We start from the raw sequence: 43342 nt of genomic DNA on the forward strand, positions 1-43342 counted from the left end.
CAATCTAGATCACTTAAATTTGCTTGATAACTCTATCTTATCTGCTCTTTTGGTTAAATTTAAACCGGACACTAGTGACTTTACATTTTGAGCAGTAGAATTGTGGAGATTGAAATGATATATTACCAAAGGTAGTAGAGACGGTTTTCTGAGCTTTTCTTTTAAATCTAGTTTTTTTACCGCATTCTGGACATTTATAGACTGAAAAGTGTGCATCCAACTTAGCCTGGATAATAGCAGATAACATCGCTGGATGACATTGATAAATGTTATTTTCTTTTAACTTTTGTATAACTTGAAACAGACTCATATTTGGAACATCAATCAGATGAAAAATTGTTTCGAATTGTTGGTCTATGCTACCGTAAAAAACTTCTTTTGCTTTGGTCATAGTAATATTTTGTATTAAAGCTTGAGCAACCATGTATTACCTCCTTAACGAAATAACAGAGATAATACATGAAAATTAAATAAATGTTAAATCTTTAACCACAATTTGTTCAAAGAAATCAATATGTTAAATATAAAAAATTAGATGAAAATTTTCGGTGCAGCTATCGGATGCACCCACATTTAACTATCTGTTCAGCCCTCTCCACCAGATACTGTAAATAATGCCAATCAATCTTGACGACAATCACCAGATCAATCACACCATAATCAATGCCTTGCATAATCGCCTATTATATAGGCCGCCTCTACATTTCCCAGTCGGGAATGAATTTCATCTATAATCTTATCAATACCAAAATACTTGCGCACAATAGTGTTTAATTCGGGAAATAAGGGATGCAAGGTGTTGGCTGAATATTTAATGGTGCGACCATTAACTTTCTTCTTCAGCAGTCCTGTTTTTGTTAAACGCTCCAGTTCAACGCGCACACCATTGGAGGACTCGCTAAACTCTGCTGCCAGTTCCCGCAAATAACTGCTTACATGAGGATTTAAAAAAAAATTTAGAAACAAGTTTTAGGCGTGTTTTCGATGTAATAAGAACATCTAACATAAATTCTGAATATTTTTTTTACTCAAAAACTGTCAAGATATTTTTGAACGTCCAACATGGCTTTGGCTTCTAATTTGACTGTCCAAATTTTCCTCCTCTAAAAAAAAACGGCCCTTACGGGCCGCTTAAAGTCATTCAACTGTTATCAGACTCTTTAACCTCTCGCATTTAACCGGACCTATGCCTTTGACCTGCATGATATCTTCTTTTATTCTAAAAGGATATTTCTCCCTGTATTTTATTATCCTCTCAGCGATCACCGGCCCTATACCCGGAAGGCTAATCAACTCCTCTACAGTGGCAGTGTTGATATTCACCGGTTCTCCAGCAAGGGCAAAAGACGGAGCAATGCACAAAGTCCAAACTAGAGCTACAACAAACAAAGCTTTTAGAAAACGAAACATAGGGAACCTCCTTCTGGCCCATGCCCCCCATCGTGGCAGGAGTGCATGAAACATCAAGTTCAAAGTTTATTTATATCAATACGTTGCGTATATTTTATTTACGCTAACGGAGTTATGCTCTGATTTTTTTACATAAGGTGATTCCTTATGTAAAAAAGAGGTTCCCAAACATTAACAAAAACAAGCTTCTAGAACAAGCTGGCAACGATCGAATAATCTTTAAACTGCCAATTCAAATACCTGCCGGTCTCTGTATTCTGCCTGCTTACCCTTGTTCCAAAGGTTAACCGGCCTGTAATAACCCACCACGCGAGTATACACTTCGGTATCCAGACCACATTTCGGGCAGGTAAAATGTTCGCCTTGCAAATAACCGTGTTCCTTACAAACAGAAAATGTCGGGGTAATGGATAAATAAGGTAGTTTAGTCTTGGATAATGCCTTGAGGATAAAGCTCCTTAAGGCACCTGTATCTGTTACAGCCTCACCCAGGAAGGTATGAAAAACAGTGCCGCCAGTATACAAAGGCTGAAGTTTATTCTGGTGTTCCAGAGCAAAAAATACGTCCCTGGTGATGTCCACAGGCAAAGTTGTGGAGTTGGTGTAATAGGGCACACCATTTCCAGAAGTATAGATAGTATTGTAAAGGGCCTTATCAATCTTGGCCAAGCGATAACTTGTTCCTTCCGCAGGGGTTGCTTCAAGATTATATAGATTTCCGGTTTCTTCCTGGAATTTTACAGTCAAGTTACGCAAATGTTCAAGAACCCTCTCCATCAGCCTCATGCCGGCCTCGGTTTCAATACCCTTGCCCAACAGATTCATGCAGGCTTCGTGTCCGCCTACCAAGCCAATAGTACTAAAATGACCTTTAAGGCCATTTTTTAAGTACCTTCTAGAAAAGGGGAAAAGACCTTTTTCCATGTTATCGCAAATGAGCTTGCGTTTAAATTCCAGAGAGTCCTTTGCCAGCTCTGCATATTCAGCGATTAAATCTAAAAAGTCCTCTTCACCCTGAGCCAAAAAAGCCAGCTTAGGCAGGTTCAAGGTGACTACGCCAATAGACCCGGTCAAATCACCCGCCCCAAACAGACCTCCGGTTCTTTTCCTCAGCTCCCTTAAATCCATCTGCAAACGGCAGCACATGGAACGCACATCTTCGGGATTTAAGTCTGAATTGATAAAATTCTGGAAATAAGGCACACCATATTTTGCTGTAAGCTTGAGCAGCAGTTCGCCGACCTCACTTTCCCAAGGGAAATCAGGCGTCACATTATAGGTGGGAATGGGGAAAGAAAAGATGCGCCCATGGTAATCACCTTCCAGCATGACCTCTAAAAAGGCCCTGTTAATCATTTCCATTTCCGGGACAAAATCCCCATAGGTCTCATTTTGCAGCTTCCCACCAATAATCACTGCTTCTTTGGCAATATGTTTAGGTGGAACCAGATCAAATGTTAAATTGGTGAACGGGCTCTGTCCCCCCCATCTGGAAGTGGTGTTCAGGTTAAAGACAAATTTCTGCATGGCCTGCTTAACCTGGTGGTAATCAAGGCCATCATAACGGACAAAGGGGGCGAGATAAGTATCCACATTATTAAAGGCCTGTGCGCCGGCCCATTCATTTTGCAGAGTGCCCAAAAAGTTGACCATCTGCCCCAAAGCAGAATCAAAATGTTTGGCCGGACCGGAAGAACACCGTCCTTCCAGGTTGAACCCTTCCAGGAGAAGGTCACGCAAACTCCATCCGGCACAGTAACCAGCCAGGCCAAAAGACAGGTCATGGATATGAAAATAACCATGTTCATGGGCCAAACGAATCTCTTCCGGATATTTTTCCAAGGCGTACCTGGCCTGCACAGATCCGGACAAATGCAGCATCAGCCCCTGAAAAGAGTGGGCCATGTTGGCATTCTCATTAACCCGCCAATCAGACTTGTTCATGTAGCTGTCAATGGTATCTTTGATATCTAAAAAGGCCTCTTTCTGGCTACGAATCTCCCGTCTCTTTTCCCGGTATAAAATATATTTTTTAGCAGCCTGATACAGCCTGGACTCCATGAGGACCAATTCCACCATATCCTGGACCTGCTCTTGCTCAGGTATGTCCAAATCTGCAAGCTTGTTTTCCACTTTCATGGCCAGTCTTTTGGCCAAAAGAGGATCTTTAATCCCGCTGGCCTTTAAGGCCTTGAAAATAGCCTGGGCGATCCTATCTACAGACCAGGTTTCCAGCCGGCCGTCTCTCTTTTTGATTTGTTTAGGCATAAATATATCTCCTTTCAGATAATTTTGAATGTTGAATTATTTTTTATTCTGTTGTCCAGTCTTTATTATGCTTGTTAAAATTTTCATAATACTCTCAATTTCATCAAACAGGAGCTTTACTTTCGGCTTATCAGGATCAATATAGCCACTATCTTTTAATAAGTTTAGCCAATAATGCGTCTCTCTTGCTTCTTTAGCTGAAATAGACATCTTCGCTAAAAAATCTTTTTTACTAAATCCTACCTGAGCTTCATTAACATTTGCACCAATTGATGTTCCGCATTCTAACAATTGTTTAGACATCACATATTCTCTTTTATCATCTACCAGAAAATTATATAATTCAATAACCATTGAAGCAAATTTATATGTCTTTTAAACTATTATATTATCTTTCACTTCTTTAATTAAACATCCAACATTAATCATTCAACATTAACGAACGTCTGCTCTACCAATTCAAATCCTTTGGGCAGGTAGGTTTGAACTTCATGCATATCATCTTCTGTTAAACTCGGTACCCTGGTACATCGAAAGATAAATCTGTTCGGCCATTTTTTAGCCATATCAAAGATGGCTTCCAGACATTTTTGTGCTTTTTGTGAGCTAACCTTATTTCCAGTCAGCTGGGGATATTTTCCCCAGGGGCCTTTGACATCCACGGCTACCATCCGGACCAAATCCTTTTCCAGGACCAGCTTGACCACATCTGGCCGCAGACCATTGGTATCAAGCTTAACCGGAAGATTAAATACCCTTAAGGTGGTCAGGACTTGTTCAAGCCCCGCCAAGATAGTTGGCTCCCCCCCACTAACCACTAATCCATCCAACCAGGTTTTGTCATGATCTATTCTTTCCAGAACCATCCCCCGGTCCAATTGGGGTAAACTTTGCGGTTCCCAGGCAAGCCTGGCATTATGGCATGTGGGGCAACGCAGATTGCATCCACCAAAAAACAATACCGCGGTCACCTTGCCCGGCCAGTCACATAAACTTAACGGTTCATATCCGCGCAATGCCACCCAGGGCGATACGCAGGAGTTATTCTTATCTGACATTCCGAAAATAAATTTAGGGTACCTTGGTTTAAAATTCAGAATCTTAAGTATTTTGAGGATAAAATAAATATTTCCCCTGCATCCTCGTGCAGAGAAAATCATGACAAGCTCCAGGCAGGTCTTCTGGCTCTTCCCGGTTTTCTGCCGACCTTCCCATCCTTTTTTAAAAAAAGAAGTTCAGAAGTTGAGAAGATTAGGAGATAGGTTTTTATAAACGAAAGTCCCATCTCCTTTTCCGTGTTCTTCAATCTTCCTAACTTCCCAACATCCTATCTGCCTAACTTCTCCTAAGCAGGAATGCAGGACAGTGGTCATGACCTGGAGAAAACCTTCACGGGAATTACAGCGGCGGGACCGCCCCGGACTCTCACCGGAGTTCCCTATTAAGGCCGCGCGGCCACCTGGAGTAAATCATGGCGGCAGAAATTATAATCCCACCAGAGGCAGGATACAAGAAAAAATAAAAAAATAAATAATTCGACTAATTAGAGGGCGAGACTTTTTAAATTAAACCCAAAATCCCTGGTCTGGCGTGACTAAAAACCCGGCTCCAGTCCTGGATTGACAAAGGCTGGTGCTGTTTCATCCGCTTGCACAAAAACCGGAGGGCAATCCCTCACTTCCACTTTTCTGCCCACAATCTTAAGCCTTCCCTGGGCCAGCCACTCAATAGCCTGAGGGTAAATCCGATGCTCCCAATTCAAGATACGCTGCCCGAGGCTCTGGCCATCATCGCTGACATAGGCCGGCACAACAGCCTGGATAATAATCGGACCATTATCCATTTTCTCGTCCACAAAATGCACTGTACACCCGGAAAAACGCACCCCATAATCAGCTGCCTGGGCCTGGACACGCACGCCTGGAAAACTGGGTAAAATTGCAGGATGTATATTTAAAATTTTATTGGGAAAGGCCTGAATGAACGCAGGAGTCAATATCCGCATAAATCCGGCCAGAATTACCGCTTCTGCACCTGCTTCCTTGATAACCCGGACCATGGCCTGATCAAAGTCCTCGCGGGAAGAAAAATTTTGATGCTCGATAACTTCCGTGCGCAAATTATGCTTTTTGGCTCTTGTTAGTCCGTAGGCATCGGGTTTATTGCTGATAACCACCTTGATTTCGGCATGAAGCACTTTCTGTTCTATTTTATCAATTATGGATTGCAGATTCGACCCGCTTCCTGAGATTAAAACAGCTATGGGTAAGGCCATTGATCCTCCTTTTTTGTTTGAGTGGTTAAGTTAATTTATTCTCTTAATAATACAAAACAACTAAACCACTCAACTACTTACCTACTCAACTATTCAACTATAGCTTTCACCAAGCCATCTATAGTAAATTCTTCTGGCTGAATATGGGCATCAAAACCATACTTCTGTAATGTTCTAGCCGTAATAGGACCTATGCAGGCCAATTTTATACCGTTTCCGCCTTCTGCGGCAGATACATAAGGTTTAAGTTTCTCAGCATCGAGGAGACTAAAGAAATTCTCAACAGTAGAAGAACTGGTAAAGGTAATATATTGAATTTTTCCTTCATTAATCTGCTCTAAGAGGACATCAGCGTTAGCGTCGCTTTCCTGGCTTAATACTGTTTCGTAAACAGGTAAAATATCTACCTCTGCCCCGGCACGTCTCAGGTTTTCCGGTAGGACCTCCCGTGCCTTCTTGGCCCTGGGAATGAGCACTTTTTTGCCCTTGATCCCCATTTTTAAAAGCCCTTCCACCACGGATTCCGCCACGTATTTATCAGGAATAAAGTCAGCAAAAATCCCCCTTTCTCTCAAAGCAGAAGCCGTGGCCGGCCCAATTGCTGCCACCTGCGTCAGCCCGAGAGCGCGGGCATCATAGCCCATGCTTCTCAGCTGTTGCCAGAAGAATTTGACCCCATTGACAGAGGTAAAAACAATCCATTGGTAAAAATCCAGATTTGTGATGGCCTCTCTTAAATGAGAGTAATCATCCAGAGGCTTGATCTTGATGGTTGGGAACTCATAACAGCATGCGCCAAGTGCTTCCAGCTTGCTTACCAAGACGCTGGCTTGTTCCCTGGCCCGAGTCACAACCACGCCTTTACCCAAAAGTGGCAGCTTTTCGAACCAATCCAGCTTATCTTTTAATTTAACCACTTCCCCGACCACCAAAAGAGATGGAGGTCTAAACCCCTTCGCTCTGGCCTGGTCAGCTATTTCAGCAATAGTGGACACCAGTGTTCTTTGGCGACAGGTTGTTCCCCAATGGATGAGGCTTGCCGGCATATCCGGACGCATGCCAGCCTGGATAAGGTTGGTACTAATATATTCCAGATTTTTCACGCCCATAAAAAAGACCAGGGTACTTGTTCCAGAGGCCAGGGCCTGCCAATTATGAGCGCTCTCGGGCTTGTCCGGGTCTTCGTGACCAGTGATAAACGATACTGAAGAGGCATACCTTCTATGGGTCAAGGGAATACCAGCATAAGCCGGCGCGGCCACAGCCGAAGTCACCCCCGGAACCACTTCAAAATCAAGACCTGCTTCGATAAGCTCCTCTGCCTCTTCCCCGCCCCGACCAAAAACATAGGGATCGCCGCCTTTGAGCCTGGCCACAACCAGCCCCTTTTTGGCCCTGTCCACCAACAAATCATTAATCTTGTCCTGGGGCAGGGTGTGATCTCCGCCTTTCTTGCCTACATAGATAATTTCTGCATCCTTGCGGCAAAACTTTAAAAACTCCTTATTAGCCAGATAGTCGTAAACAACAACGTCAGCCTTTTCCAAGATATTTTTGGCCTTTATGGTCAAAAGCCCAGGATCGCCAGGCCCTGCTCCCAATAAATAGACTTTAGACATCGCTTAATGTGCCTCCTATTTCAGTCCAGCAAGCCGCTCTCTTAATTTTTCTAGCTTTACTTTTTTTTCCTCAAATTCATTCAGTTTACGCTTTTCTTTGTCCACCACATGAGCTGGGGCCTTGTTCACAAATCCCTCGTTGGACAGTTTGCGGCTGACAAATTCCAGCTCCTTGTTGATTTTCTTTAGTTCCTTATCAAGCCTTGCAAGTTCACTTTCTATATCCACCAGGTCTTTGACCGGCACATAGAGCTCATGCCCCTTAACCACATTAGAAGCTGCACCAGGCGGCGGAGTCAAATCAGGTTCGGCCTGCATCGATTCCAAGCGGGCCAAATGCATAATTAAACTTTTTTGGCCAAGCAAAAAGTCTCTGTCCTCTCCTTCGACGCGTACATAAAGTTTAAGTTTCTGCGAAGGTCCAATACCAAGCTCCGAACGAATGTTTCGCACACTAACTACAACTTGTTGTAAAAACTCCATCCTCTCTACCACATCTGGCTGCAAACATTCCGGCCGACTCTCTGGAAATGGCTCCCGGGCCAAATTTGGATTTTCCTGTCCAGGGATATAGCTCCATACTTCCTGAGTAACAAAAGGAATAATGGGATGTAAAAGAACCAAAATTTCACTTAAAACCTGTTTCAAACAGCCCCTGGCCAGGGATTTGACTTCTTCGTCCTGACCATAGAGCTCTGGCTTGATCATCTCCAGGTACCAGTCACAAAACTCATGCCAGACAAATTGATATAGTACCCCGGCTGCATCGTTAAACCGGTAAGCTTCTAAAGCCTTGCGCACCTCCTCTTTCACTTCTTCAAGGCGATGCAAGATCCATTGGTGAGTCAAGCCACCGCTTTCACTAATTTTGGCCGGCTCAAACTCAATTTTTTCTTCCTCTGTTAAGTGCATCAGCGCAAATCTGGCTGCGTTCCAGATCTTATTGATAAAATGGCGGTAGCCCTCAATGCGCTCTTCGCTCATCTTGATGTCCCGGCCCATGGCAGCAAAGGCAGTCAGTGTAAATCTGAAGGCATCAGTGCCAAATTTATCCATCATGAGCAGCGGATCAATAACATTGCCCTTGGATTTACTCATTTTCTGGCCCTGGGCGTCGCGAACCAGAGCATGAATATAGACATGCCGAAACGGGACATCCTTCATAAAATGCAGGCCCATCATCATCATTCGAGCCACCCAGAAAAATAAGATATCAAATCCTGTGACCAGGACGGAGGTGGGATAAAACTTTTTAAGCTCCTCGGTCTGATCTGGCCAACCCAGGGTGGAAAATGGCCACAAGGCAGAGGAAAACCAGGTATCCAGCACATCTTCATCCTGACTTAATTTGTCACTCTTGCATTCCGGGCAAGCTGTTGGATCTTCTCTGGCCACAATCAAATGCCCGCAGTCTTCGCAGGTCCAGGCCGGAATCCGGTGTCCCCACCAGATCTGCCGGGAGATACACCAATCTCTAATATTATCCAACCATTCAAAATAAGTCTTGGTCCAGTGATCTGGAAAAATTTTGGTTCGGCTATCTACTACAGCCTGTCTGGCTTCCTTGGCCAGCGGACCAATTTTTACAAACCATTGCCTGGAAACATACGGTTCAATAACTGCTCTACAACGATAACAATGGCCCACACTATGTTGCAGATCTTCTTTTTTGACCAGAAAGCCCTGTTCCTCAAGCATCTGAACGACTTTTTTCCGGCACTCAAACCTGTCCAGACCAGCAAACTCAGGACCGGCCTGCTCATTCATCCTGCCTTCATCGTCAATAACCTGAATAACATCCAGATTATGCTTCTTGCCCAGTTCAAAGTCGTTCATGTCATGGGCAGGGGTAATCTTCAGGCAACCTGTGCCAAACTCTCTGTCCACATAACTATCAGCAATAATAGGGATTTTCCTCTGAACCAAAGGCAAGATAACTTCCTTACCAATTAAGTGACTATATCTTTCATCTTCGGGATGCACAGCCACACCAGTGTCGCCGAGCATGGTCTCCGGCCTGGTGGTAGCCACGATTACTTCTCCCTGGCCATCAGCCAAAGGATACTTAATATGGTAAAGTGCACCCAAAGCCTCTTCATGTTCAACTTCCAGATCTGCCAAAGCAGTATGACATCTGGGACACCAATTGATAATATAATCGCCCTGGTAAATTAAACCCTCTTCATAAAGACGGACAAAGACTTCGCGCACGGCCCTGGATAATCCTTCATCCATGGTAAAGCGCAGCCTTGACCAGTCCACAGAGGCACCAATACGCCGAATCTGATTTAAAATCTTATTTCCATACTCCTCTTTCCACTCCCACACACGTTCAATAAACTTTTCCCGTCCTAAGGACTGTCTGGTCTTACCCTCGGCGGCCAGGGCCCTTTCCACCACGTTCTGCGTGGCGATTCCAGCATGGTCGGTGCCTGGCACCCAAAGTACATCATAACCAAGCTGGCGGTGAAAACGGCACAATATATCCTGCAAAGTCAGGTTCAGGGCATGGCCCATGTGCAGGGTCCCGGTTACATTTGGCGGAGGAATAACTATGGCATAAGGCTTTTTAACCTTGTCAACATCCGGACTAAAACTCTTATTCTCTTCCCAAAACTCAAGCCACTTTTCTTCCACACCTTTTGGATCGTATCCTTTAGGCAATTCTTGTGCACCCATATCTATCTCCATGGAATAGTTAACTGGTGGAATGATTGATTAATTATTTATTTTGTTTACTTAAGCGATTGGTGGTTGAGAGTTAACCAGTCAAACAGTAAACTAATAAACCAATTTACAAACTATACAAATCCAATATTGCCCTGTCCATAAAAAATCAAGCCTGCTACAGGGCAAACGCATCTGATTTTTAAGAGAAAACCTCGCGCCAAGCCGCCAAGTCGCCAAGGAAAATAAAGGCTTTTGTTCGGCTTAAGGGCACAAGCCGAACAAAAGCTTCCCGGCCCTTTGGGCCGATGTTTGATGTGCACTAAGGATCTGTTAGATATATAAATTTTTGAATTCAGCCTAGGTTAATCCATTTATCCTGGCCTAAAAGGCCAGTAAGTCAGGTCTGTCAGCGTCTTGCTGACAGACCTGACGCTTTCGCTATTTCTACCCTTGGCGTCTTTGCGTCTTGGCGCGAGAATTTTTTGCGATTTAAGTGCGTTTGCCCTGAAACCAGATAAGCTACAGGTTTACAGGTTGAATGAATCACGGTTAATGGATAACGAATCTCCAATGAAACATAGAACAGAAAAACTTTTCATCCTCTGGGATGAATCCCATTTATGGGGGATTCTTCTCTGGCGCGCCTTAAACTTCTGGCGAGTGCCCATCCAGGTTGTAACCGCCTGCCAGATTCAAAGAGGAATTTTGGCTCAAGAAAATCCCCTGGCTCTTCTCGTCCCAGGCGGATGGGCCAGGCTAAAATCCCAAAACCTAGGAGTTGATGGAAGAAAAAATATCCGCAAATTTATTCAAAACGGAGGGAAATACCTGGGTTTTTGTGGAGGAGCAGGGTTGGCACTCAAATCAAGTGGCCCAGATCCAGCCAATAAAGGCAAAAGACGCGCTGTGCCCCTGCTTGATCTCTGTTCATGGGGCCGCAAACCAATGTCTAAGAGACTGCCGAATTTTAGCGGTCATATTTTGTGTCAGGTAGAATTAAAGAACAATAACCTTATTTCCCAAATGGCTTTGCCTGTCTGGTGGCCGTCACAATTTGCACCGAATGACGATCCCACGGTGCAAATCTTGGCCTCATATCTTGAACCGGAAAAAGATTTCTGGGTAACTGACCTCAATTTAAGTGCCCTTGAACCACAGGAACTTCGTAAATGGGAGAAAGTCTATAAAATCAGTTTAAATCCCGCCCTTATCCAGGGTGAACCATGCCTCATCCAAGGCAGATTCGGCCAAGGAGAGTATATTTTAAGCTATGCGCACCTTGAAACTCCTAACTCTCCGTCTGCCAACAAGCTTCTTTGGACCATTCTCTCCACCTGGCTGAAGAAAAAAGAAGATGGAAAGTTAAGAAGATGGGGAGATAAGAAGAAGGTAAAAGGTTGGGGCAATTATGTTCAACCAGCTCTCCCAGAGTGGGATGTGCAGAATCCAGCCATTGTCTGGGAAGACAAGGACCTTTTTGAGCTATGGAAAAGGGTAGAAAGCATAATTGACTTTGGCCAAAAGCATTTTCTTCTTTCCTGGCGCAGACCCTGGCTTCTTTCATGGCGTAGAGGTATCCCCGGTTCCCACATCAATTTTATTTACGCCATGCTTTCCTTTATCTTAAGCGTAAGACCTAAATCAAAAACGCTTGCTTTGTGGAAAAAAAATAAAGACCAGCTTACTTATCTAACAGATAAATTCTGCATACGCCTCAAACCTTATCTTCTGGCAGAAAGGTTGGCCCTAACCAGCAGCCCATCCTCACCTGAAACAAGCTCGAAAGCCGGTCTTCAACAAGACAAAATCGAACTCTTTGGCACCTTTCCTGGCTATGGCGGCCTTTATGGCCAGATTATAAATATTCTGGACCAGCTTATCTTGAGCAGCCTAAGGGAGTAGGTGAGTAGTTAAATAGTTGAGTGGTTGAGTAGGGAAGTGGTTAAGTAGGTGAGGCTTGCGGACCAGCAGGGCATCGAAGCCACCCCAAAATTTTCACGACGCACAAGCTGAATATCGATAAGCAAAATGTCCAGTTGTCCAAAGAGCCCGCAAACAAGCTATAGATGGGGCAAGTCTTTGTGCGCACCGCCAGAAAAGAACCCCCGAAATATTTATATTTGTTATGGATTGTAACCTTTCAGCTAAATTCTGGAGAGAATCTCTTTTAAAATCTGCCTGGCTCGCTGCTCATCCCCCAATACGCCGACCCGGATAGTTATTTCACAAGAATATTGGGTTAAGGCCTCTATGGTGATCCAAACATTGGTGTCGTCCAAATATCTGGACCTAAGTTGAGCAGCGTCCTTGCCTCTTTCGGCCTTTAGTATAGGCAGTCCCATCTTTTTCATGGCCGTGATACTGGCCTGATAGACTTTGTCCATGTCCTTATTCAAATGCTGAGTAAGCTTTCCTTTATACCAGATGGCCGCCCCGGCTCCGAGTCCACTTCCAACTACAAACAAGCAACTAAGCTGAGTCATCATTAAAAAAACACAGAAAAAACCTAAAATAAACTTTTTGAGCATAAGACAATCCTTTATTATTTTAAGTTTAATTCAAAGTTGTCAATAATTCCAAGTAGATATCAAATTTAACGGGCGCATCCGCTATTGAGTCTGTGGCCAAACCTCATTTTGACTGCTGATAGAAGGTCTTGGTTTCTGCAATGCATTACAAACGGCTTGGGTAACCCAATCTTGACGCAGCTTGCGGAAGAACAGAGCATCGGGATGAATGGACTAAATATTTTGCGATACTGACCATAACTATCGACAGTTTAAATTGAACGATTTTTTTGCAGTTCAAACTTTGAGATTGCTTCGCTACACTTTGTTCCACTCGCAATGACAGGGGCGAGATTGTCATTGCGAGGGCAGCGAAGCTGTCCGTGGCAATCTCTCACCCATTCACTGAAAATCGCTCAACTTAGGTATAATTAAAAGAATATTTCTTTACCCAAAATATCCCTTTATGCTCTGTCCGCGAGCAAGTTTTGAGAACAGGTCCAAGTCTTTGTACCAGCATGAAAGAAACCAAGACTAGAATAAACCATGAAAATTAAGTTGATAAAAAAGTACGGCCACAGGCTCTATTTGCACTGATTCTTCCATATCCACTCTACTCCGTCTGGATTGGCCAAGCTTCTAAAGTCTCAAAAGTATTTTCATATCATCCATCTCTACCCTATTCACCTTACTCTCCCCACTCAACCACTCAACTACTCAACTAAATTATTGCTTAATTTCTCGTTATTCTAAGGGAGCGTAAAACCGACCAACTAAATAATCTCAGAGCGGCTGCACGAGATTCTTCGCTTCGCTCAGAATGACGTGATCAGAACACCAACTAACAGATGCATTCGGTTTTAGCCTTTATTTTCCCTGATAAATAGCTAATCAAATCTTCCTTTAAGCGAGTAATTAGGTCAGTCTGAGGCAAAAGTTCGATCAAACTATGCACATAGCCTTTAGCCAGTACCTCCCGGCACGTAAAGGCAAAGTTTAAATCAAACACCCAGGAGAGAAGAAGAAGCTTAAAATCATTAATATAGACCATATCCGTGTAATTGGCCAATCTTCCTTGCTGGACCTGCTCTAATACCTTTACACTAAAGGCCTCTGGTTCATCTCTCAACCCCAAGGTGACCACCCTGTTTTCTTTCCCCCCCGGCTGAACATAGGAAAGTACAACCGGGAAAATATCTAGTTTGTCTGCATCCCGGACTATCTGTGAGATCGTCAATAGGTTAGGCGGCAATTTTAGCGGAAGACTTAGGCGGTTGTGCAAAAGCACTGCAATGAGGACATTGCGTGCTTCTTTAAAAGACAAGTTATTTAAGATTTCTTCTCTTTTTAGGATCTCATTACCGAGGCGGGCATGATCAACGGACAATTTGTCGTTAAAGGTCTTGAATCGGGAGTACTGCTCAAACCGACCTATATCGTGAAACAGGGCAGCCAAACTAGTCAAAAAATAAAGTCTGGAATTTAAGCCCTCATCATGTGCAATAGCCTGAGCATTTTTAAGCACCCTATATGAGTGCTCTTCTTTTAAGCGGATATTTTCCTGATCCTGTTCATTTTTACTGTAAAACTTATGCACATACTCCTTAAACCACAGCTTATATTTAGCAAACTCCATCACTATCTCTTTTGAGTCTGTAGCCAAACCCTATTTTATAAGCGCTGATTGAAAGTCTTGGTTTCTCAAATGCATTACAAATGGCTTAGGTAACCCATCTTAGAGAAGCTTGCGGAAGAACAGAGCATAGGGGTGAAAACTAAATATTTTGCGAGATTGACCATAACTATCGACAGTTTAAATTGAGTGATTTTTTTGCAGTTCAAACTTTGAGATTGCTTCGCTGCCCTCGCAATGACAGGGGCGAGTTCGTCATTGCGAGGGCAGCGAAGCTGTCCGTGGCAATCTCACCCATTGACTGAAAATCGCTCAACTTAGGTATAATTAAAAGAATATTTGGTTACCCCAAATATCCCATTATGCTCTGTCCGCAAGCAAGTTTTGAGAACAGGTCCAAGTCTTTGTACCAACATGATAGAAACCAGGAGTGAAAAATAATCATGAAAACTTGCCATCTTAAGTATGCTGCTTCTCCGTTTCCCCATGTCAGCGCTCCAAATACCACTTCTTGCGCTCAAATTCCTCCTCAGTTATCTCACCTTTGGCCAGCCTTTTGCGCAAAATATCCACAGCTTCCTGAGTCCTTTTGCGCTCTTCCTCAGCCTCGCGCTCCATTTCTTTATCCCTGAGAGGGCCTCCGGGACCAAATAAAAAACGCAAAAAGCCCATTATAAGGGCAAGAATTACCCCAATAAAGACAAATTTTGACAGAGTTAATAACCACCCTCCGGTAAACCCCTCTCCAAATGGCCAGTACTGCCAGGGGTCTGCTTGGGTACAAATAAAATCCAGGTTAAACATCTGCATTTTTAAAGTTAGGGTTATCCTTGAAAATAATCATAAAATACAGGATGAATCAGAATAGTTAGCTTGTTTTCTTCCTGCACTTTGATTACCTTTTCCGGCATAAGCCCCACATCCAAGGCCAACTCCTCAATCCGTTTCTTCTCCATTTCAAATTTACTATCTTCTTTCTCAAAAGTAGCTACCTCTACCCAACCATCCATTTTTACCTCCCGGGGTTTTACGTTAAATATTTCACACGGACTCCGCGCAAAATTTAGAGTTTAATAACTTAACCTGTAGTTGAGTTTAATAATTAAAACGAGTTCTCAAACTCAACCAGTTAGCAATTACATCACTTTTCCATAGGCCATGGCGTACAGGTTCGACAAGGGGCAAAACCAGCATAAAATGCCTCTTTTAAACTAGAAAATAAAATCTTATTTTTGGAAGAAACTCTCTGACCAAAATCACAGCTCAGTCTATGAAAGCGCTTAGACCTTTTATTGCCGAGATATGCTTTCCTGGCCGCATCCATAGTCAAAATCCTGGCCCAAAATCCTTGTCTGGCATCCATGGCTCGCCTTTGCGCAGCCAAAAGGTGAGGAAATTTGTGCTCATTCTGACCTTTGTAAAAAAAACAAAAAGCCAGCCCCTTCTCAACCAGCAAATAATTTAAACTTTCCTTGGTAGGCAAGTAAACATGGGCCAGAATTCGCCCATATCTGTCAACAGAAATTTCCTCGGTTTTAATTATCAGTGTCTGCCCTTGAACCAAACGGAGCAACTCTCTTTTAGCTTCACGAGCAAAGTATTGGCTAGGTGCACCACCATGCCCGATTTCCGGAGCATCAATTCCTTGAAGACGTACCTTCTCTCCACTCTCTAGAATCAGAGTATCACCATCCAGAACCCGTTTAACTCTGACCTGCCAGTCAACAGCATGGACCGAAAAAGCAGAAAGCAAGAAGGCAACAAGAAGACAGCCCAGAAAAATACACCTGAAAATTCGGCTCTGTCCTGTCGACATGAATAACTTCCTGACTCAACTCTGACTTGTTCAACTCATTGACATTACATCATTTTTGAAGAACACATTTTCTGAAATGCATTACAAATGGGTTGGGTAACATATCTTGGCGAAGCTTGAGGAAAAACAGAGCATCGGTGTGACAAAGACAGATACCTGGTGCTACTTGCCATAACTATCTATAATTTAAATTGAGCGATTTTTTTGTAGTTCAAACTTTGAGATTGCTTCGCTGCCCTCGCAATGACAGGAGCGAGTTCGTCATTGCGAGGGCAGCGAAGCTGGGCTGGCTTGCCAGTATTCAACCGGAGTAGATGTGTCCAAGTCCTTGTTAGCACCCCCAGAAAATGCGTTCGTAAATTAACTCCGAAAGTTGAGTGAAAGGAAAAGGCCTCAAGGCGTAAGTTTTTTTAACCCTTAGCCCTGTCAAAAACCTTTTAACCTTCCACTCAACTACTCAACCAATCGAACCAATAACCAAATCAGCTTTCATAGTAAGATTTTAAACAAGCACTACGCACAGGATGTCTTAGTTTACGCAAGGCCTTGGCCTCAATTTGCCTGATTCTTTCCCTGGTTACATTGAATAGTTTACCCACCTCTTCCAGAGTATGGTCGGATTTTTCACCTAGGCCAAAGCGCTTCCTGAGCACCTGTTCTTCTCTTGGGGTAAGCTCAGAAAGTACCTTATCAATGAGCTCAGAAAGTTTAGTATTGACCACTTCTTCGGCCGGAGCCACGGCCTTTTTATCTTCAATAAAATCGCCCAGGCTACTATCCTCCTCATCCCCAATAGGAGTCTCGAGGGATATAGGTTCTTTGGCTATTTTCAGCACCTTTTTCACCTTTTCCAGAGGATAGTCCATCCTCTCGGCAATCTCCTCAGGGGTCGGATCCCGGCCTAACTCCTGAACTAAGTACCTGGAAGTACGAACCAGTTTGTTTATGGTCTCGATCATATGTACAGGAATACGGATAGTCCGGGCCTGGTCGGCAATGGCCCTGGTAATTGCCTGTCTGATCCACCAAGTGGCATAGGTTGAAAACTTGTAACCGCGCTGATACTCAAATTTATCCACTGCCTTCATCAGACCAATATTACCTTCCTGGATCAAATCCAAAAATTGCAGTCCCCTGTTAGTATATTTCTTAGCAATACTTACCACCAGACGTAAATTTGCTCGAATAAGTTCCTGTTTGGCCTTCAATGCATCACTATTGCCCTTCTTGATTCTCCACAGCACTTCTTCCAGGTCATTCACATTGTGCATACACTTTTCTTCTAAGCGCTGGAGGATTTCCATTTTACCATAAATCATTTCCTTGAAGGAAAAAAGCTCCTCCACGGTCATATTCAATTCATCAGCCACAGCAACAGGGTTGATCTCCCGCCTTTCCAACTTCTGGAATAAATCAAAAATCTCATCCTGACTCTTGCCTAGAGAAAGAATATACGCACTAACATCACGCTGACAATTATGCATCTGTCGTACATAATCTTCCACATTCTCAATAAGCCTATCGATCAGGGTCTTTTCCAGCTTGATACTCCGCAACCGCTGAACGATTTCGTCCTTATACTCTAAAATTCTTTTCTGAACACCATAGACGCGGCGATCAAGACGAGCGCATTCATCTAGTTTAGTATAGATATTCTTTTTCTTCTTGTAGATGGCCTTTACTTCTTCTAACAACCTGATGACCCTCTGCTTTTGATTCATCTCTTCTTCAGTAGGATCATCCTCTTCAATAGTCTTAACTACGTCTTTAAGCTTAATCTTATCTTTCTTTAAATCCTCACCCACTTTTATCAATTCTTCTACTACCACTGGAACTTCTACCAAAGCATAAAGTACTTCCAACTCACCGGCTTCAATTTTTTTAGCAATAAATACTTCTCCATCGCGGTCCAAAAGACCAACCGCGCCCATCTCACGCAGGTACATTCGTACAGGATCACTACTCCTTGTAGTGGTATCCAAGACGTCTTCCGTTTCACTTATATCAACTGGCCCCTCAGCAATATCGCTGGTATCTTCCGGTACTACCGATATGGGCTTGCCAGCCTTGGCATCAACAATAGTTATATCCAATTGGTCAAAGATAGTGATAATCTCTTCTATCTGTTCAGGACTATTCACCTCTGCCGGCAAAGCCTTGTTTAACTCATCAAAGGTCAAAAATCCCTTTTTCTTACCTTCAGCTATAAGCGCTTTAATTTGTTGTACATCTTTTATACTACTCATTTGCCCCCTCTCCTATGCGGGTGTATTTTGATACGGCTTGGTTAAACAAAATTACACACATTACCTCTCACAAATTACGAGTGGATTTCCCCTCGCAAAAGAGTTAAAATCCGGCGGATCTCTTGCTGATCACCATTTTTTTGGGCCCGCTCCAGAGCTAGTGTAAGGTTTTTTTTAGTGAGTCTTTTATTTTCCCTGCTTAAAAAATCCAAATACTCTTGCAGTATAACCTCTTTGCTTTCAGCTAGGAGATCTTGCTGCATTTTGCTGTGTACAAAAAAAGTTTTTTGCTCCTCATCAAGCTGGGACAATATCTGATCGGTATCATAGCGAACCAATTTTTCCCACAAATCTCTGGCCCAGTCTGATTTAAAATAATGTGGCATATTCTTTTCATCTAAAATGGGGACATACTCAGGAAAACAAATAGCAAAAGTCAAAATCTCTTTATCTCTTGAGTTTCGCCCCACCTTTAACTTCTGGCCTACACCCGATGTTTGTGCCTTGTGCTTGTTACCTTGCACCTCCGGTATACTTTGGCGCAGTTCCGTCTCCGAGAGCTTCAAGCTCTGGGCAATCTTGGGAATATAATAGGCTCGCCATGAAATATCTCTTAAGTTCAAAAGAAAATCTCTGGCCCAGGCCAGAATTTCTTTGGGAGACTTGTGCAAACTAATCATTGTTAAGCAAAAATCAAGACCATCGCGAGCTTTACCTAGCAATTCATCAAGACTTTTTGGACCATACTTTGTGAGCAAACTATCCGCATCCTCGCCCGCCGGGAACTGGACCACCTTACATCTTAGGCCCTGACTTAAAACCATTTGCGCACTACGCAAGGCTGCCTGGGCTCCGGCCTGATCACCATCAAACAAGAGCACAACGCTCCCGGTCAATCCTCCCAGCCTTTTGACCTGCGTCTCAGTGAGTGCAGTGCCCAAGACTGCACAGGAATTGGTAAACCCATATTGATGAAGGACTATAACATCCATATAGCCTTCGGTAAGCAATACCTCTTGCTTCTGACTAATAGACCGTCTGGCTTGATATAACCCGTATAAATGCTCACCTTTCTTATAGATGAGGGTTTCACTACTGTTTAAATATTTCGGGTCTCCTTCCCGAATAACCCGCCCTCCAAAGGCCACTACCTGCCCGGAGAGATTAAATATGGGGAAAATTAGACGACCACGGAAGCGGTCATAGATACGCCCTTGATTATTTTGGCTCAAAAGTCCGGCATCCACGCCTTGCTCCGGGGTATAGCCAAGAGATTTAAGATGATTTTCAAGGCCATGCCAGTCATCAGGGCTGAATCCAAGACCGAACTTTTGAATCATATCCTGGCTGACTTGCCGCTCGACCAAGTAATCTCTGGCCATTTTCCCCTTTTTAGACCATAAATTATCTTTAAAATAAGTATAGGCCAGGGAGTTAAGCTCCAGACAAAGCCTTCTTTTTGTTTTATCTTTTTGCTTATATGGGGTCCGGCTCTCCTCAAGCCTTATTCCGGCTTCCTGTGCCAGCTCAATAACCGCTTCCTTAAACTCCAGTCCGTTTATTTTCTGATAAAAATGGATGACATCCCCGGCAGCCTGGCAACCGAAACAATAAAAAAAACCTTCATCAGGGTTTACAGTAAAGGACGGCTTGGTCTCTTGATGAAAAGGGCACGGGCCCACCCACCTGCTTCCGGCTGGCCGCAAATTGACATAACGCCCAATTAATTCAACAATCTCAAGCTGCTGCTTAATTTCAGCTATGACCTGGTCATCAATCATTTTTTGTTCAATGTTCAAAGTTCAAGGTTCTACGTTTAAGGGTTTTGTTTTGTTGATAAAGAGCCTGTGGCCAAACCCTATTTTAACCGCTGAATGAAAGTCTTGGTTTCTGAAATGCATTACAAACGGCTTGGGTAACCCAATCTTAATGAAGCTTGCGGAAAAACAGAGCATCGGGATGAATGGGGCTAAATACTTTGCGATGTTCACCATCACTATCGATAATAAAAGAATAGTTGTTTACACAAAATATCCCATTATGCTCTGTCCGCAAGCAAGTTTTAGATGGGTCCAAGTCTTTGTACCAGCATGAAAGAAACCAAGACTAGAATAAAACATGGAAATTAAGTTGATAAAAAGTTTGGCTACAAGCTCTAAAGGTAATTTAGTAGCAATAAACACATTAACCTTGATTGCCAGACGCTTATGCTATCACTCCTGAAATAAGCTAACATTGAACGTTGAACCTTGAACGCTTCACACCAACTCTACCAATGTTACCCCTTCGCCACCCTGGTCGGCAGGAGCGAAGGTTACTTTTTTTACCCCGGAAATCCCACGCAAATAATCCTGCACTGCCTTCTTTAAAGCTCCTGTCCCCTTGCCGTGGATAATTTCTAACTCTTTGCGCCCGGATAATATGGCTTGATCCAGAAACTTTCCCAATTCAATCAAGGCATCTTCTACTCTTTTCCCCCGTAGATCCAATTTAATAGGCAGATAAGAGGTTGTTTTTTTAAACTTAAAGCCCACTCCTTGCTGCTTGTCACCAACCCGTTCCTCTATAGGCCCAAGATCATCAAGTTTAACCCATAAGGCAATCCCGCCCAGATCAATTTTTATCTGCTCTTTTTTGCTGTCTTTAGCATCCACCCGTCCTTTTTTGCCCCAGGGCAGGTAGATATAATTCTGGCCTACCTCAACATCTTCCCAGGAAAACTTCTTGGTTTCCCGCTCTTCCCTCCTTGGCGCAAGTCTTTCCCGCAACTTGGCCATCTCTTTCAGGGCCTTTTTGCGGCTAATCTTCTGTTCCTTCCACTGCCTGATAATCTCTTGCGCAGCTTGCTTTAATTCTAAACTCAACCTCTCTTTTTCCTGCTCAATCCGCTTTAATGCCCTGGCATATTTCTCTTCCAGTTCCTGCTGCCTCTTTTTTAATTTTTCAATTTCCTTTTCCTTGCTCACTGCCAATTCGTTAAGGCGATCAAAAATCTGGCCCTGATCCCCTCCGGCAACAAGCAGGTATTCTTCTGCCCGGGTTAAAATTTCTTCGGCCAAGCCATACTCGCGTGCCACTTGCAGGGCCTGGCTAGCGCCCACCTGATCATAAGCCAGCTTAAAAAGAGGTTTGTTGGTCTCTGGGTCAAATAGAACCGATGCAACCCTGACCCCCTCTCTGGTCAGACCATACATTTTTAAAGCCGGAAAATGTGTGGCCAGGGCCACCCAGGCCTTTTTTTCTAGTAGACCGTCAACAACTGCCTGAGCCAGAGCAGCACCCTGCGTCGGATCTGTGCCCACGCCAAACTCATCTAAAATTACCAGGCTCCTGTCATCCACGTGGGGATAAAATCGGGCAAAGTGCTCGATTTGAGCTGTAAAAGTACTTAGATTGGTCTCCAAGCTTTGCTCATCACCTATAAGAACAAAAATCTTCTCCCAATAAGGAATGAGACTCCCCTCTTTTAAAGGCACAGGAAGTCCAGACTTAACCATGAGGGCAATAAGCCCCAAGGTTTTAAGACATACGGTTTTCCCGCCTGAATTGCCTCCGGTGATAATCAGTGCCTTCTGGTCAGGATTTAATTTAAGATCTACAGGCACAACACGTTGTCCGCGCAGAGCTAAAAGAGGATGTCTGGCCTGGTTCAAGGACAATAAACCATCACTATTCATCTCTTGAGCCAGACCTGAAATTTTATCTGCCAACTTGCATTTTGCCAGAAGCACATCCAGCTCGACCAACCAGGCATATAAAGTTGAAAGCTGTTCTTGCTCCTGCCGGACAAGACCAGACAAATAAGCAAAAACCTGCTCTTCTTCTTTTTTCTCTTCTTGTTTTAGGCTTTGCAGACGATTATTTAGCTCGACCAAAAACAGAGGCTCAAAATAGCAAGTTTCGCCGGTCTGAGAATAATCGTGGATGATCCCCTCAAGCCGTCCCTTGAAGTTGCTCTTTAAAGCTAGGACATAGCGATCTGAAGAAATAGTTAAAAACTCGTCTTGAAGAAAATGAAGAAGGTCGCTATCTTGCAGATAACGCCCCACTTTTTTGGTACACTGCTCGTGAATGGAACGGATTTCTTGACGCACGGACAAAAGCCCTGGCGAACTCTCATCACGCAAATTACCATCCTGGCCAAGACAACGGCGCAAACCAGACCAAAGTTTCTGCGGCCAGGAAATTTTTTCACCTAATTTATACAAATCAGGATATATTTTGGAATTAAGCCCGGAAAAACGTTGCCATGCTTTGTGACCCGCCCTTAGAGTTTCCAAAACGGCCCACAAGCCTTCCCAGGCTAGAATGGCTTCAGGTCTTTTCAAATAATCAAAAATTGAGTCCAGGTCCGGAAAAAAATCCAACTCAAACCTGGCTTCTTTCTGCCATTTGATAGCCTGGCCCAAAAGCCTGCTTTGCCTATTTATGTCCTGGATATCATGAAGCGGAGCAAGTTGCAGGCACTTTTCCTGTCCCGGGACAGAAACAGCTTCCTGACTCAAATGCTGGAGGACTTTGTTTAACTCCAGCATGTTTATTGTCCTGGATTCCATATTTAAGGAGAGTAATTTTACGAAAGTTTTTCACGGACCATTTGACTGAGCTCTTTACCGTCAACACGGCCGGCATATTTGCTCATGATAGTCCGCATTACTTGGCCCATATGCTGCATCCCTTGGGCATCAAGCTCTTTTATGGTTTCATCAACAATCGAGGACAACTCTTGAAGAGTTAAGGGCGTAGGTAGATAGTGTTGAAGAATCTCCAACTCTTTCTTTTCTTTTTCTGTTAAATCTGCACGACCAGCTTTTTGAAATTGGACAATGGCATCCTGACGCTGCTTGGCCTCCTTACTCAGAAGAGCATGGACCTCTTCGTCTTTTAACTCTCTGCCCAATTCCACCTGCTTATTCTTAATGGCTGCCTTGACCATACGCAAGACAGCCACTTTAATCTCATCTTTGGCCTTATAAGCAGCCACAAAGTCTTGATCTAACTTTTTAACCAGTTTCATTTAAAGAAGATTCATTTTACGTAATTTTTTCATCAATCTTTTTCTGGCAGCAGCCTCTTTCTTTTTTCTCTGCACACTAGGCTTTTCATAGTGCTGCCTCTTTTTTAGTTCAGAGAGAATGCCAGCCTTCTCGACTTGTTTTTTAAACTTACGCAAGGCCAGATCAAAATTATCATTCTCCCCTAAGACAACTCCTGGCACAAACCTCACCTCCTTAAAGAGAATATAAACAATCGCCAAAGAAGCAAATTATTATCTATAGCCTCTTTTTCTTTTTTTGGCAAGAAAAAAAAGAGGGCCCTAGGGCTCCTCTTTCTTTTTTCTAATTACCTTCAAACTCCCGTCGTCTATTTTGTTATTGACTTTTTCGCTTCTCTGCCAGGGTTTCACACAAAGATTTAAAGAAAACTACTCCCAAGCCACTGCCAATAACCAAGATTACAGCGTAAAGAACTCCAAAAAAAATAGCGTGATCAGGCCTCCACCATGGAAGATCCTGGGGAAGCATACTGTGAACAGTTTCGCCATGCAACATTTTGGGCCTCCTAAAAAATTTTTATTTTACCGCCTCCTTGAGAAGCTTACCGGGCCTAAATTTAACAACTTTACACGCAGGTATCTTAATCTCTTCACCTGTGCGAGGGTTGCGTCCAGTCCGCTCTTTTCTCTCCTCTACAACAAAAGTTCCAAAACCCGTCAGGGTCAACTTTCCTTCTTTAACCAACGTCTCCTCAACAGCGCCTAAAAATGCATTCAACGCCTTTTCGGAATCAGCTTTGGTCAACCCTGTTTTCTCCGCAATCTTAGAAACTAATTCAGCTTTTGTCATTACAGTCTTCCTCCTTAATTTGTCCATTTGGCCAAGTAAATTCTCGAAGCCAAATTTTATAAAAGTTTACCCCAATTTAAAATATATCTACAAATTATGCCCCCCAGGTAAACTAATGAACTTGTGCTTTATCAATTTTTACAGGCAAACAATAGGCAGAAACAAAATTTCTGGGCTTTAGTCAAGACTATTTATAAAAATTAATGCTTAAAAATTAAAAAATAACCTGGGCCAAACTTCTAATTTGCTCTGGGGAAAGGTCCTCGGGTCGAAATCTAGGACTTATCTCATGCTCTTCAAACCAAAATTTTATCCTTTCATTCCAATATGTTCTCAATATCCGACCAAGCTGCTTACGTCTAAATTGAAAGAGTAACTTGACTGTCCGTGACAGTTTTTGGGCCTGGACTCTACCCATAACCTCTTTTTTGGGCTCAAAGCTAAGAACAGCCGAATCCACCTTGGGTCTGGGGAAAAATACATTAGGGCCAACAAAAAATAAAATTTGCGGGCGGACAAAATTTTGTACCCACACAGACAATGCTCCATAAGTCTTATTTTTTGGCCTGGCCACAAGTCTTAAGCCCACTTCCTTCTGAACCATAAATACGGCCCGCTTAAATGTAGGCAGCTGGCTAAAAAGGTCCCACATTATCGGCGAAGCAACATTATAAGGCAGGTTGCCAATAATTTTGAGTTGCCTTACTTTTTTAAGTTTGGCCCAATAAAATAAAAGAGCATCTCCATTTATTAGGTCTAGGTCTGGCCACTTCTTTTTCAGTTCTGAAGCCAATTGCCAATCTTTCTCTAAAGCAATGAACTCCTCTACCTGACCATGAATAAGCTGAGTCAGGGCTCCCTGGCCCGGACCAATTTCCAGCACAGTATCTTCAGGGCGCAGTGCCAATTGGTGAACTATTTTTCGGGCAGTATTCTTATCTACTAAAAAATTTTGGCCCAAGCTCTTTTTCGGTCTGCACCTGGTCATATTCTCTTTAACCTTTTAAGGCGCCTTCTCTCTGCACGTCGGTCATGATACATTCTGATAAAGCGCAAAGACATAAAATAGGTGACCAGGCTTGCTGGAATTCCCACAACCACCCCTCCAACCATCATAACCACCACTAGGTCCCAGCCCAGTTTGAGCATATCCGCCAGAGCCAGTTGATTTGGGTCATAGCATACATCACTTATGGGCACGAGAAACTTACCGACTACATACAGACCATAATAAAAAAAAGGGACATTCACCGGATTGGACACCCAGGTCCCCAGGGCAGCCGCTATTTTATTACACTTGAAAACAAAGGCCAGGCTTAGAGCCACTACGGTCTGAAAAGGTATAACAGGTAAACAACCTACAAAAACGCCCACGGCTAAGCCTAAAGCAGTTGAATGGGGTGGGGCCTTGATCCTAACAATTTTTAAATACCAGTACCTGAGATATCTTTTTAATTTTACCCACAAACGATTCAACTTCGATCCTCGTGTAGACAGTGTAGATAAAATGTAAATCAGAAAAAATCCAACTCAAAACAGTCAATGACATTTAGGACAGACAAAGTTAAACATTTCATACACAAGCAAGTTTGGCAAAGTCCGACGGCCTCCGGGATTTGTTCTACTTCTTCTCATTATCCTGTGGCATGGTAAAGGTCCTCTGAGCTAAATCTCGATCGAGCATAAACAACCCACCGCTGGCTTGGCCAATGAGTTTGATCTTATTCACCACCTCACCCACGCTATCTTCTTCCTCTACCTGTTCACTAACAAACCACTGTAAAAAATTATTGGTAGCATGATCTTTCTCTTCAATAGCTAAATTGACCAAATCATTAATCAAACCAGTAACTTTCTGCTCATGAGCCAGAGCTGCTTCAAAGGCAGCCAAAGGGGATTCCCACTCTGTCGGCGGGGCCGCAATAGCCTGAAGGACCACTTTCCCACCCCGTTCATAGACATAATTATAGAATTTCATGGCATGGAACAGCTCTTCCTGGGCCTGGGCCTTCATCCATGATGCAAATCCGCTCAAATTAAGGTTTTGAAAGTAGGCTGACATGGAAAGATAGAGATAGCTAGAGTACAATTCAGCATTGACTTGTTCGTTCAAAGCCTTTTCCATGGTTTTGGACAGCATTTCATTCTCCTCCTTTTTATAGGTAAAAACCTAAATCCGTGAAACATATGATCTAAAAAATAAGATAGCCTGTAGCCAAAAACCATTTTGACTACCAGATTAAAAATCCTTGTTTTCTGAATGCATTGCAAAGGACTGGGAAACCCATCTTGAGCTTAGCTTGCGGATAAGCAGAACATCGGGATGACAAAGCTAAATATATGGGACTGTTTACCATAACTATCGACAATAAAAAGAATATCCATTTACCCTAAATGCCCCATGATGCTCTGCCCGCAAGCAAGCTATAGATGGGTCCAGCGTGAAAGAAATCAGAATTGAAAAAAAATTATAAAACTCGACCTCGAAAAAGGGTTTGATCATAGACGCAAAGTAGACAGCCCTTTTTCTTCGTCAGAATAGTTACAGGCAATCTATCACGCAAAAATAAAGGCCGAGAATTCCGGCCTTTACCAAAAAACCGTATAATTGCTATCCCCTATTGTGCCTGGGTTCTAAATTCCTCTTTGAGCAGCTTCTGTGCCAGGGGGAAAATATTCTCCCGACCGCAAAACAGGTGGTCAGGTGTCGTACCCAGCAGGGCTTGCGGAAGAACTTCGTCCATATGCCTTACTTTGGTAATTTTTAGCCCCTTGAGCACATTTTCTGGTACTTCTTTCAGTTCACGCTCATTGTCTTCCGGAATTATGACTTCAGAAATCATAGCCCGTCGCGCGGCCAACAGTTTTTCTCTTAGTCCACCTATAGGTAGTACCCGCCCGCGAAGAGTAATCTCGCCGGTCATGGCCAAATCGTTGCGCACCGGTAAATTCAAAAGGGCTGAAACCAGACTGGTAGCCAAGGTTATACCAGCTGACGGACCGTCTTTAGGAGTTGCACCTTCCGGTACATGGACATGGATATCTATCTCCTTGTAAAAGTCAGGTCTAAGTCCGAACATATCCGATCTTGAACGGACATAACTGAGGGCTGCCCTGGCGCTTTCTTGCATCACCTCGCCAAGTTTCCCGGTAATCTCAACCTTACCTGTACCCGGCATCAAGGCCACTTCCACAAGGAGAAGTTCCCCGCCGACCTCTGTCCAGGCCAATCCAGTGGTCACGCCGACCAAAGGCTTTTCTTCCCTTTCTCCATGGCGCACCTTGGGCACCCCGAGATAAGTGCCTATATTAGATTTGCTGACCTGAACCTTTTTGCTCACATCCCCACCCTGCACTAATCTTTTTGCTACCTTGCGGCAGATGGAAGCAATTTCCCGCTCCAGGTTCCGCACCCCTGCCTCTCTGGTATAACGACGAATAATCTCCAGGATAGCTCCGTCTGAAATAAAAACATTGTCTTTGGTTAATCCGTGCTGCTTTAACTGCTTCGGCCACAAGAAATGCCTGGCTATTTCCTTTTTTTCCGTCTCCAGATATCCTGGAAGTTTTATTATTTCCATTCTATCCTGCAAAGGCAGAGGTATGGAATGAAGGCTGTTGGCCGTGGTTATAAAAAAGATATTGGAGAGATCGTAATCCAAATCCAGATAATGATCATTAAAGGCATAGTTTTGCTCCGGGTCCAGAACCTCAAGCAGGGCAGCAGATGGATCGCCCCGAAAATCAGTGCTCATCTTATCTATTTCGTCCAGGCAGAAGACTGGATTGTTGTATTTGGTGCGTTTAAGGCTTTGAATAATCTTGCCTGGCAAAGCACCAACATAGGTCCGGCGGTGTCCTCTTATTTCTGCCTCGTCGCGCACCCCTCCCAACGACAAACGGACAAAATCCCTTTGCATGGCACGGGCCACGGACTTGGCCAAAGATGTTTTACCTACTCCCGGCGGTCCCACAAGACAAAGAATAGGTCCTTTGATCTTGTCCACTAGGCTTTGTACTGCTAGATATTCCAGGATCCTCTCCTTGGGCTTTTCCAGGCCAAAATGATCTTCATTGAGAACCTTTTCTGCTGACCTAATATCGATTTCTGTTTTTTTCAGCTCGTTCCAGGGCAAGGCCAGAATCCAGTCCACATAATTGTGTACAACTGTATATTCGGCCGAATTGGAGGGCATCATACGGAGTTTCTTGATCTCCTCGAGGGCCTTTTCCTTGGCAGCCTCTGGCATATTCTTCTTCTTAACCTTCTCTTCCAGTTCATCCAATTCAGCCTTAGGATCGGTTTCTCGACCCATTTCTTTGTGAATGGCCTTTAACTGCTCAGAAAGATAATATTCTCTCTGATTTTTCTCCATCTGCTTTTTGACCCTGGTCTTGATCTTTTTCTCAAGAGAAAAGACCTCTATTTCCCCTTGTAAATAAGCATAGGCCTTTTCCAAACGTTTGTTAGGGTCTATCTCTTCAAGGACCTCTTGTTTTTTCTGAAAATCCAGCTTCAAGTGAGGCATCAAAGCATCGGCCAATGGCCCCGGCTGATTGATGGAAGACATGGACAATATTGTTTCTTTGGCCATTTTGGCATTAATCCTGCCATATTCTTCAATGGCCTCATGCGTGGCCCGCACCAGGGCCTCAGCCTCTAAATCGTCCACCTCTATATCCTGAAGAGCAATAACCCGCACCAGGGGAACTCGGGATGAGAAATCTACTTCTTCAAGCTCTATGCGTGCCCTGTACAACCCCTCGAACAAGACTTTGATTGTTCCATCCGGGAGCCTGAACATCTGGAGAACCCTGCTCACACACCCGCAGGCAAAAAGATCATCCTTGCTGGGTTTCTCAATTTTAGGATCTTTTTGAGCGACTAAAAAAATCTTCTTATCATAATCAGCCAGAGCTGACTCAATGGCCTTAATAGACTTCTCACGCCCCACAAACAAGGGAACAATGCTCCCCGGGAACATGACAACTTCTCTAAGGGTCATCAACGGCAAAAAAATTTCTTCGGGACTATTATCTTGATCAAAATTATTAACTTGATCCATTCTCCCTCCATTTGGAGCTTAAAATTTTATAGTGGATTCAAAGGAGATGAAACAGGAGTGGTAAACAAATAAACGGTTAGAGAGGAGCGGGCAATACCCGCCCCCTTCTAGGCTGATTTTACTTCCTGGTCATAGAAAATCAAAGGTTCCAGGTTATTCTCTACAACGGCTTTGTTGACCAAACATTCACGCACACCTTTCATGGATGGTATCTTATACATGATATCAAGCATGATTGTTTCCATAACATTTCTTAAACCGCGGGCTCCTGTTTTTCTCTCCAAGGCCTTTCTGGCAATAGCTTTTAATGCGTTTTTAGTAAACTTTAACCGCACATTGTCAAGTTCAAACATTTTTTTATACTGTTTAACCAATGCATTTTTGGGCTCAGTCAGAATGCGAACCAGATCCTCTTCTGAAAGTTCCTGCAAAGAGGTAATCACAGGAATACGGCCTATAAATTCGGGAATAAGGCCAAACTTGACTAAATCTTCCGGATGAACCTGTTTTAAAAGCTCATCCGAGCTCATCTTCTTTTTATTGCTGATCTTGGCGCCAAAGCCCATGGCGCTTCCTTGCAAGCGCTGCTGGATAATATTTTCCAAGCCAATAAAAGCTCCTCCGAGGATAAACAGGATATTGGAGGTATCTATCCGAATATATTCCTGTTGAGGATGCTTACGCCCTCCCTTGGGTGGGATATTGGCTTCGGTACCCTCAATGATCTTCAACAAGGCCTGCTGGACACCTTCTCCTGAGACATCCCTGGTAATGGATGGACTATCGGCCTTACGCGCAATCTTGTCTATTTCATCTATATATATGATACCTTTCGAGGCTGCCTCCAGGTCATAGTCGGCATTTTGGACCAATTGGACCAAAATGTTTTCCACGTCTTCACCCACATAACCGGCCTCAGTCAAAGTGGTAGCATCGGCAATGGCAAAGGGAACCTTGAGAATCCTGGCCAGAGTCTGGGCCAAGAGGGTTTTTCCCGAACCAGTAGGCCCGACTAGAAGTATATTACTCTTGTCCAGTTCCACGTCATCGCTTTTAAGACTGGCATATTGAATCCTCTTATAATGGTTATAAACAGCAACAGAAAGAACCTTTTTGGCTTCATCCTGGCCAATAACGTAATCATCAAGTGCCTTTTTGATTTCAGCCGGAGGCAGAATTTCTCCGTCCTCCAGGTCTTCCTTAATGTTGTCCTGGGCAATAATTTCCTCGCACAGGGCCACACACTCATTGCAAATATATACATCAGGCCCGGCAATTAAACGCTCTACTTCTTCCTGGCCTTTCCCGCAAAATGAACAACATAAATCATAAAGATAAGGCTTTTTCTCGTCCGCCATAACTCACCTCGTTAAGATTTAAAAACATCACACCTGCCCCTGTTTGCCTTACGGACAGGACAATCAAAAGGGACAGCATTATATAGTCCAGAAACCAAGACTTTCAATCAGCCACATTGAGCCCTTAGCTTTTTGACTTTTGAGTGTCTAAATTCTCTATCTCGGCCCTCGAAGTCAGGACATGATCCACGATTCCATACTCTTTGGCCTCGGTAGCGCTCATAAAATAATCACGTTCGGTATCCTTTTCCACCTTGGCCACATCCATCCCCGTATGCTTGGACAAGATATTATTCAAGATAGCTTTAAGACGAATAATCTCTCTGGCCTGAATATCAATATCTGTGGCTTGACCTTGAAATCCACCCATGGGTTGATGAATCAAAATACGGCTATTGGGCAGAGCGTAACGCATCCCTTTTTCTCCGGCCGCCAAAAGCAGGGCAGCCATACTCGCTGCCTGGCCCAGACACAACGTAGCTACCGGGGATGAAATATACTGCATGGTATCATAAATAGCCATCCCCGCCGTGACAGACCCACCAGGGGAATTGATATAAAAATTTATTTCCTTTTCCGGATTGTCTGATTCTAAAAATAAAAGCTGGGCACAGATGAGATTGGCTACATTGTCATCGATTTGAGAACCCAAAAGGATAATCCTGTCTTTAAGCAGCCTTGAGTAAATATCGTAGGCCCGCTCACCTCTGCCAGTTGTTTCAATAACCATAGGGATATTATAATATGACATATTTTCTCCTTTTTTGTTCGACTCTCTTTTGAGATCTAGAGGAATCTCTCTAGCTTTTTAACTTTATGTCAAGAAATTAACATCATTTTAGCTCAAATGCCAGAATAAAAAACACCCAAATCATAACAGAAAAAATCCTGATTTTAAAGCTGGTATGAAGGAAATCAAAAGGCTGGGAACTGAGGAAAAAGGAGGTATCAGAAGAGGTTAATCCGGACAGGGCAAAAGACCCTGCCCGGTTGATATTATTCTTCAGATTCACTTTCTTTAGAGGGCTCTTCCCCCTCTTCATCCTTGACTGGCGGAACCAATTTTATTTTGGCGTTCTCGTAAATCAGCTCCATGGCCTTATCAGCCAAAACCTTATCTTTCAAAGCAATCATAAGATTGTTCTGCTCATAGAAATTTTTCAGGGTCGCAAAATCCTGCCCGGTAGCATAAGCTATTTTTTGTAATTGAGCATCCAGCTCCTCGGGCTTTACAGTCAACTCTTCTTTTTGGGCCACTGCCAACAAAAATATTTGAGATTTTACGATCTCTTCAGCTTCGGGGCGAAATTCCTTCTCCAGCTCTTCCATACTCTTGCCCAGGGAATCGAAGCTTTTGCCCTGGCGCTCAAGTTTATCCCTAAGCTCGGCAATCTTTTGGTCAATATGGCTTTTCACCATTGACTCAGGCAATTCGAAATCAACCTTTGCCTTCAACTCATCCAGAAGCTTCTTCTGGGCCACGCTCTTGGTCAACTCCTTCCTGGTAGCCACATAAGACTTTTCAATTGCCTCTCTAAGCTTCTCAATAGAATCATAACCGCCAGCCTTCTGAGCCAATTCATCATCTATGTCCGGGAGCTTCTTTTCTTTTATATTATGCAGAGTAACTTTCATCAGCACTTTCTGGCCGGCCAATTCTTTATTGATAAAATCTTCTGGCAACTGGACCTCGCCCTCGCCGCTCTGGCCCGGCTTCAAGCCCATGACTATCTCTTCAAATTCAGGCAGGGCACCACCCTCGCCCAAAGTCATTTGAAAATTTTCAGCCTTGACTCCCTCTATTGGCTCCCCGTCTTTATAGGCCTCAAAATCAATCACCACTGCATCGCCTTCTTTCGGATGACGGTCTTCTTCAACAATAATAAATTCGGCGAGTCTTTCTCTCAAACGTTGAATAACTGCCTCTACCTCTTCCTTATTTACCTCAACCTCTTCTTCCTCTACTTCCAGACCCTTATATTCAGGAAGCTCAAATTCCGGGGCAACTTCAAAACTAAAAGAATAATTAAACTCCTGGCCCTTTACCAGCTCTTTGGCATCAACATCGATCCTGGACAAAGGGACCAGTTTCATCTCATTTAAGATCTCATTGATGTGTAAATTGATTAAATCAGTTGTCGCTTCATTATAGATTTGCTTTTTGAAACGACCTTCAATAATTGAGGAGGGCACTTTACCTTTGCGAAAGCCTTTAATATCAGCATCCTTGCGGTACAAGGCAACAGTAGCAGCAATGGCAGCGTTCACTTCCTCAATTGGCACCTGTACATTAACTTTTCTCTTGACTGAGGATAACTCCTCAACTTTATAATCCATGGAAAACCTATCCTCCTTTTTAATTTGCCACAAAGCTGGCTATAGGGTTGTTTGTACGCAAAAGGCAATGCCACTCACAAGCGAGACCATGGCTAATTCACGGCAAAAAATATTGTTAGTGGTGCGAGAGGGGGGAGTCGAACCCCCACGGACCAAGCCGCTGGATCCTAAGTCCAGTGCGTCTACCAATTCCGCCACTCTCGCTTTTTGGAAAAAAGCTAACTAATCTTTTAACACACAAATTGTCAATAGAACAAGTTTAAAGCTTCAGGGTAATATTTTAACCGCAGACACGCGCGGATTTTTGAGGGATAAGGTTTAAGGATTAAGGGATAAGTGAAATGTATGAGCAAAATTTGAGGGCATTGATATTATTAATATTAAGCAGAAGTTAGCAAAATGTTAAACTTTTAGAGAGTGGTTCAAGTAGGCTACCCTCGTATGTTTACACCGGCCTTTTTGAAGTCTAATTTATTTAGACAGCGATAAAGCTAATTATGGCATGGAAGACCGTTATTTCCCTTGATGGTCGTACACCTTAATCCTTAATTCTTAATTCTTAATCCGTAATTTTTACCCTTTAATTAGAAACGATTATCCTGAAAATCTGTCCAGGAGGAAAAAATGAAAGTCATCTTTTGCGGAGTAGGCGAGGCCTTTGATGAAAACTTGGCCAATACTTCAATTTTGGTCCAATCCGAAGATAATACCTACAGCCTGTTACTCGACCTGGGCTTTACTGCTGCTTCTGCTTACTGGCAGGTTAATCCGAACCCGCTTACTCTGGACGCAATCTGGATTTCTCATTTTCATGGCGACCATTTTTTTGGGCTGCCTGCACTTTTGCTAAGATTTTATGAGCACAAAAGGACTAAGCCCCTGACCATCATCGGCCAACCCGGCATTGATGACCTGGTCACAGCTTCCGTAGGCCTTGCCTATCCATCTCTATGGCCAAAACTTACTTACCCAGTACTTTTCATAGAGGCAAAGGTCGACAAAAACGTTGATTTGGCTTTATTTTCTCTGGCTTTTGCCCCTACCAAACATCCCCAAGACTGTCTCGGGATAAAAATAACATCCGGCAATGGGAGTATTTTTTACTCTGGAGACGGCAGACCTACAAAAGAGTGCCTTTGCCTGGCCCAAAAGTGTGACCTGGTTATTTGCGAAGCATATACCCTGGAGGACATGGTGCCTGGACACAACAACGTGCATGACGCCATGGACTTTGCCCGTGAGGCCTGTGCCAAATCCCTGGCACTTGTCCACCTGCAACGTGATGTTCGCCGAAAACATAGCCAAAAAATCAAAAAAATTCTGCAGGCCAACAATGATATACGTGTTTTTTTACCTGAACCAGGAGACAAAATCATTGTGCCCGGCTCGTGACTTGCCCTGCATCACGCCTATCTGACAATGTTGAGTGGAATTTCATTTAAGCTTACCCCCAAACCCCAGTCGACCAATAAAGCAAATGGAATATCTTTTTGTATATGGAACCTTGCGGCAAAAGGTAGCGCATCCTCTGCATACTTTTCTGCTTAATAATGCAGATTTTATTGGTCTTGGCTATGTGCAGGCCAAGCTATATGCGGTTAAACACTATCCTGGAGCGGTATTAACTGAAGACCCAGCAAGTAGAGTCCTTGGGGAAGTGTACTTCTTGCGAAGGCCAGAAAAAGTTTTAAACAAGCTTGATGCTTACGAGGGGTGTACCAAAGATTACCCTCAACCACATGAATATAAAAGAAAAAAAGTTAGCGTTAAACTTGAGAACGGCCCAAATATTACGGCATGGATGTATGAGTACAACCTCCCTACAAAAAACCTGAAACTAATCCCCTCCGGAGATTATCTCGATTTTATTAACTTAAAAACTCAATGGCTCAAGAGCCTATGGCCAAACCCTATTTTAACCGCTGAATGAAAGTCCTGGTTTCTGAAATGCATTACAAACGGCTTGGGTAACTCAATCTTAATGAAGCTTGCGGAAAAACAGAGCATCGGGATGAATGGGCTAAATACTTTGCGATGTTGACCATAACCATCGGTAATAAAAGAATATTTGCTTACCCAAAGTATCCCATTATGCTCTATCCGCAAGCAAGTTTTAGATGGGTCCTAGTCTTTGTACCAGCATGAAAGAAACCAAGACTGAAATAAAACCAGGACAATTAAGTTGATAAAAAGGTTAGAGCCCAGGCTCTCAACTTCCCTAGCTGTCTAACACCATAACTTCTACGCTTTTGGAAAGCACTTTTTCTAAAATGCATTACAATTGAAAAAATGTGCTCTCCATTTAACCCGGAAAGTTGAGTCAATGATATCAGTTATTGGTACGGGACTTATTATTGAATCCTGGATCTATCTCAAAGTACAAAGGAAAGGGCAAACAGGCAGGGGAAAGAATCTATCTTTAACAAACTTTAACAAAATCGCGATGCAGAAAAACGCCCTTTGGTTCAGACAACTAGTCCTCCCCTCAGGCTGCTCTATTTGAATAAAATTAAAGGGCCAACTCAATACCCTTCTCTTTCAAGGCCTTAACCCTGGCGCTACGATCATAGTAATTGGTATGCAAAAGGCGGTGAGACATATGTCCGCATGGTCCTTCATGCAAAAAGCCATGCTTTTTATCGTAGAGCTTTTTAACCATGGGATTATCCTGTGACTTTCTGATCTTATAGATTTTGGCATCAGCTTCATAAACAGATTTCTGACGCAAGGCCACGAACTCCATGGCTGCGGCTACGGCCTCTTTGGTCATGTTAAACCCCAAGACCATATAGCCGGTAGCAATGCCTGCAGCCTTAAGAAAACTGCGTCTGGTCATCTTTATCATTTTTTTCATGGTTTACCCTCCTTCCTAACAACAAACTTTTCGCATTCTGTATCTCTTATTTATCTTCGCAATCATGCACTTAAACAGTGAAGCTTCTTCGCGAATATCCGGATCCAAAGGCTGTCCTCCACCGTTTACGCAACCGCCAGGGCAGGTCATAATCTCAATAAAGTGATAGGGAGACTTGCCAGCCCGAACTTCTTCGCAGAGTTTGGCGGCATTCTGAAGTCCACTGGCAACAGCCACTTTGACTGTTCCGAAATTCGGAACCTTAATGTCAGCGGTGTTAATGCCCTCATGGGTACGCACAATTTTTATGTCAGGGTTAGCAAGTTTTTGACCGGATAAAACCTCGTAAGCCAAGCGAAGAGCTGCTTCCATAACTCCGCCACTGGTGCCGAAGATTGTCGCAGCACCCGTGGACATACCTAGTGCAGGGTCAGGTTCCTGGTCGGGCAAACTTTTAAAGTCAATTCCTGCCTTTTTGATCATGTAGGCCAGTTCCCTGGTATTTATAGTGGCATCAATATCTTTAAAGCCACTATCGGCCATCTCTGGTCGGAGCCCCTCGTACTTCTTGGCGATACATGGCATGATAGATACGGTGTAAATCTTCTGGCCAGGGATATGCGTCTCGTGGGCGCCATATGTTTTGGCCAGAGCGCCAAGCATCCCTATGGGGGATTTACATGTGGAAAGATGGGGCAAGAGATCAGGATAAAAAGTCTCACAAAACTTGACCCACCCCGGACAACATGACGTAAACTGTGGTAATGGCTTGTCCTTGCTTGGATGCTTAACCCGCTCGATAAGCTCTGTACCTTCCTCCATGATGGTTACGTCTGCGGTCCATTCGTTGTCCCAGATGTAATCAAAACCAAGTTTCCTCAGGGCAGCATGCATCTTGCCCCCTACATACGTGCCTGTCGGATAGCCAAAACACTCTCCAAGGCCATAGCGAACAGCCGGGGCAGGCATAGACACAACTATCGTGTCCGGATCTTTCAACTTTTCAAAAATCTCGTCCACATAAGAAACGCCTTCATAGATAGCGCCGTAAGGACAATTGAGCAAACATTGCCCGCAATTCATGCACGCTGCCGGACTGACTACCTGGTGAATGCCATCATCATTAATGGCCTGAATAGCGCCGGTGGGGCAATGCTCCTCACACACTCCACACCCCTGACACTTGGTGAGATCCACCTGGACAAAATAAATATTGTCCGGGTCCTCACTTCTCGGGGCATTGGTCAGATACATCACATCTTCCATTTTTTTCATGGTCCCCTCCTCCTCTGGTATTATCGCCGATAAATCTACCGGCGTAAGTTTAGGTGCCGTTTTGGCTCTGCATCCGGACATGATACCCTCCTCCGTTAGGATGCGTCCTAAAAATAAAAAATGCCCTTACCAAATTTGAGTTTAGAGCCTGAAGGTTGGCTCTCGAAGCTCTCAATTTACACCCCCTTGACCCTCAGTAATCTTAAATTAGCCCCAAACTCGTTTGCCTGGATTAAAACCAAAAAAAAATTAAATCATTTATAAAATTTTATAATTTTGCGCATAAAAAATAAAAATTTATCTGTCAAGAAGGTCAACAAAAATTTATAGAAAGAAAACAAAAAAAATATTTTTTTAAAAAAAGCTTGCCAAGTTCGTTTCCTTTACCTAAGGTCGAAGCAAATCGTAATACGATTATGATTTTTATATGCAATATCGAATATGTGCGAAATATCTATAATCGGTCTCGGCAACATTTTAGACGGAGATATGGGGGTTGGATGCTATATTCTGGAAGCCCTCGCACAGGATAACTTGGGCGACAACATCCGCCTCGCCTACCTGGCTGAAGAGGCAATAAAAGCGGACGTCTGGTTCTACAAAGCAAGTTTGGCCATTATTGTCCAGGGGCTCTGCCTGGGGGCAAATCCGGGGCGCATCCTTTGCTGGAACTATAAGACCTTCCGGCAAAACCTCACCTGGTTAACAGAGCAATCAAAAACGATCAGACCCCTGACTCAAGCCCTGGCCAGGACTGAACTGGCTAATGGATTCCCTGAAAAGCTTCTTTTTATCTTCATCCAGCCCAAGGAGACAGGCAGACCCTCTATCTCTAAAGAAATGTGCAAGGCCATGCGCAGAGCAATAAAAATAATAAAAAGGCAGCTACAGGAAAACGGTTTTCTATCAACAACAACTAGCAGTAAGCTTGAGCCGATTTATCGGCTCAAGCTGCTGCAAGGGAGCATGTTAATGTTCTAGGGTTATCGAAAAGTAAACCTTTGCCTGCGGGAAGGGTGCAAGCCTGAACCCAAGGGTTAGTGTGAATAAATCTCGCTTTCTACCCGGCCTGCAGGCATTTGCTTTGGTCGGGTTTTATTTTTTGGAGGGTTAAAATGAACAAAAGAATGGGCGTAATAGCCATCATCGTCAAGGACAGGAAATCTTCCAGTTCTAAAGTCAACGAGATTTTAACTGAATACGGCGAAATGATTATTGGGCGTATGGGAGTGCCTTATCGCGAGAAAAAGGTAAATGTAATTTCCTTAATCGTTGAAGCCAATACAGATCAAATAGGTGCCCTCACCGGCAAACTAGGCATGATTCCTCAGGTAGAAGTCAAATCCATTTTAATAACAAAGTAACAGTGATAATGTTGAAAGGGTTGTAGTTGTTGTTGCTGGCCTAGCTGCCTGCTCAACCATACAACCCTTAAGATTCTGTGACCAACGCCTATTTAAACCGCTGATTGAAAGTCTTGGTTTCTGAAATGCATTACAAACGGCTTGGGTAACCCAATCTTAATGAAGCTTGCGGGAAAACAGAGCATCGGGATGAATGGGCTAAACACTTTGCGATGTTAACCATGGTTATCGATAATAAAAAGAGTGTCTGCTTATTTACAATATCCCATTATGCTCTATCCGCAAGCAAGTTTTAGATGGGTCCAAGTCTTTGTGCCAGCATGAAAGAAACTAAGACTGGAATAAACCATGGAAATTAATCTGATAAACAGGTTCGACCACAGGCACATAAATACTTTCGGCCTTGAGCTAATATTTTTCACTTTTAAGGAGGTTTCTATATGCTGAGCGCAAAAGAAAAGGAATGGCGAGAAGAACGGTTGGCCAGAATCAAGAAATGGGAAGAAGATTGTCCCTGGGAGGATTTCATCGATGATGATAACATATCGAAAATCATTGAAGAGAAAAAAAATCCGGATAAAAAAGAAATCCTGGAAATAGTTTCCAAGGCAAAAGAAAATGCCCTAACCGGGGCCATGCTTTCTCCCGAAGAAGTAGGTGCTCTCACCAACGTGCAAGATCCAGAGCTATGGGAGGCTATTTTCGAAGCTGCCAACTGGATCAAGTGCAAAGTCTATGGCAACAGGATTGTGCTTTTTTCGCCCCTTTATATTTCCAGCCCTTGTGTAAATAATTGCGCCTATTGCGGATTCAGGCACAGCAACAAGGAAGTTCACACAAAAACATTAACCATGGAAGAGTTGGAAGAGGAAATAAAAGTCCTCACCGGCATGGGCCAGAAACGGCTTATTGTCGTTTACGGAGAACACCCTGCAAGTGACTACAAATTCATGTGTAAAACCATAGAAAAAATATACAGTATAAAAAATGGAAAAGGAGAGATTAGACGGGTCAATGTCAATGCTCCACCTTTGTTTGTCGATGAATACGAGGCAGTAAAGGCTGTGGGCATTGGCACGTATCAAGTCTTTCAGGAAACGTATCATCATCCGACTTATCATAAAATGCATCCTGCCAACACTCTCAAGGGCCAGTATAAGTGGCGACAATTCGCCCTGCACCGGGCCCTGCAGGCAGGCATTGATGATGTGGCTATCGGGGCTTTGTTCGGGCTCTATGACTGGCGTTTTGAGTTATTGGGGCTACTTTATCATGCCATGTCTCTGGAAAAAGAATTCGGCGTAGGCTCTCATACCATTTCTTACCCACGCCTGGAACACGCAGTAAACACTCCTATCACCTCAAACTCTCCCTATCTTGTGGATGATGAAGACTTTAAAAAAATAGTCGCTATTATCCGCCTGATGTGCCCATATACAGGGTCAATTTTAACCGCGAGAGAAGCTCCTGCCCTGCGAAGGGACCTTATACAAAAAGGCGGAATTTCCCAGATGGATGCCGGTACCAGAATTGCCGTTGGTGGATATGCTGAGATGAAAAAAGAGCATATTCCTGACAAGCAGCAATTTCTTATTCAGGACACTCGTAGCCTGGACGACTTCATCTATGATTTGTGCAAAGATGGATATTTACCTTCTTTTTGTACTGCCTGTTACCGTGAAGGCCGCACAGGTGACAATTTTATGCCATTGGCCAAGCATGCAACTGTTAAAAACTTTTGTATTGGCAATGGCATCCTTACTTTTAAAGAATACCTCCTGGATTATGCCTCGCCCAGAGTAAAAGAAATCGGGGAAAAAGTGATTATCCCCAACTACTTAAAATGGCTGGATGAACACGTGCCCCAGGCAGCGAAGCAGGTCAAAGAGCTACTGCAAAAAGAAGAGGCCGGGGAAAGAGATCAGCATTTGTAGTTTAGTTGAGTGGTTGAGTGTGTAAGTAGTTGAATAGGTTGAGTAAGGCATTATTGATACCCTCCTTACTCACCTTACTCAACTTAAAAGTGTACCAGCATAAAATAAACCACGAAACTTAAATTTAGTTAAAGGGTTTGGCCACAGGCTCTCAAGAGATGCAGGATATGAACGAAATCAAAAAACTATTAGAGGAAAAGGCCAAAGAGGTGTGTGCGCGGTTTGGTCTGAGCAGGGTATATTTTGCTCAAGTGCTGGGCAGGCGCAACCACTTTCTGGCTGGCCATGGAGAAGAGATGTTCGTGCGACCTGAAAAGAGAACTTTGACCGAAAAAATCACTGTTTTCTGGGAAGGTGATATCTCGGAAGAAAAAAGGCGGGCTTTGCTGGACGAGCTAATTCCCTTTGCAAAAAAAGTTTCAAAGGTGCTTTAAATGATACGCATTGAACACGATCTCTTAGGCGAAAAAAAGATACCCCGAGATGCTTATTTTGGGATTCATTCTCTTCGGGCAAAAGAAAACTTTCCCTTATCCGGCCTAAATGTTCACCCGGAACTGATCCGGGCCATGGGCCTGGTTAAACAGGCCTGTGCCAGGGCCAATCTGGAACTGGGCTACCTGAAACCAGAAACAGGCGAGGCTATAATTTCTGCCTGCGAGGATGTCTGCTCTGGAAAACTGAATGAGGAGATCGTGGTCGATGCCCTGCAGGGCGGCGCAGGAACTTCTACCAATATGAACATCAATGAAGTTATTGCCAACCGGGCAATTGAAATCCTGGAAGGTGAAAAAGGCGACTATAAACTCGTTCACCCCATTAACCAGGTCAATTTACATCAATCAACCAACGATGTTTATCCCACTGCAATTAAAATAGCTGCCATTAGCCTTCTGCGAGACCTGGAAAAAAAGATTGCCAAGTTACAGGCCGCCTTACAAGACAAAGAAAACGAATTTCGTGATGTTATCAAGATTGGGCGCACTGAACTGCAGGATGCTGTTCCCATGACCCTGGGGGCAGAGTTTTCCGCGTTTTCCGAGGCCATTGCCAGGGATAGATGGAGAGTATTTAAATGCGAAGAAAGACTGCGGGTAGTGAATATAGGAGGGACAGCTATTGGTACCGGCCTTACAGCGCCAAGAAAATACATATTTCTGGTAATTGAAAAGTTGCGTGAACAAACAGGCTTTGGCCTTGCACGTGCTGAAAACATGGTTGACGCCACCCAGAATATGGATGCCTTTGTAGAAGTCTCTGGCATTTTAAAAGCCCATGCTGTCAACTTGTTTAAAATTAGCTCTGACCTGCGGTTAATGTCTTCTGGCCCTTTAGCAGGCTTGCGGGAGATAAAACAGCCAGAGGTCCAGGCCGGTTCTTCCATCATGCCAGGCAAAGTCAATCCGGTTATTTGCGAAGCAGTGGGCCAGGTAGCCATCAAGGTCATGGCCAATGATTTTATTGTGACTCAAGTATGTCAGAATGGACAATTTGAATTAAATCCATTTCTGCCACTTCTAGCCCATGCCCTCCTTGAGTCTTTAAGCCTGCTGATTCAGGCCAATAAAATTTTCCGGGAAAAGTGTATTCAGGGAATTTCTGCCAACAAAGAAATTTGCGCCCACTATGCTCATCACAGCCCAGGCCTAATAACCGCGCTTTTACCCTACATCGGCTACGAGCAGGCAACATCAGTAGCCAAAGAAGCACAAAAAACGGGCAAGAGCGTGCTAGAAATAGTCCGGGAAAAAAATCTTATCCCCAAAGATCAATTGGAATATATTCTCTCCCCGGAAGCAATGACAGCTCTAGGTTACAGATAATAGAGTCTGTGGCCAAACCCCATCCTGACCACCAGATTGAAAATCCTGGTTTCTTGAAAGCATTGCAAAGGGCTGGGTAAGCTATCTTGGCGAAGCTTGCGGATAAGCAGAGCATCGGGGCGACAAAGCTAAATATCTTGGGACTATTTGTCATAGCTAGCGACAATAAAAAGAATATTCGCTTACCCTAAATGCCCCATTATGCTCTGCCCGTAAGCAAGCCTTAGATGGGTCCAGGCATTTGCACCAGCATGAAAGAAATCAGGATTGAAAAAAATATGAAAAATTGTCCTCTGAGTAAGGTTTGGCCACAGACTCAATAGCACTGTAGAGTCGTTATCCCATACGATCGGACGCACCCGCTATTTGCACTAATTTTTGAGAAGCCTTAATTTTGGTATTCCATCTGCTGATTGTTTTCTCTTTTTTTGTTCATGTTTAGCAAAATTTTGTCATAATTTAGGAACCAAACCTGTTCAGAAACTCTGTGCAGTGGTAATAATCCAGAATCTGGCGGCAATCAGGGGAAAATTCTACTATGGAATCCCATATCCACTGACCATCCTACCTACTCATCTCACTCACCTAACCAACCCACCCCACCTAACTTCTCATTTTCTCTACTTCAGAGCTTCCTCTTCAATACGCCCTTTTCTCTTCTTTTTCATTCAACATTAAGCATTAAACATCCAACATTAAAATAACCCCATCATCCCATCCACCCATCCACCGTTACACGAAAAAAAATAATTGATTTTTATTTGACACTAAAATTATTTTAACGTAATAATAATTCAGAAAGAGTAACACAGCTTTTATTTCGTATGCCTATGGCTACAGCAGGATCGTTCCTGAACCAAAAAAGGCTTTGATTGAAAACTTTCCATGGGGTGTGTCTACACACTGACAAAAATACTTGAAGGTATCCGGTCTGACGGAAACTTTTGTGAACTTACTTCACATCTTAAGGAGGTAAAGATGGCCAAGGTAGGAGTGTATGTATGTCATTGCGGCACGAACATCGCTGGAGTGGTTGATGTT

General features: G+C 43.6%; 37 protein-coding genes, 1 tRNA gene, 1 pseudogene and 1 riboswitch. Of the genes and pseudogenes, 8 read left to right on the forward strand and 31 right to left on the reverse strand.

Annotated features, from left to right (window positions below):
• Positions 1-37: 37 nt before the first annotated feature.
• The 9 genes and pseudogenes from KFV02_RS09030 to KFV02_RS09070 all read right to left on the reverse strand — a co-directional run bounded on the left by KFV02_RS09030 (position 38) and on the right by KFV02_RS09070 (position 10251).
• Positions 38-424, reverse strand: coding sequence for a hypothetical protein (locus KFV02_RS09030; RefSeq protein ID WP_252381222.1), 387 nt, complete (start codon positions 422-424; stop codon positions 38-40).
• 236 nt (positions 425-660) lie between these two features.
• Positions 661-966: a hypothetical protein gene (locus KFV02_RS09035; RefSeq protein ID WP_252381223.1), complete on the reverse strand. Its 306-nt coding sequence runs from the start codon at positions 964-966 to the stop codon at positions 661-663.
• 171 nt (positions 967-1137) lie between these two features.
• Positions 1138-1410 (reverse strand): ComEA family DNA-binding protein, encoded by a 273-nt coding sequence (locus KFV02_RS09040; RefSeq protein ID WP_252381224.1) that lies wholly within the window; start codon positions 1408-1410, stop codon positions 1138-1140.
• A 219-nt stretch (positions 1411-1629) separates the two neighbouring features.
• Complete coding sequence (locus KFV02_RS09045) at positions 1630-3678, reverse strand: ribonucleoside triphosphate reductase (RefSeq protein ID WP_252381225.1); 2049 nt, start codon at positions 3676-3678, stop codon at positions 1630-1632.
• A 36-nt stretch (positions 3679-3714) separates the two neighbouring features.
• Positions 3715-4041: pseudogene (locus KFV02_RS09050) on the reverse strand (four helix bundle protein); the annotation flags it as partial.
• A 62-nt stretch (positions 4042-4103) separates the two neighbouring features.
• Positions 4104-4838: an anaerobic ribonucleoside-triphosphate reductase activating protein gene (locus tag KFV02_RS09055; protein ID WP_252381227.1), complete on the reverse strand. Its 735-nt coding sequence runs from the start codon at positions 4836-4838 to the stop codon at positions 4104-4106.
• Positions 4833-5156, reverse strand: a riboswitch (cobalamin riboswitch). Its footprint overlaps the gene before it by 6 nt.
• 116 nt (positions 5157-5272) lie before the next feature.
• Complete coding sequence (gene purN, locus KFV02_RS09060; RefSeq protein ID WP_252381228.1) at positions 5273-5953, reverse strand: phosphoribosylglycinamide formyltransferase; 681 nt, start codon at positions 5951-5953, stop codon at positions 5273-5275.
• 89 nt (positions 5954-6042) lie between these two features.
• Positions 6043-7572 (reverse strand): uroporphyrinogen-III C-methyltransferase, encoded by a 1530-nt coding sequence (gene cobA, locus KFV02_RS09065; RefSeq protein WP_252381229.1) that lies wholly within the window; start codon positions 7570-7572, stop codon positions 6043-6045.
• 15 nt (positions 7573-7587) lie between these two features.
• Positions 7588-10251, reverse strand: coding sequence for a valine--tRNA ligase (locus KFV02_RS09070; RefSeq protein WP_252381230.1), 2664 nt, complete (start codon positions 10249-10251; stop codon positions 7588-7590).
• A gap of 561 nt (positions 10252-10812) precedes the next feature.
• On the opposite strand from KFV02_RS09070, the gene KFV02_RS09075 reads away from it, so the two are divergent.
• Positions 10813-12144 carry a BPL-N domain-containing protein gene (locus KFV02_RS09075; RefSeq protein ID WP_252381231.1) on the forward strand — a complete coding sequence of 444 codons (1332 nt, stop codon included), beginning with the start codon at positions 10813-10815 and terminating at the stop codon, positions 12142-12144.
• A 242-nt stretch (positions 12145-12386) separates the two neighbouring features.
• On the opposite strand, the gene KFV02_RS09080 is transcribed toward KFV02_RS09075, so the two are convergent.
• From KFV02_RS09080 to KFV02_RS09175, 20 genes are all read right to left on the reverse strand, one after another.
• The gene (locus KFV02_RS09080; protein WP_252381232.1) at positions 12387-12770 is read right to left on the reverse strand and encodes a DUF3568 family protein; all 384 of its coding nucleotides are present in this window, start codon (positions 12768-12770) and stop codon (positions 12387-12389) included.
• Positions 12771-13590: 820 nt separating this feature from the next.
• Positions 13591-14385, reverse strand: coding sequence for an HD domain-containing protein (locus KFV02_RS09085; protein WP_252381233.1), 795 nt, complete (start codon positions 14383-14385; stop codon positions 13591-13593).
• 486 nt (positions 14386-14871) lie between these two features.
• A complete protein-coding gene (locus KFV02_RS09090; RefSeq protein WP_252381234.1) occupies positions 14872-15192 on the reverse strand; it encodes an SHOCT domain-containing protein in 321 nt (106 codons plus the stop codon).
• Between the two features lie 14 nt (positions 15193-15206).
• The gene (locus KFV02_RS09095; protein ID WP_252381235.1) at positions 15207-15392 is read right to left on the reverse strand and encodes a hypothetical protein; all 186 of its coding nucleotides are present in this window, start codon (positions 15390-15392) and stop codon (positions 15207-15209) included.
• Positions 15393-15523: 131 nt separating this feature from the next.
• Positions 15524-16198, reverse strand: coding sequence for a thermonuclease family protein (locus KFV02_RS09100; protein ID WP_252381236.1), 675 nt, complete (start codon positions 16196-16198; stop codon positions 15524-15526).
• A gap of 482 nt (positions 16199-16680) precedes the next feature.
• The gene (gene rpoD, locus KFV02_RS09105; RefSeq protein WP_252381237.1) at positions 16681-18444 is read right to left on the reverse strand and encodes an RNA polymerase sigma factor RpoD; all 1764 of its coding nucleotides are present in this window, start codon (positions 18442-18444) and stop codon (positions 16681-16683) included.
• 74 nt (positions 18445-18518) lie between these two features.
• Positions 18519-20243 (reverse strand): DNA primase, encoded by a 1725-nt coding sequence (gene dnaG, locus KFV02_RS09110; protein ID WP_252381238.1) that lies wholly within the window; start codon positions 20241-20243, stop codon positions 18519-18521.
• A 459-nt stretch (positions 20244-20702) separates the two neighbouring features.
• A complete protein-coding gene (locus KFV02_RS09115; RefSeq protein ID WP_289510133.1) occupies positions 20703-23000 on the reverse strand; it encodes an endonuclease MutS2 in 2298 nt (765 codons plus the stop codon).
• Positions 23001-23017: 17 nt separating this feature from the next.
• On the reverse strand, positions 23018-23461 hold the full coding sequence (locus KFV02_RS09120; RefSeq protein WP_252381240.1) for a GatB/YqeY domain-containing protein: 444 nt from the start codon (positions 23459-23461) through the stop codon (positions 23018-23020).
• A complete protein-coding gene (gene rpsU, locus KFV02_RS09125; RefSeq protein ID WP_252381241.1) occupies positions 23462-23662 on the reverse strand; it encodes a 30S ribosomal protein S21 in 201 nt (66 codons plus the stop codon).
• 154 nt (positions 23663-23816) lie between these two features.
• The gene (locus tag KFV02_RS09130) at positions 23817-23996 is read right to left on the reverse strand and encodes a hypothetical protein (RefSeq protein ID WP_252381242.1); all 180 of its coding nucleotides are present in this window, start codon (positions 23994-23996) and stop codon (positions 23817-23819) included.
• Between the two features lie 21 nt (positions 23997-24017).
• Positions 24018-24290 (reverse strand): HU family DNA-binding protein, encoded by a 273-nt coding sequence (locus KFV02_RS09135; protein WP_252381243.1) that lies wholly within the window; start codon positions 24288-24290, stop codon positions 24018-24020.
• 214 nt (positions 24291-24504) lie between these two features.
• A complete protein-coding gene (gene rsmA, locus KFV02_RS09140; protein WP_252381244.1) occupies positions 24505-25278 on the reverse strand; it encodes a 16S rRNA (adenine(1518)-N(6)/adenine(1519)-N(6))-dimethyltransferase RsmA in 774 nt (257 codons plus the stop codon).
• Positions 25275-25766, reverse strand: a complete 492-nt coding sequence (locus KFV02_RS09145) for a DUF2062 domain-containing protein (protein WP_252381245.1) — start codon at positions 25764-25766, stop codon at positions 25275-25277. Before KFV02_RS09145 ends, rsmA begins: the two co-directional genes overlap by 4 nt.
• A gap of 145 nt (positions 25767-25911) precedes the next feature.
• On the reverse strand, positions 25912-26430 hold the full coding sequence (locus KFV02_RS09150; RefSeq protein WP_252381246.1) for a ferritin: 519 nt from the start codon (positions 26428-26430) through the stop codon (positions 25912-25914).
• A 478-nt stretch (positions 26431-26908) separates the two neighbouring features.
• Positions 26909-29356 carry an endopeptidase La gene (gene lon, locus KFV02_RS09155; protein ID WP_252381247.1) on the reverse strand — a complete coding sequence of 816 codons (2448 nt, stop codon included), beginning with the start codon at positions 29354-29356 and terminating at the stop codon, positions 26909-26911.
• 107 nt (positions 29357-29463) lie between these two features.
• A complete protein-coding gene (gene clpX / locus KFV02_RS09160; protein ID WP_252381248.1) occupies positions 29464-30714 on the reverse strand; it encodes an ATP-dependent Clp protease ATP-binding subunit ClpX in 1251 nt (416 codons plus the stop codon).
• A gap of 124 nt (positions 30715-30838) precedes the next feature.
• The gene (gene clpP / locus KFV02_RS09165; protein WP_353617329.1) at positions 30839-31510 is read right to left on the reverse strand and encodes an ATP-dependent Clp endopeptidase proteolytic subunit ClpP; all 672 of its coding nucleotides are present in this window, start codon (positions 31508-31510) and stop codon (positions 30839-30841) included.
• A gap of 200 nt (positions 31511-31710) precedes the next feature.
• Positions 31711-33051, reverse strand: a complete 1341-nt coding sequence (gene tig, locus KFV02_RS09170; RefSeq protein WP_252381250.1) for a trigger factor — start codon at positions 33049-33051, stop codon at positions 31711-31713.
• A gap of 119 nt (positions 33052-33170) precedes the next feature.
• Positions 33171-33255, reverse strand: a tRNA-Leu gene (locus tag KFV02_RS09175).
• Between the two features lie 420 nt (positions 33256-33675).
• On the opposite strand from KFV02_RS09175, the gene KFV02_RS09180 reads away from it, so the two are divergent.
• Both KFV02_RS09180 and KFV02_RS09185 read left to right on the forward strand, forming a co-directional pair.
• Positions 33676-34443 carry an MBL fold metallo-hydrolase gene (locus tag KFV02_RS09180; protein ID WP_252381251.1) on the forward strand — a complete coding sequence of 256 codons (768 nt, stop codon included), beginning with the start codon at positions 33676-33678 and terminating at the stop codon, positions 34441-34443.
• Between the two features lie 85 nt (positions 34444-34528).
• A complete protein-coding gene (locus KFV02_RS09185) occupies positions 34529-34981 on the forward strand; it encodes a gamma-glutamylcyclotransferase family protein (RefSeq protein ID WP_252381252.1) in 453 nt (150 codons plus the stop codon).
• Positions 34982-35560: 579 nt separating this feature from the next.
• On the opposite strand, the gene KFV02_RS09190 is transcribed toward KFV02_RS09185, so the two are convergent.
• Complete coding sequence (locus KFV02_RS09190; protein ID WP_252381253.1) at positions 35561-35905, reverse strand: iron hydrogenase small subunit; 345 nt, start codon at positions 35903-35905, stop codon at positions 35561-35563.
• A 15-nt stretch (positions 35906-35920) separates the two neighbouring features.
• Complete coding sequence (locus KFV02_RS09195) at positions 35921-37261, reverse strand: [FeFe] hydrogenase, group A (protein WP_434800290.1); 1341 nt, start codon at positions 37259-37261, stop codon at positions 35921-35923.
• Positions 37262-37621: 360 nt separating this feature from the next.
• On the opposite strand from KFV02_RS09195, the gene KFV02_RS09200 reads away from it, so the two are divergent.
• From KFV02_RS09200 to KFV02_RS09220, 5 genes are all read left to right on the forward strand, one after another.
• Entirely contained in the window at positions 37622-38161 is a 540-nt protein-coding gene (locus KFV02_RS09200) for a hydrogenase maturation protease (RefSeq protein WP_252381254.1), read from the forward strand.
• Positions 38162-38295: 134 nt separating this feature from the next.
• A complete protein-coding gene (locus KFV02_RS09205) occupies positions 38296-38544 on the forward strand; it encodes a TM1266 family iron-only hydrogenase system putative regulator (protein ID WP_252381255.1) in 249 nt (82 codons plus the stop codon).
• Between the two features lie 440 nt (positions 38545-38984).
• The gene (gene hydG / locus KFV02_RS09210; protein WP_252381256.1) at positions 38985-40478 is read left to right on the forward strand and encodes a [FeFe] hydrogenase H-cluster radical SAM maturase HydG; all 1494 of its coding nucleotides are present in this window, start codon (positions 38985-38987) and stop codon (positions 40476-40478) included.
• A gap of 167 nt (positions 40479-40645) precedes the next feature.
• On the forward strand, positions 40646-40912 hold the full coding sequence (locus tag KFV02_RS09215) for a hypothetical protein (protein ID WP_252381257.1): 267 nt from the start codon (positions 40646-40648) through the stop codon (positions 40910-40912).
• Complete coding sequence (locus KFV02_RS09220; RefSeq protein WP_252381258.1) at positions 40913-42301, forward strand: aspartate ammonia-lyase; 1389 nt, start codon at positions 40913-40915, stop codon at positions 42299-42301.
• Positions 42302-43342 lie beyond the last annotated feature (1041 nt).

The sequence above is a fragment of the Desulfovulcanus ferrireducens genome, assembly GCF_018704065.1.
In the GTDB taxonomy this organism is placed as follows: domain Bacteria; phylum Desulfobacterota; class Desulfovibrionia; order Desulfovibrionales; family Desulfonatronovibrionaceae; genus Desulfovulcanus; species Desulfovulcanus ferrireducens.

Excerpts from the sequence above, each read along its gene's own strand:
- KFV02_RS09030 (WP_252381222.1), bottom strand. The coding sequence starts at position 424 with ATGGTTGCTCAAGCTTTAATACAAAATATTACTATGACCAAAGCAAAA.
- KFV02_RS09040 (WP_252381224.1), bottom strand. The coding sequence starts at position 1,410 with ATGTTTCGTTTTCTAAAAGCTTTGTTTGTTGTAGCTCTAGTTTGGACT.
- KFV02_RS09045 (WP_252381225.1), bottom strand. The coding sequence starts at position 3,678 with ATGCCTAAACAAATCAAAAAGAGAGACGGCCGGCTGGAAACCTGGTCT.
- KFV02_RS09055 (WP_252381227.1), bottom strand. The coding sequence starts at position 4,838 with ATGATTTTCTCTGCACGAGGATGCAGGGGAAATATTTATTTTATCCTC.
- purN (WP_252381228.1), bottom strand. The coding sequence starts at position 5,953 with ATGGCCTTACCCATAGCTGTTTTAATCTCAGGAAGCGGGTCGAATCTG.
- cobA (WP_252381229.1), bottom strand. The coding sequence starts at position 7,572 with ATGTCTAAAGTCTATTTATTGGGAGCAGGGCCTGGCGATCCTGGGCTT.
- KFV02_RS09070 (WP_252381230.1), bottom strand. The coding sequence starts at position 10,251 with ATGGGTGCACAAGAATTGCCTAAAGGATACGATCCAAAAGGTGTGGAA.
- KFV02_RS09075 (WP_252381231.1), top strand. The coding sequence starts at position 10,813 with ATGAAACATAGAACAGAAAAACTTTTCATCCTCTGGGATGAATCCCAT.
- KFV02_RS09080 (WP_252381232.1), bottom strand. The coding sequence starts at position 12,770 with ATGCTCAAAAAGTTTATTTTAGGTTTTTTCTGTGTTTTTTTAATGATG.
- KFV02_RS09085 (WP_252381233.1), bottom strand. The coding sequence starts at position 14,385 with ATGGAGTTTGCTAAATATAAGCTGTGGTTTAAGGAGTATGTGCATAAG.
- KFV02_RS09090 (WP_252381234.1), bottom strand. The coding sequence starts at position 15,192 with ATGCAGATGTTTAACCTGGATTTTATTTGTACCCAAGCAGACCCCTGG.
- KFV02_RS09095 (WP_252381235.1), bottom strand. The coding sequence starts at position 15,392 with ATGGATGGTTGGGTAGAGGTAGCTACTTTTGAGAAAGAAGATAGTAAA.
- KFV02_RS09100 (WP_252381236.1), bottom strand. The coding sequence starts at position 16,198 with ATGTCGACAGGACAGAGCCGAATTTTCAGGTGTATTTTTCTGGGCTGT.
- rpoD (WP_252381237.1), bottom strand. The coding sequence starts at position 18,444 with ATGAGTAGTATAAAAGATGTACAACAAATTAAAGCGCTTATAGCTGAA.
- KFV02_RS09115 (WP_289510133.1), bottom strand. The coding sequence starts at position 23,000 with ATGGAATCCAGGACAATAAACATGCTGGAGTTAAACAAAGTCCTCCAG.
- KFV02_RS09120 (WP_252381240.1), bottom strand. The coding sequence starts at position 23,461 with ATGAAACTGGTTAAAAAGTTAGATCAAGACTTTGTGGCTGCTTATAAG.
- KFV02_RS09130 (WP_252381242.1), bottom strand. The coding sequence starts at position 23,996 with ATGTTGCATGGCGAAACTGTTCACAGTATGCTTCCCCAGGATCTTCCA.
- KFV02_RS09135 (WP_252381243.1), bottom strand. The coding sequence starts at position 24,290 with ATGACAAAAGCTGAATTAGTTTCTAAGATTGCGGAGAAAACAGGGTTG.
- rsmA (WP_252381244.1), bottom strand. The coding sequence starts at position 25,278 with ATGACCAGGTGCAGACCGAAAAAGAGCTTGGGCCAAAATTTTTTAGTA.
- KFV02_RS09150 (WP_252381246.1), bottom strand. The coding sequence starts at position 26,430 with ATGCTGTCCAAAACCATGGAAAAGGCTTTGAACGAACAAGTCAATGCT.
- lon (WP_252381247.1), bottom strand. The coding sequence starts at position 29,356 with ATGGATCAAGTTAATAATTTTGATCAAGATAATAGTCCCGAAGAAATT.
- clpX (WP_252381248.1), bottom strand. The coding sequence starts at position 30,714 with ATGGCGGACGAGAAAAAGCCTTATCTTTATGATTTATGTTGTTCATTT.
- tig (WP_252381250.1), bottom strand. The coding sequence starts at position 33,051 with ATGGATTATAAAGTTGAGGAGTTATCCTCAGTCAAGAGAAAAGTTAAT.
- KFV02_RS09180 (WP_252381251.1), top strand. The coding sequence starts at position 33,676 with ATGAAAGTCATCTTTTGCGGAGTAGGCGAGGCCTTTGATGAAAACTTG.
- KFV02_RS09185 (WP_252381252.1), top strand. The coding sequence starts at position 34,529 with ATGGAATATCTTTTTGTATATGGAACCTTGCGGCAAAAGGTAGCGCAT.
- KFV02_RS09190 (WP_252381253.1), bottom strand. The coding sequence starts at position 35,905 with ATGAAAAAAATGATAAAGATGACCAGACGCAGTTTTCTTAAGGCTGCA.
- KFV02_RS09195 (WP_434800290.1), bottom strand. The coding sequence starts at position 37,261 with ATGTCCGGATGCAGAGCCAAAACGGCACCTAAACTTACGCCGGTAGAT.
- KFV02_RS09200 (WP_252381254.1), top strand. The coding sequence starts at position 37,622 with ATGTGCGAAATATCTATAATCGGTCTCGGCAACATTTTAGACGGAGAT.
- KFV02_RS09205 (WP_252381255.1), top strand. The coding sequence starts at position 38,296 with ATGAACAAAAGAATGGGCGTAATAGCCATCATCGTCAAGGACAGGAAA.
- hydG (WP_252381256.1), top strand. The coding sequence starts at position 38,985 with ATGCTGAGCGCAAAAGAAAAGGAATGGCGAGAAGAACGGTTGGCCAGA.
- KFV02_RS09215 (WP_252381257.1), top strand. The coding sequence starts at position 40,646 with ATGAACGAAATCAAAAAACTATTAGAGGAAAAGGCCAAAGAGGTGTGT.
- KFV02_RS09220 (WP_252381258.1), top strand. The coding sequence starts at position 40,913 with ATGATACGCATTGAACACGATCTCTTAGGCGAAAAAAAGATACCCCGA.